The organism is Psychrobacter sp. ANT206, from assembly GCF_056880555.1.
The window spans coordinates 2,306,860-2,364,530 of sequence record NZ_CP096271.1 but is presented as its reverse complement, the minus strand read 5'-3'; the positions used below and the strand labels follow the sequence as shown (position 1 = coordinate 2,364,530).

The 57,671-nt window shown below is 43.4% G+C and carries 51 protein-coding genes (2 of these 51 only partly in view); 22 read left to right on the top strand and 29 right to left on the bottom strand.

Annotation, left to right across the window (positions count from 1 at the left end; all coding sequences use genetic code 11):
* The 7 genes from M0221_RS09805 to M0221_RS09775 form a co-directional block, all read left to right on the top strand.
* Nucleotides 1-817, top strand: partial view of a hypothetical protein gene (locus tag M0221_RS09805; RefSeq protein WP_483283717.1) — the 3' end only. 890 nt of this gene lie to the left of the window's left edge; 817 of the gene's 1,707 nt are visible here — the last part of the coding sequence; its start codon lies beyond the left edge, outside the window; its stop codon occupies nucleotides 815-817.
* 238 nt (nucleotides 818-1,055) lie between these two features.
* Nucleotides 1,056-3,149: an EAL domain-containing protein gene (locus tag M0221_RS09800; protein WP_483283716.1), complete on the top strand. Its 2,094-nt coding sequence runs from the start codon at nucleotides 1,056-1,058 to the stop codon at nucleotides 3,147-3,149.
* 143 nt (nucleotides 3,150-3,292) lie between these two features.
* Nucleotides 3,293-3,748, top strand: coding sequence for a c-type cytochrome (locus M0221_RS09795; RefSeq protein ID WP_483283715.1), 456 nt, complete (start codon nucleotides 3,293-3,295; stop codon nucleotides 3,746-3,748).
* A 65-nt stretch (nucleotides 3,749-3,813) separates the two neighbouring features.
* Nucleotides 3,814-4,821, top strand: a complete 1,008-nt coding sequence (locus M0221_RS09790; protein WP_483283714.1) for an AAA family ATPase — start codon at nucleotides 3,814-3,816, stop codon at nucleotides 4,819-4,821.
* A 142-nt stretch (nucleotides 4,822-4,963) separates the two neighbouring features.
* Nucleotides 4,964-6,025 (top strand): hypothetical protein, encoded by a 1,062-nt coding sequence (locus tag M0221_RS09785; RefSeq protein ID WP_483283713.1) that lies wholly within the window; start codon nucleotides 4,964-4,966, stop codon nucleotides 6,023-6,025.
* Nucleotides 6,022-8,325 carry a transglutaminase TgpA family protein gene (locus M0221_RS09780; RefSeq protein WP_483283712.1) on the top strand — a complete coding sequence of 768 codons (2,304 nt, stop codon included), beginning with the start codon at nucleotides 6,022-6,024 and terminating at the stop codon, nucleotides 8,323-8,325. Before M0221_RS09785 ends, M0221_RS09780 begins: the two co-directional genes overlap by 4 nt.
* 72 nt (nucleotides 8,326-8,397) lie before the next feature.
* Nucleotides 8,398-8,685, top strand: a complete 288-nt coding sequence (locus tag M0221_RS09775; RefSeq protein WP_020444115.1) for a DUF4031 domain-containing protein — start codon at nucleotides 8,398-8,400, stop codon at nucleotides 8,683-8,685.
* Between the two features lie 88 nt (nucleotides 8,686-8,773).
* On the opposite strand, the gene M0221_RS09770 is transcribed toward M0221_RS09775, so the two are convergent.
* The gene (locus tag M0221_RS09770; protein ID WP_263241659.1) at nucleotides 8,774-9,292 is read right to left on the bottom strand and encodes a DUF302 domain-containing protein; all 519 of its coding nucleotides are present in this window, start codon (nucleotides 9,290-9,292) and stop codon (nucleotides 8,774-8,776) included.
* Nucleotides 9,293-9,430: 138 nt separating this feature from the next.
* Entirely contained in the window at nucleotides 9,431-10,297 is an 867-nt protein-coding gene (locus tag M0221_RS09765) for a LysR family transcriptional regulator (RefSeq protein ID WP_483283711.1), read from the bottom strand.
* A 128-nt stretch (nucleotides 10,298-10,425) separates the two neighbouring features.
* On the opposite strand from M0221_RS09765, the gene M0221_RS09760 reads away from it, so the two are divergent.
* Nucleotides 10,426-11,535 carry an S-(hydroxymethyl)glutathione dehydrogenase/class III alcohol dehydrogenase gene (locus M0221_RS09760; protein ID WP_483284778.1) on the top strand — a complete coding sequence of 370 codons (1,110 nt, stop codon included), beginning with the start codon at nucleotides 10,426-10,428 and terminating at the stop codon, nucleotides 11,533-11,535.
* Nucleotides 11,536-11,616: 81 nt separating this feature from the next.
* Here the strand turns inward: M0221_RS09760 and M0221_RS09755 are convergent, their stop codons facing one another.
* Together M0221_RS09755 and M0221_RS09750 are read right to left on the bottom strand one after the other, a co-directional pair.
* On the bottom strand, nucleotides 11,617-11,865 hold the full coding sequence (locus tag M0221_RS09755; protein WP_263241661.1) for a DUF2164 domain-containing protein: 249 nt from the start codon (nucleotides 11,863-11,865) through the stop codon (nucleotides 11,617-11,619).
* Between the two features lie 28 nt (nucleotides 11,866-11,893).
* Nucleotides 11,894-12,562 (bottom strand): DsbA family oxidoreductase, encoded by a 669-nt coding sequence (locus M0221_RS09750; protein WP_263241662.1) that lies wholly within the window; start codon nucleotides 12,560-12,562, stop codon nucleotides 11,894-11,896.
* A gap of 315 nt (nucleotides 12,563-12,877) precedes the next feature.
* Here M0221_RS09750 and M0221_RS09745 point away from each other — a divergent pair, with 315 nt between their 5' ends.
* A complete protein-coding gene (locus M0221_RS09745; RefSeq protein WP_483283710.1) occupies nucleotides 12,878-13,441 on the top strand; it encodes a GNAT family N-acetyltransferase in 564 nt (187 codons plus the stop codon).
* A 232-nt stretch (nucleotides 13,442-13,673) separates the two neighbouring features.
* Here the strand turns inward: M0221_RS09745 and M0221_RS09740 are convergent, their stop codons facing one another.
* Nucleotides 13,674-13,943 carry a roadblock/LC7 domain-containing protein gene (locus tag M0221_RS09740; protein WP_149492119.1) on the bottom strand — a complete coding sequence of 90 codons (270 nt, stop codon included), beginning with the start codon at nucleotides 13,941-13,943 and terminating at the stop codon, nucleotides 13,674-13,676.
* Between the two features lie 396 nt (nucleotides 13,944-14,339).
* On the opposite strand from M0221_RS09740, the gene gdhA reads away from it, so the two are divergent.
* Nucleotides 14,340-15,677 (top strand): NADP-specific glutamate dehydrogenase, encoded by a 1,338-nt coding sequence (gdhA, locus tag M0221_RS09735; RefSeq protein ID WP_483283709.1) that lies wholly within the window; start codon nucleotides 14,340-14,342, stop codon nucleotides 15,675-15,677.
* 144 nt (nucleotides 15,678-15,821) lie between these two features.
* On the opposite strand, the gene hutI is transcribed toward gdhA, so the two are convergent.
* From hutI to hutU, 5 genes are all read right to left on the bottom strand, one after another.
* The gene (gene hutI / locus M0221_RS09730) at nucleotides 15,822-17,159 is read right to left on the bottom strand and encodes an imidazolonepropionase (protein ID WP_483283708.1); all 1,338 of its coding nucleotides are present in this window, start codon (nucleotides 17,157-17,159) and stop codon (nucleotides 15,822-15,824) included.
* 77 nt (nucleotides 17,160-17,236) lie between these two features.
* Nucleotides 17,237-18,328, bottom strand: coding sequence for a formimidoylglutamase (gene hutG, locus M0221_RS09725; protein ID WP_483283707.1), 1,092 nt, complete (start codon nucleotides 18,326-18,328; stop codon nucleotides 17,237-17,239).
* A 27-nt stretch (nucleotides 18,329-18,355) separates the two neighbouring features.
* Nucleotides 18,356-19,918, bottom strand: coding sequence for a histidine ammonia-lyase (gene hutH, locus M0221_RS09720; protein WP_483283706.1), 1,563 nt, complete (start codon nucleotides 19,916-19,918; stop codon nucleotides 18,356-18,358).
* Between the two features lie 90 nt (nucleotides 19,919-20,008).
* Nucleotides 20,009-21,391 (bottom strand): YjiH family protein, encoded by a 1,383-nt coding sequence (locus tag M0221_RS09715; RefSeq protein WP_483283705.1) that lies wholly within the window; start codon nucleotides 21,389-21,391, stop codon nucleotides 20,009-20,011.
* Between the two features lie 46 nt (nucleotides 21,392-21,437).
* Complete coding sequence (gene hutU, locus M0221_RS09710; RefSeq protein ID WP_020444102.1) at nucleotides 21,438-23,156, bottom strand: urocanate hydratase; 1,719 nt, start codon at nucleotides 23,154-23,156, stop codon at nucleotides 21,438-21,440.
* A 269-nt stretch (nucleotides 23,157-23,425) separates the two neighbouring features.
* Here hutU and M0221_RS09705 point away from each other — a divergent pair, with 269 nt between their 5' ends.
* The 4 genes from M0221_RS09705 to M0221_RS09690 all read left to right on the top strand — a co-directional run bounded on the left by M0221_RS09705 (nucleotide 23,426) and on the right by M0221_RS09690 (nucleotide 26,895).
* Nucleotides 23,426-24,190 (top strand): UTRA domain-containing protein, encoded by a 765-nt coding sequence (locus M0221_RS09705; protein ID WP_483283704.1) that lies wholly within the window; start codon nucleotides 23,426-23,428, stop codon nucleotides 24,188-24,190.
* Between the two features lie 314 nt (nucleotides 24,191-24,504).
* On the top strand, nucleotides 24,505-25,341 hold the full coding sequence (locus M0221_RS09700; RefSeq protein WP_011514248.1) for an amino acid ABC transporter substrate-binding protein: 837 nt from the start codon (nucleotides 24,505-24,507) through the stop codon (nucleotides 25,339-25,341).
* The gene (locus M0221_RS09695) at nucleotides 25,341-26,078 is read left to right on the top strand and encodes an amino acid ABC transporter permease (protein ID WP_483283703.1); all 738 of its coding nucleotides are present in this window, start codon (nucleotides 25,341-25,343) and stop codon (nucleotides 26,076-26,078) included. The genes M0221_RS09700 and M0221_RS09695 overlap by 1 nt, the downstream gene beginning before the upstream one ends.
* Nucleotides 26,079-26,151: 73 nt before the next feature.
* The gene (locus M0221_RS09690) at nucleotides 26,152-26,895 is read left to right on the top strand and encodes an amino acid ABC transporter ATP-binding protein (RefSeq protein WP_483283702.1); all 744 of its coding nucleotides are present in this window, start codon (nucleotides 26,152-26,154) and stop codon (nucleotides 26,893-26,895) included.
* 111 nt (nucleotides 26,896-27,006) lie between these two features.
* Here M0221_RS09690 and M0221_RS09685 read toward each other — a convergent pair whose 3' ends face one another.
* The 11 genes from M0221_RS09685 to uraD all read right to left on the bottom strand — a co-directional run bounded on the left by M0221_RS09685 (nucleotide 27,007) and on the right by uraD (nucleotide 37,877).
* Nucleotides 27,007-27,954, bottom strand: coding sequence for a DMT family transporter (locus tag M0221_RS09685; protein WP_483283701.1), 948 nt, complete (start codon nucleotides 27,952-27,954; stop codon nucleotides 27,007-27,009).
* Between the two features lie 271 nt (nucleotides 27,955-28,225).
* A complete protein-coding gene (locus tag M0221_RS09680; RefSeq protein WP_483283700.1) occupies nucleotides 28,226-28,873 on the bottom strand; it encodes an anthranilate synthase component II in 648 nt (215 codons plus the stop codon).
* A 32-nt stretch (nucleotides 28,874-28,905) separates the two neighbouring features.
* Nucleotides 28,906-30,324 (bottom strand): anthranilate synthase component I family protein, encoded by a 1,419-nt coding sequence (locus M0221_RS09675; RefSeq protein WP_483283699.1) that lies wholly within the window; start codon nucleotides 30,322-30,324, stop codon nucleotides 28,906-28,908.
* 61 nt (nucleotides 30,325-30,385) lie between these two features.
* A complete protein-coding gene (locus M0221_RS09670; RefSeq protein ID WP_440826299.1) occupies nucleotides 30,386-30,661 on the bottom strand; it encodes a Trp family transcriptional regulator in 276 nt (91 codons plus the stop codon).
* 256 nt (nucleotides 30,662-30,917) lie between these two features.
* Nucleotides 30,918-31,754: a bifunctional allantoicase/(S)-ureidoglycine aminohydrolase gene (locus M0221_RS09665; protein WP_149409246.1), complete on the bottom strand. Its 837-nt coding sequence runs from the start codon at nucleotides 31,752-31,754 to the stop codon at nucleotides 30,918-30,920.
* Between the two features lie 114 nt (nucleotides 31,755-31,868).
* On the bottom strand, nucleotides 31,869-32,411 hold the full coding sequence (locus M0221_RS09660; protein WP_483283698.1) for an ureidoglycolate lyase: 543 nt from the start codon (nucleotides 32,409-32,411) through the stop codon (nucleotides 31,869-31,871).
* 243 nt (nucleotides 32,412-32,654) lie between these two features.
* Nucleotides 32,655-33,635, bottom strand: a complete 981-nt coding sequence (gene puuE / locus M0221_RS09655; RefSeq protein WP_011514239.1) for an allantoinase PuuE — start codon at nucleotides 33,633-33,635, stop codon at nucleotides 32,655-32,657.
* Nucleotides 33,636-33,735: 100 nt separating this feature from the next.
* Nucleotides 33,736-35,247 (bottom strand): NCS1 family nucleobase:cation symporter-1, encoded by a 1,512-nt coding sequence (locus tag M0221_RS09650; RefSeq protein ID WP_483283697.1) that lies wholly within the window; start codon nucleotides 35,245-35,247, stop codon nucleotides 33,736-33,738.
* Nucleotides 35,248-35,393: 146 nt separating this feature from the next.
* Nucleotides 35,394-36,740, bottom strand: coding sequence for a urate hydroxylase PuuD (locus M0221_RS09645; protein WP_483283696.1), 1,347 nt, complete (start codon nucleotides 36,738-36,740; stop codon nucleotides 35,394-35,396).
* A gap of 208 nt (nucleotides 36,741-36,948) precedes the next feature.
* A complete protein-coding gene (gene uraH, locus M0221_RS09640; RefSeq protein ID WP_483283695.1) occupies nucleotides 36,949-37,317 on the bottom strand; it encodes a hydroxyisourate hydrolase in 369 nt (122 codons plus the stop codon).
* A gap of 38 nt (nucleotides 37,318-37,355) precedes the next feature.
* Complete coding sequence (gene uraD, locus M0221_RS09635) at nucleotides 37,356-37,877, bottom strand: 2-oxo-4-hydroxy-4-carboxy-5-ureidoimidazoline decarboxylase (RefSeq protein ID WP_483283694.1); 522 nt, start codon at nucleotides 37,875-37,877, stop codon at nucleotides 37,356-37,358.
* Between the two features lie 336 nt (nucleotides 37,878-38,213).
* On the opposite strand from uraD, the gene M0221_RS09630 reads away from it, so the two are divergent.
* Nucleotides 38,214-38,879, top strand: a complete 666-nt coding sequence (locus tag M0221_RS09630) for a TetR/AcrR family transcriptional regulator (protein ID WP_011514234.1) — start codon at nucleotides 38,214-38,216, stop codon at nucleotides 38,877-38,879.
* Nucleotides 38,880-39,041: 162 nt separating this feature from the next.
* Here M0221_RS09630 and M0221_RS09625 read toward each other — a convergent pair whose 3' ends face one another.
* Entirely contained in the window at nucleotides 39,042-40,448 is a 1,407-nt protein-coding gene (locus M0221_RS09625) for a uracil-xanthine permease family protein (RefSeq protein ID WP_011514233.1), read from the bottom strand.
* Between the two features lie 648 nt (nucleotides 40,449-41,096).
* Between M0221_RS09625 and M0221_RS09620 the strand changes: the two genes are divergently transcribed.
* Together M0221_RS09620 and M0221_RS09615 are read left to right on the top strand one after the other, a co-directional pair.
* Entirely contained in the window at nucleotides 41,097-43,190 is a 2,094-nt protein-coding gene (locus tag M0221_RS09620) for a TonB-dependent receptor domain-containing protein (protein WP_483283693.1), read from the top strand.
* 184 nt (nucleotides 43,191-43,374) lie between these two features.
* On the top strand, nucleotides 43,375-44,673 hold the full coding sequence (locus M0221_RS09615; RefSeq protein ID WP_483283692.1) for a PepSY-associated TM helix domain-containing protein: 1,299 nt from the start codon (nucleotides 43,375-43,377) through the stop codon (nucleotides 44,671-44,673).
* 40 nt (nucleotides 44,674-44,713) lie between these two features.
* On the opposite strand, the gene M0221_RS09610 is transcribed toward M0221_RS09615, so the two are convergent.
* The 4 genes from M0221_RS09610 to M0221_RS09595 all read right to left on the bottom strand — a co-directional run bounded on the left by M0221_RS09610 (nucleotide 44,714) and on the right by M0221_RS09595 (nucleotide 48,891).
* Nucleotides 44,714-45,484 (bottom strand): iron ABC transporter ATP-binding protein, encoded by a 771-nt coding sequence (locus M0221_RS09610; protein ID WP_483283691.1) that lies wholly within the window; start codon nucleotides 45,482-45,484, stop codon nucleotides 44,714-44,716.
* Between the two features lie 36 nt (nucleotides 45,485-45,520).
* A complete protein-coding gene (locus M0221_RS09605; RefSeq protein WP_483283690.1) occupies nucleotides 45,521-46,588 on the bottom strand; it encodes an iron chelate uptake ABC transporter family permease subunit in 1,068 nt (355 codons plus the stop codon).
* Between the two features lie 62 nt (nucleotides 46,589-46,650).
* A complete protein-coding gene (locus M0221_RS09600) occupies nucleotides 46,651-47,757 on the bottom strand; it encodes an ABC transporter permease (RefSeq protein WP_483283689.1) in 1,107 nt (368 codons plus the stop codon).
* An 81-nt stretch (nucleotides 47,758-47,838) separates the two neighbouring features.
* Nucleotides 47,839-48,891 carry a siderophore ABC transporter substrate-binding protein gene (locus M0221_RS09595; RefSeq protein ID WP_483283688.1) on the bottom strand — a complete coding sequence of 351 codons (1,053 nt, stop codon included), beginning with the start codon at nucleotides 48,889-48,891 and terminating at the stop codon, nucleotides 47,839-47,841.
* A gap of 334 nt (nucleotides 48,892-49,225) precedes the next feature.
* Between M0221_RS09595 and M0221_RS09590 the strand changes: the two genes are divergently transcribed.
* The 3 genes from M0221_RS09590 (at nucleotide 49,226) to M0221_RS09580 (ending at nucleotide 51,516) form a co-directional block, all read left to right on the top strand.
* The gene (locus M0221_RS09590) at nucleotides 49,226-50,218 is read left to right on the top strand and encodes an energy transducer TonB (protein ID WP_483283687.1); all 993 of its coding nucleotides are present in this window, start codon (nucleotides 49,226-49,228) and stop codon (nucleotides 50,216-50,218) included.
* Between the two features lie 106 nt (nucleotides 50,219-50,324).
* Entirely contained in the window at nucleotides 50,325-51,014 is a 690-nt protein-coding gene (locus M0221_RS09585; RefSeq protein ID WP_020444083.1) for a MotA/TolQ/ExbB proton channel family protein, read from the top strand.
* A 100-nt stretch (nucleotides 51,015-51,114) separates the two neighbouring features.
* Nucleotides 51,115-51,516, top strand: a complete 402-nt coding sequence (locus M0221_RS09580) for an ExbD/TolR family protein (RefSeq protein ID WP_011514224.1) — start codon at nucleotides 51,115-51,117, stop codon at nucleotides 51,514-51,516.
* 175 nt (nucleotides 51,517-51,691) lie between these two features.
* On the opposite strand, the gene M0221_RS09575 is transcribed toward M0221_RS09580, so the two are convergent.
* Nucleotides 51,692-52,237: a DUF2799 domain-containing protein gene (locus M0221_RS09575; RefSeq protein WP_483283686.1), complete on the bottom strand. Its 546-nt coding sequence runs from the start codon at nucleotides 52,235-52,237 to the stop codon at nucleotides 51,692-51,694.
* Nucleotides 52,238-52,557: 320 nt separating this feature from the next.
* Here M0221_RS09575 and M0221_RS09570 point away from each other — a divergent pair, with 320 nt between their 5' ends.
* Together M0221_RS09570 and topA are read left to right on the top strand one after the other, a co-directional pair.
* The gene (locus M0221_RS09570) at nucleotides 52,558-53,154 is read left to right on the top strand and encodes a hypothetical protein (RefSeq protein ID WP_483283685.1); all 597 of its coding nucleotides are present in this window, start codon (nucleotides 52,558-52,560) and stop codon (nucleotides 53,152-53,154) included.
* Between the two features lie 279 nt (nucleotides 53,155-53,433).
* Nucleotides 53,434-56,124 carry a type I DNA topoisomerase gene (gene topA, locus M0221_RS09565; RefSeq protein ID WP_483283684.1) on the top strand — a complete coding sequence of 897 codons (2,691 nt, stop codon included), beginning with the start codon at nucleotides 53,434-53,436 and terminating at the stop codon, nucleotides 56,122-56,124.
* 104 nt (nucleotides 56,125-56,228) lie between these two features.
* Here topA and M0221_RS09560 read toward each other — a convergent pair whose 3' ends face one another.
* Together M0221_RS09560 and lon are read right to left on the bottom strand one after the other, a co-directional pair.
* Nucleotides 56,229-56,786 (bottom strand): superoxide dismutase family protein, encoded by a 558-nt coding sequence (locus tag M0221_RS09560; RefSeq protein ID WP_483283683.1) that lies wholly within the window; start codon nucleotides 56,784-56,786, stop codon nucleotides 56,229-56,231.
* Between the two features lie 274 nt (nucleotides 56,787-57,060).
* Nucleotides 57,061-57,671, bottom strand: partial view of an endopeptidase La gene (lon, locus tag M0221_RS09555; protein ID WP_483283682.1) — the 3' end only. 2,014 nt of this gene lie beyond the right edge of the window; 611 of the gene's 2,625 nt are visible here — the last part of the coding sequence; the start codon falls outside the window, past its right edge — the gene reads right to left on this strand; it ends in the stop codon at nucleotides 57,061-57,063.

The window sequence follows — 57,671 nt, the reverse complement described above, 5'->3', positions numbered from 1 at the left end:
TATAGAGCTTGAACCTTTAGTGACGTATTTACAATCGCGTATGAAAACCTTAATCGATATTGATCGAAGAGGGGTTGAATATTTTCTGATTAATACCGTTTCAATGGCGATAAGATATCGTTATATTAAACCAAAGCGCATGCCTCCTATTGATCACAATACAAAGCAGCCGGCGACGATAATATCGGGTTTTAATGAAATACATTACCGTATTAGTAACGGTGAAGCTTTCAGCAGTTTAATAGCATCTAAAAATCTGCCCGAGTATCAGCAGCCGCGTTATGATACCTTACCAAAAAATAATGCTGCCCATAAAGAATCATTAGCGGAAATATTTGAGGGTAATAATCAGTTGTCACACTTTCGTACCCTACGCTTGTTTCTAGATTCATCTGAGACAATTGATAAAATTGATGATCTCACTTCCATCGCACCACCTTTACAAATAATGAGCCTTTTTTTATTGTGTCGCAAAGATAAGGCTACTGCGTCTAAATGGTCCATGGGAGTGGTGCGTTGGCTTAATTTGGATAGCGCAAAACTCGAGCTTGAATGGCAAATCCTTGGTCATAAGATAATCGCCTGTGGAATTTGTCTACAAGATAGACAGAATCGCAGTCAGCATTTTGTGCCAGCGTTTGTCATCGGAGCTGATGAACACCTACAAACGTCTTATAGTCTATTGTTACCGACCTCTCATTTTCAAACAGATGATAAGGTTCTCATGCGTATTAATGACCAACAGAAATCTTTGCGCTTGGGTCGTAGTCTAATGGTGACTGATGAATTTAGCCAATATGAAGGGGTGCAGGGTTAATGACGTTAATCTACATAAAAGCCGGACCTCTAAAGACCTAGTTAGTCGTGTCATATAAAATTGCTGTGTCGAATTATTTAACAATTACCATGATAAGTTAAGCAACAGTCGGCTAAATTATTGTTTATAATGACAACAATAACTACGACGCTGTTTCTTAATATTCTGCTATCTTTTATATATTTGACGACAGCTCAGCGGCGATTCATATTATTTTTTAAGATTAAAAAGGCTTTCTATGCGTACTCAGTCTCTCTTGAACTTATTGGTTATCGATGCTGATCAGCTTTATGCTGAGCGCCTTGTAGACTTGCTCGGTTCATACTATGACAGCGTGAATTTAGGTTTTTTGGACGATAAAGATGAGTTGCTAAAATCATTGCGCCAATCATGGGATGTGTTGGTTTTTGGTCAAGCGTATGATATGAGTTTTACCGACGTGGTTGCTATCATTCAAGAGCAAGATATTGACTTACCATCGGTTTGTTTGATAAGTAAAAATACGGTAGCCAACGCTCACAATGACGAAGGCTTACCGTCTATTATGAATGGTACGATGGTTAAGGCACTCTATGTAGAGCAAGAAACGGCAGTCATCATGGCTATTCGCTTATTGCACGAAAACTTGCACAGTCGCCAACAGCTTAAGACATTGCAGTCTGTTCTCTCTGAGGCAGAACAGCGCGCAAACGTATTGATTAAAAACTCAAAAAGCGCAGTCGCATACATTGATCAAGGGATTCATATCTTTGCCAATGATCCGTATCTGCAGTTATTTGGTTTTGAGGCAATGAATGATATTATCGGTATACCTGTGATTGATTTGATTGCAGGCGGTGATAATGTTAAAGCTGTTAAACAGTTTTTACGTCAGTTCGATAAAGGGAACCGTAAAGATGTTGAGTTTAATTTTGAGAGTAGACGTAAGGATGGCAGTACGTTTGAAGCAAAACTACAGTTGGCAATAGCGACACTAGATGGTGAGCCGGTCACCCAGATTATTATTCAACAAAATAATAGCAATAGCATTGAGGTCGCCAAACGTTTGGCTGAAGCTGAGCGTAAAGACAGCTTGACGGGCATTGATAATCGACACAGCTTTGAAGAGCAACTGGCGGCAGCATATGAACAGGCAAGAAAAGGCGCTATGACGGCGGCACTCTTGTATGTGCAACTCGATAATGTCGGAAAAATTAGAAGCAGTTTAGGTCTGCAAGGTATTGATAGCACGGTGAAACAAGTCGCTAATACCTTAGATGAGCTGGTAGTCGATGGTCATGTCAGCCGCTTTAGTGATACAGCATTTACTATTTTGGTAGAAAATCAGACGACAGCTGCGCTTGAAAAGCTGGCTGAACAGATTGGCATGAGTATCAGTAAGATGCTTATTGAAGTGGATAAGCGCACAACCAATACGACAGCAAGTACTGCTATTGTTAAAATTGAAAAAAATACGCCTGAGCCTAGAGTGTTGCTTGAGCGCGCTATGGATGCTATCAATCAAATCATGATTGAGACCTCCAATCATGGCGGTCGTTATCATCTATATGATGCAAGTGAGCACGCCAATAGTGACGATCATGCGCTAGCAGAATCTCTGGTTGATGCCATTACCAATAATCGCTTTGAGTTATTGTTCCAGCCCATATATGACATCAATAATGACCGTAGTGACTTCTTTGAAGTATTCCTGCGGCTACCGCTAGCAGATGCTGAGAATACCGTATTGACTCCAGAACAGTTTATGGCGGTTGCAAAATCTCATCAATTATTAGAAAAAATAGACCGCTGGGTATTAATTAATGCCTGTAAGAGAATCAATGAAGTGCGTAAAACCCATCCAGAGGCACGGTTACTGGTACAGCTAACCAATGCGTCTTTAATCGATAAAAAACTGCCCAGTGTTGCAAGCCAGCTCATCAATGCCATCGGTGGTAAAGCTGGGGCGTTGACACTGCAGTTCAATGAAAAAGACATCTCAGATTACTTAACGGTAGCGAAATCTCAATTTACCGCGCTCAGTCAGGTAAACTGCCAGCTTAGCATCAATAATTTTGGATCATCTATAAAATCTGTGGAGCTTGCCAATTTTGTTCATCCTAATATGGTACGTTTAGCCCATAATTATGTCGAAGGAATTGATGCCGCTGACAATTTAGAAACGGTCAAATCAATTATCGTACGTACCAATGAGATTAATGTTGATGTATTGATGCCTTATATTGAAGATGCTGCAACCATGTCTGTTGCATGGAGTGTCGGCGCACGCTACTTACAAGGTAATTATTTAGAAATGCCGAGTAACAGTATCAAAGTCTCTAATGAGAGTTAAGTCTTATTTTATATTCATGAATACTATATAGATACTCTGCATTTATGGTCTACAGACGGCTATCGATGTCTATCAACCTTTGCATTATAGGATGTTTGATGTAGACTCATCGACATCAATACCTATTAATTAAAGATGACACCATGTCTATAGTCAATAAATATCAACTGGTCGGTATGCTTGTCGCCGCTTTGCTGCTAAGTGCTTGCGAGAAAACGCCGCCTGATTATCGTGCTACTGTCACGCTACCGCTTTACATTGAAGGCGATGCCGATAATGGTGCACTCATATATCAAGATGCTTGTGGTCAGTGTCATCAGTTAAACCCCGGTCTCAATAAAAAAGGCCCACAGCTGATGAATATTTACGGCGCGCCGGCAGCAGAACTTGCAGATTATACTTATAGTGAAGGACTTAAAGCCTCGGGTTGGATATGGGATTCTCAAACCCTTGATACTTATATTGCGGATGCTGAAAAAGCCATGCCAGATTCGAAAATGCTGTCAGACCCGATGCCAGATTCTAAAGAGCGCGCTGATGTGATTGCCTACTTGTCTACCCTTCGCGCAGCTGCCCCAAGCGTTGAAAATGACAAATAAACCTTACTTGATACCTTTTTTTCCTCACAAATTAAACCCATAATCGCCTTAACGCAGCCCCTAATATGCCCCTTTCATCGAAACATCAGCTGATATCAGAAACGCGTACTCAAACGGTGCCTAGTGCTGCTGATTATAGCCATAATCAGCAAAAAATTGCTCAGTTAATGTCGCAATTGAATCAAATCGTATTGGATAAATCGCAAGTAGTTAAGCTTGCGCTTAGTGGTATTTTAGCAGGCGGTCATTTATTGCTACAAGACTTGCCGGGTATGGGTAAGACGACCTTGGCACAAGGTTTAGCCCAATTATTAGGCTTGAGCTTTAGCCGTGTGCAGTTCACCAACGATATGCTGCCTGCCGATATATTGGGCATGAGTATCTACGATCAAAATAAGCGCCAATTTGAGTTTCGAGCAGGTCCTATTTTTACTCAGCTGCTACTCGCTGATGAGATCAATCGCTCAAGTCCCAAGACCCAAAGTGCGTTACTTGAAGCGATGGAGGAGCGGCAAGTGACACAAGATGGGCAAAGTTATCCCTTACCCAAGCCATTTTTTGTGATAGCCACTCAAAACCCTTTACAGCAAGCAGGTGTTTACCCACTTCCTGAGTCGCAGCTAGATCGATTTTTATTGTGCTTATCGCTTGGTTATCCATCAGCTGCAGCAGAGCGGGCATTGTTAAAAGGTCAAGATCGCCGCGAGCTTTTAAACAGTTTGGGTGCGGTGCTTGATACAGAAGCCGTGTTATTGGCGCAGCAAGGGGTAAAGCAGGTACACATCGCAGATGTGGTCTTGGATTATCTGCAGCGATTGGTCGCAAAGACGCGGGCAAGCCAAGAGTATCATGGGCTGTCGCCGCGCGGTTTATTGTCGCTACAGCGCGCCGCGCAGGCTTACGCCTATGTATCAGGACATATGGAGGTCACGCCTGAAGATATTCAAGCGGTATTTGCTGCAGTCACCGACCATCGTTTGGGTCAGCGTTTTGTGCCAGCGCATGTCACTGGCGGGCAAGCTACCCTGACCATTTCTCAACGTATTTTGTTAGAAGTAGCAGTTATTGTTTAAATGTTTATGATTCGATAAATGCTCATCTAAAATCATTTAACACTGAAGGTGATTCTCTAAGTAATTATTCAACATATTGGTATCGAACGCTTTCTCTGAATATCAATGATATTGTCAATTTTATGGTAACGATAGGGTAGCCATGAGCCTTTTGCCAAAAGCTTTCACCGTAACAGCCGCCTCAGCAGCCAATCGATGGTTCGCTTCGCGTGCGCCCAAAAGTGACAGCGCCACCCTCAATTTGCGTAATGTCTATATATTTTTTAGCCGGGAAGGCATGCTATTTGCGGTGCTGCTGATCATTACTTTTATTGCCGGCATCAACTATGGCAATAACTTGGTGTTAGGTTTATGTTTTTATTTGATTAGCGTTTGGCTGATCAGCTTTCATGTAACCTTTGCGCACATTTCAGGTTTGCAAATACGTTTACTTGAGGTGACTATGGCAGAAGCAGGTGCGCCTGTTTGGGTGACTTTGCAGCTGCGCAGTGAGAGCCGTCAACCAAGACGGCAGTTGTTATTTAGCTTTGAGCAGACTGATGGCAAGGCTAATAGCAAGAAAGATAAAAAAACCAGTAAAAAAATTAAACATAACGCTGATAATAAACAGTCAATACTGGTGACACGACTGCAAAACGAGCAAATTATTCGCTTGCCTGTACCGACGCAGAATCGTGGGCAGTTTGAATTACCACGGTTAAAAATAAAAACGGTTTACCCTTTGGGTATCATGCGGGCATGGTCCTATGTTTATTTTGCCCGTACTGCTTGGGTCTATCCAAAACCTGAAGTGTTTGATTGGCAGGCGCAGTATGCAGTTGCCAGTCAGGAGGATTTACCAACAGGCGGGCAATATCGGCAAGGTCAAGATGACTTTGAGCGGATGGATAATTATATCGAAGGAGAGTCGCTGGCACGGGTTTCTTGGGGACATGTGGCACGCGGTCAGGGTATGCTTACCAAGCATTTTGCCGATCCTGTTGGTCACGAGCAAACCTTGGATTATGCCGATATGCCAGCGGCGAATCATGAGCAGAAGCTGGCACAACTGGCTCATGGCACGCTCATATTAGGGCAATTGGGTGTGCCGTTTAATATGTGCTTACCAAATGAGGCACCGTCTGAATATTCCTCTGCGGTAATGACGGGCGAGGGCGACAGCTTTGCAAAGGCTTGCTTACTAAGATTGGCAAAAGCGCCATGAACAATTCTAAACGATCTTCCTCGAATGACATTGAAAATGTATCGATCGATTCTCTTACTAAAAACTCTACAGAGACAGCCATTTTTGAGCAATTGGCAACGGGTCAAAGCACCCGCGCTAGTGTTGAACACGGTTACGCTAGAAAATGGTATCGCAATTTTTTAGCGCTACCAGCCTATTATTGGGTATTAATTGCCCAAGTCATTGTTATTTTACCTCATGCGGCACACTTACCATTATGGCTAATGGGTTTTGCTGTCGTCAGTATTATTGCCCAATTGCCACGCATCAAAGTGCGGTTTAAAAAAATAGCATATTTAAAACGCGTCTATCAAGGCATGCAAATGCTTGGCTTCTTATTGGGGCTGGCAGGATTGTGGCTGACCTACAATACTGCATTTGGACTGGATATGGGTGTGGCATTTTTAGTGCTCTGCCTTATCAGCAAACTGTGGGAGCTTTACAAGCGCCGCGATGCTTATGTGGTGTTGAATCTTTCACTGTTTGTACTTGCAGCGTTGTTTTTGATGGATCAAGGGTTAATAACGACTTTAGAAGTGATTATTGGCACGATTATTGTGTTGCTGGCATTTATCGCGCTAAATGATGATGGGAATAGTCGCGGTGATGGTCGTGTGCGCACCTTGGGAGTATTGGGTATTGGAGCATTGCCATTATTGGTGGTGCTATTCCTATTCTTTCCGCGTTTGCCCCCACTATGGTCAGTACAGTTATCAGGTCAGCAAGCGACCACAGGCGTCTCTGATAGTATGTCGCCAGGTGATTTTGCTAATTTAGGTCAGTCAACCGAATTGGCTTTTCGGGTAGAGTTTACAGACAATCGACCCCCGCAGCAGGAGTTGTATTGGCGAGGCTTGGTATTTAGCGATTTTGATGGCATTACTTGGCGTCAAAGCCCTCAGCAGCGAGCATGGCAGCCTACGTTACCTATACCTACTTGGATTAAAAATGCATTTTCGACTGTTCCTGATGCGGTGAAAGCTGCCCCCAACACTTATCAGATTATCTTAGAACCTACTCAGCAGAACTGGTTATTTGGACTCGATTATCCGTTTGCCCAGCAGCAAGATGTCAGTGTCACCTCAGACTTTACCCTGTTAAAAGACCAGCCTGTTACCCAGCAATTACGCTACGATGTAGCACAGTTTACGCCGATGCAGATTGACCCTATACTCACTGACGAGGTGCGACGACTAAATCTTGCCTTGCCTAATAAAGGCAACCCACAAGCACGAGCATTAGCCCAGCAGCTTTTTGCCCAGTCAGGCTCAGATCCTCTACGCTATATGGCAGCTATTGAGCGCTGGATTCATAAAACAGAATTTCGTTATACACTATCTCCGCCACGGCTGAATAATAACCGTATTGATGAGTTTTTATTTGAGACCAAAGCGGGGTTTTGTGAGCACTATTCTTCCAGCTTTACCTTTATGATGCGCGCCGCTGGCATACCTGCACGGGTCGTGGCAGGCTATCAAGGTGGCGAGCTAAGCCGCAGTGGGAATGTTTGGGAGGTGCGACAAAAGGATGCACACGCTTGGACGGAAGTTTGGCTTGAGGGTCAAGGCTGGGTACGTGTCGATCCGACAGCTTTTGTTGCACCTGAGCGCGTCGAGCAAGGCATGGATGCGCTGACGCAGTCGCAAGGAGCAGCGATATTCGGCGATGGCGCTAGCGCGCAAATCAGCTATCAGCAGTATCAGATGTTACAAACCTTGCGCCGCCTGTCAGACCAAGCCAGCTACTATTGGCAAAAAGACGTCGTCGGTTATGATCAAGACAAGCAAGCGGACTCATTACTTAAGTGGTTTAACATCCGCTCAGTGATGCAGCAAATTATTTGGCTAGCGGTGAGTGCTATTACCATCATGGTGACTTTGGTTTTTGTCATTTGGCAATGCCGCCGCAAGCGCTGGCATCCAGCAGATCTGCCACTTGCACAGCTATCAAAACGTATTGGCAAGAACAATAAAACGTTGGCTAGGTTTGAGAGTGAAGGGCAATTGGCATGGCTTGAACGCTTGGCAATGTCACTTGATACAAGTGCTCGTCCAAAACCTGAAGCAAACACAGGGACAAATACTCAGAGTAGTAGTCCTAGTCAGTTGGTAGACAGCAATGATTTAACAGTGGCTCAAATAAAAATAGAGCAGATTAAAAAGGATTATCGTCAGCTGCGTTATGGGCGTTTGAGCACGATAGATATGAGTAATAATGAGTACCAGCAAGTACTTAAGCAGCTAAAGAAAAACGTAAGGGAATTACCAGGGTTATACTGATTTGTGTGTGGTAGATGCACTAAAGTAAAAGTACTTAGATTATTTTAAAGCAATAAATAAAGGGATAGCTCTATGGCAATATACGTCGATTTTATGCAGATAGAGTTTAAAGGCTATAAGTGGTGCCATCTGCTGGCAGATACCTTGCAAGAGCTGCATGATTTTGCTGCGCTGATTGAAGTGGATGCACGCTTATTCCATCGTCATGCCAGTTACCCGCACTACGATGTCACCGTACAAATGCGAGAGATAGCGATTGAGTATGGTGCTATCCCTGCCGATCGAAAAAAGATTATAGAATGTGCAAAGAAATTAAAAGTAGAGTTGCATGAGCAAATAGCACGCTCTGAGCATTGCTAATAAATAAGTTAATATTCTAGAGATAGAAAAAAGGTGGGTTGCGATTTGGCTACCCACCTTTTTATTTATTAAATTTTTTGCTAGAAATTTACTTGGCAATAGCTGCCTTACTAACACTGTTGAGCGCTTTTGAGATATTAGCAATCTCGGTATCGCAGCCTTTGATGTTATGACGTGTCTTTAAGTATTCAGGATTATTGTATGATACCCATACTTTTTTATCGGCATCTTCACTGATTAGAATTTTTTGCGGTAAATCGATGGCGACGCTTTGCTCGCATTGCATCAATGGCGTACCCGCTTTTGGATTACCAAACATAATGACTTGTGTTGGTCTTAATGTTAAATCGACACTTTGTGCATTTTTTTGATGATCGACGCGTGCGAATACCTTCATACCTTTGCTTTCAATAATCGCTGCCAGCTTATCAGCGGTATCTTGCACGGAATGAGGACTTTGCATCGTAACCAAACCTTTTTTAGCATTGATAGCAGTCATCGTGTCTGGCGTTGATGGCATCTTATCAGGCGCATTTAAAATATTTTCAACACTGGCGCAAGAGGATACAGCCAAAGCTAAGGCAGCAATAGAGATAATCTTAAGCATAAAAATTCCTTTTTTATGGTGGTCGTTTGTTCAATGAGTGATGATTGGCAACATCGAGTCCTTATAGTGCATCATTACATTGTGCGTAATAAACGGTGCATAGTAAAGAGTCACATTGCAACAGGCCTTAACGAATTATTAAGCCAAATGATCTGCTAGATAGTCCACCAACAGCCTAATTTTTGGCGATAAATGACGATTGTGCGGGTAGATTGCCCATATCCCTTCTTCTTGCTCTCTATATCCGTCCAATACCGTCATTAAACGACCGGTTGCTAGATGTTTTTGTACATAATAATCTGGCAATTGTACGATGCCAAGCCCCTTTAGCGCTGCATCAACCAAGCTATAACCGCTGTTATAGCGTATCTTACCGCTCACGCGTATATTGCGCTCTGTATCCGCTTCTTTAAAATGCCAATAATCAAGTGTACCTAATAGGCAGCTGTGTTGACTGAGTTCATCCAAGGTTTTTGGGCGACCATATTTCTCAAAATAAGCGGGCGATGCACAGACAAAGTTGGTACGATGACTGAGTTTTTTTGCCATCATCGTAGAGTCGCTGAGCTTACCGATACGTATTGCCAAATCATAACCACCTTCAATCAAATCAATCTTCTGATTGCTCAAAAAAGCCGTCACTTCGATATCACTATATTGCACCATAAAATCATTCACCAGTGGCAATAGCTGCTGCTCTCCATAGGTGACAGGAGCTGTCAGATTGATTCGACCTTGCGGTTTGGACTGCAAATTACTGACCGCTTGCTCTGCGGCATCGAGTCCATCAAGGATGCTGCGGCAATGCTGATAAAACACGCGCCCTTCTTCTGTTAGCGACACTTTGCGTGTCGTTCGATACAGCAGCTTAGTATTGAGCCGCTTCTCCAATGCAGTAACCTGACGGCTCACTTGCGCTGTCGAGATGGCAAGCTTGGACGCCGCTTTAGTAAAGCTCTCAAATTCTGCCACGTAGACAAACTCACTGATACCATCCCACTTCATGATTATTACCACTGTGTAAAAGATATTTTCAAATATGCTATATTATCATTAGCAGGGAAGTAATATAAAATAATCACACTATTAAAATTCAACCATTAAAAAGAGAGACTTTTATGTCAGATAAATTTATCAAATCAAAAGCCGCCATTGCTTGGGGCCCTAATCAGCCATTATCGATTGAAGAAGTGGACGTCATGCTACCGCGCAAAGGCGAAGTATTGGTCAAAATCATCGCCAGTGGCGTCTGCCATACCGATGCTTTTACTTTATCTGGTGAAGACCCAGAAGGCGTATTCCCAGCTATTTTAGGTCATGAAGGTGGCGGTATCGTTGAGAAAATCGGCGAAGGCGTGACTAGCGTGCAAGTGGGTGACCATGTCATTCCTTTATACACCGCAGAGTGCGGCGAATGTAAATTCTGTACCTCAGGTAAAACCAACCTATGCTCAGCGGTACGTGAGACTCAAGGTAAAGGCTTGATGCCAGATGGCACCACCCGTTTTTATAAAGATGGTCAGCCAATTTACCATTATATGGGTTGCTCAACCTTCTCTGAATATACGGTATTACCAGAGATCTCTTTAGCCAAAGTTGACGCCAATGCACCGTTAGAAAAAGTTTGCTTACTTGGTTGTGGTGTGACTACAGGTTTGGGCGCAGTCATGAATACCGCTAAGGTTGAAGAAGGCGCGACCGTTGCTGTTTTCGGCCTTGGGGGTATTGGCTTAGCGGCTATTATCGGTGCAAAAATGGCAAAAGCCAGTCGTATTATCGGTATTGATATTAACGAAGATAAATTTGAGCTCGCCAAAAAGCTAGGCGCAACTGATTGCATCAACTCTAAAGACTATGACAAGCCTATCCAAGAGGTTATCGTTGAGATGACGGATGGCGGCGTAGATTACTCATTTGAGTGTATCGGTAATGTCGATGTTATGCGTTCAGCGCTTGAGTGCTGTCATAAAGGCTGGGGCGAGTCGGTCATCATCGGTGTCGCTGGTGCCGGCAAAGAAATCTCAACCCGTCCATTCCAGCTAGTGACTGGTCGCGTCTGGCGCGGTTCAGCTTTTGGGGGCGTCAAAGGTCGTTCAGAACTGCCCGGCTATGTTGATCGTTATATGCAAGGTGATATTCCATTAAATGATTTTATCACTCATACGATGCCATTAGAGGACATCAATGAAGCGTTTGATTTGATGCATAAAGGCGAAAGTATTCGTACGGTTATTCATTTTTAACTTGTAACAGTTATAACATTAGCATCATAGAATACGAAAAAGCCGCTCCTATCATAGGAGCGGCTTTTTTCTGTCTATCTTTTAGTCCTTTCTAAAGCTATGCATATCTTCTAATATACCCGTAAACCTCTCGTATAGCCATGGCTCCATATCATCGACCACTTGATTATAAAAATGCGGACCTACGGTTTCGATGATAAAATCCAATAAGAACTTAGCGGGCAAATTGCCAATATCGATATCGAATTCATCATTCATATAAACCCGTAGTTGATCTAAGATAAGGATCTCAGTTTCATCTGATAGGGTGATTAGTTTGTCTTTATTCATACAAATGGTCCTACTAAAAAATCTTAATTTATTCTTTCATATTGGCTAGCTGCTCTAAAATATTGACATAATTATCTACGCCTTGCGCGCCACTAACCAAGTGCTGCTCATTAAAAATGATAGCAGGGACACTTTGAATACCTTGCCTTTGCCAATGCTGCTCTACCTCACGTACATCATTGGCAAACTGCTGGTCTTCTAAAACCGTCAACGCTTCTTTACCATCTAATCCAATCTCTGCAGCAATATCGGCAAGTATTCTGATATCAGAGAGGTTTCTATTATCGGTAAAGTGCGCGATAAATAATGCCTGCTTTAACTCATGCATGCGCCCTTGCTGCTCAGCCCAATGCAAAATCTGATGCAGATTAAAGGTGTTGTGCATACGCAAGTCATCATTAAAATTAAACTCAAAGCCGACCTCAGAACCTGCCTCGGCTATTCTGGCGCGGCTAGTATCTGACTCGGCTTTGCTTGAGCCATATTTCTCCATGATATGCTCACGCATGTTTTGACCCTCGCTTGGCATATTAGGATTTAGCTCAAACGGATGCCAATGTATCTCATGATCAGTATTGGTTTTCTCTAGTGCTGCTGCTAGTTGGCGATAGCCGACGACACACCAAGGGCAGACCACGTCTGATACGATATCGATGCGTAGTGGCTGCTCTGATGTTAACTGCTTTGAGTTTTCCATATGTTTTACCTAATTTATTGTCTGTTTTTTATCTAATGAAGTACCATTTGAAGTAAGCTTTCTTACCTGAAGCTGACTGTAATCAATATGCTTATTAAGCGATACTTATTAAGCGATACTTATCAAACGATACTTATCAAACGATACTAAGAGAAAGGCTAGGTGATTACAATGGCGGATAAGTTACTAATGATAACTACCAGCCATAATCATAAGCCGACTATTGATTATGGCGGCTTAAACTGGGTAGCCATCATAAGAATGACTTGAGAAATTAGGTAAATAGGCAATTTAATGAGTTTTATAGAGTACCCAATGAAACCTTATATAGAAACAGAGCGTCTTTATCTTAGACAGTGGCAAGCAAGCGATTTTGAAATATTTGCTGCTATGAATGCCGATCCAGAGGTTATGAAGTATTTTCCCAAGCTTTTATCAGCTAAAGTGAGCGATATTATTGCGAGTAAATGCCAGCAGCTGATTGAAGATAATGGCTGGGGATTTTGGGCGCTTAGTCTAAAAGACTGTTCAAACAAAAATGATGCCTTTATGGGTTTTGTTGGCTTAAATCAGACGCATGCTGATATGTCTTTTGCTCCTTGTGTCGAGATTGCTTGGCGACTGCGTAAGGAGTTTTGGGGACAAGGCTATGCAACTGAAGCTGCTCGCGCGTCTTTAGATTTTGCTTTCAACGAGCTAGCGCTTGAGGAGGTAGTTGCATTTACTGCTGTGATTAATAAGCGCTCTCAACTGCTTATGAAGCGTATCAGGATGACTGATACGCAAAACAATTTTTATCATCCTGCACTTGAGTCAAATCATCTACTCGCTGAACATGTGCTATATAAGATCACTTGGCAGCAGTGGCAGGCAGTTTGAGTAGCTTTAGAATGAGCGTTGCCACATCAGATGCCTTAATGTATTACCATCTCATTGTGAATGGCTATTTCCATTACTTAAATGTACTAACGACTCATTGCATATAAACAGTGTGCAATGCCTTAAATAATTTTTATAAGACAAGGTGCCTATTTTCATTTAAAGTGTTATTGATAAAGCGATTGATAGCTAGATGAGGTATCAAACAGCGTTGATGGTTCTTTAACACCACTTATCCCATTAATTTCATCAATGCCTCCAAAGCACATTCAATATCTAAGAATATTAAGCCAAGTTTGGCATTCAGTTTAGCCCTAATATTCATTGCAGTCTTATAACCTGATGAAGTCATGATTACATAGTTTTTCACACTTTGAATCATGATACGGTCGGTGCTACCACAAGCCAATTCGCGGCCTATACGATCACCCAGTGACAATAAAAGCTGCATAGCTCGAATGCGCTCTTCATCGACGTCTTTTGATAGTGCTAATGAAATCATTATTCATTGTTAAAGACAAATGCTTCAATATTTGCTTTAGTTGTCTAAAGCTTTCTAAACTAATCACCTTTTTTTAATTATTAAGTTTTTACTACGCACTATTTTCAGATATTTTAATGATAAAAACTTATCCATAACTTTTGATGATGCTGATATTTACTAGACGTATACATCAAAAAAATGATATACAGTTGTGAGATAAAAATAGTCTGGGCTTCTTTATCATAATTTAGCGACCCAAACCGTTGGATTCTAATCCCACCAGTTGTCATACCAAATAGCGTATAGCAGCGACATCAATCCTACATCTGTGTTCACCATCCTATCATTTTCGGGTATGCGATAGTGCGCCGGTGTAAATCAGCACGATTACAATTTCTACCCTAAGGAACCTATATGAGTATCAGTCAGGCAATCGAAAAAGTTGAAGCACGTTATGCCCATCAACCTGAGTTTATTCAGGCAGTAAAAGAAGTTGCAATCACGATTGCGCCACTATATGACTCTCATCCTGAATATGATGCTTTCAAAGTTTTTGAGCGCTTGGTTGAGCCTGACCGCGTGATGGGTTTCCGTATCAACTGGGAAAACGATAAAGGTGTAGTACAGGTCAATCGCGGCTGGCGTGTCCAATTTAGTAACGCGTTAGGACCTTATAAGGGCGGTATTAGATTTCACCCAACCGTCAATCAATCGGTCTTAAAATTCTTAGGATTTGAGCAAATTTTTAAAAATGCCTTGACCGGTTTGCCAATGGGCGGCGCTAAAGGTGGTTCTGATTTTGATCCAAAGGGCAAGTCAGACAACGAAATCCGTCGTTTTTGCTATGCTTTCATGCGTGAGCTGCATCCCTATATCAATAAAGATACGGACGTACCGGCAGGTGATATCGGCGTTAGCGGACGCGAAATCAGCTATATGTTTGCCATGTATAAAAACCTGACCCGCGAATACGGCGGTGTATTGACTGGTAAAGGCGTAGGATTTGGTGGCAGTTTGATGCGTACGGAAGCGACGGGCTATGGCGCGGTTTACTTCTTAGAAAATATGCTAACGGCTCAAAATGAGCGCATAGATGGTAAGCGAGTACTGGTTTCAGGCGCGGGTAACGTCTCTCTACATGCTGCTGAAAAAGCTCATATGCTGGGCGGTGTTGTGGTCACCGTATCTGATTCGCAAGGTACCTTGTATGATGGGGCGGGTCTAAATCAAGAAAAAATAAACTGGTTAAAAGCAAAAAGCCAACCATTAGCAGATTATGTAGCTGTCTATGGCGGTGAATGGTTTGCTGGACAAAAGCCTTGGCATATCAAAGGCGATATCGCTATCCCATCAGCCACGCAAAACGAAGTGAATGCAGACGACGCTAAGCTGATGGTTGAGAACGGCATTAAGTATGTGGTTGAAGGTGCTAATATGCCATTGACTGCAGAAGCAATTGATCATATTCGCTTGCACCGTGTGCATTATGCTCCAGGTAAAGCGGCAAATGCAGGAGGCGTGGCAGTATCTGGTCTTGAAATGTCACAGAACTCAGTACGTCAGTACAAAACTTTTGAAGAGATTGATGCGCGTTTAAAAGTTATTATGAAAAATATTCATGACGGCGCTGCTGAAGCCTCAGAAAAATACCATCAAACTGATAAAGGTTATATCGATTATATGACTGGCGCTAATATCGTCGGCTTTAAACGTGTTGCCGATGCCTTAGTTGCTTATGGTATCTTGAACTAAGAGCAGTTTAACCCTTAGTGGTTTATAGATGGTATTAAAATATAAAATGCGAATGTGATAAGTTTCTTTCCTAAACTAAAAGCCCCAATCATTCATTGATTGGGGCTTTTTACGATTTAAAAGAAAATGGTGAGGCTATAAGGTTTAGCGCCATTCACCTTTAGCCATAATACCTTCAATAGGATTTAGCCCCATTTGATAGGCTAAATCAGCAGGGCGAGTGATATCCCAAAGCGCCAAATCCGCATCACAGCCAACTTCTATACGCCCTTTATGCGATAAGCCAAGCGCTTGAGCAGCATGAACCGTTGCCCCTGCCAATACTTCTTCAGGGATCATATAAAATAGCGTACAGCCCATATTCATCGCTAGCAATAGTGAAGTAAGTGGTGACGTACCTGGATTACAGTCAGTCGAAATTGCCATTGGTACTTGATGTTTACGCAGTTCTTCGATCGGTGGCAACTTGGTATCACGTAAGGTATAAAACGCGCCTGGTAATAGCACGGCAACGGTGTTGCTTGCTGCCATTTTTTTGATATCATCTTCTACTAAGTGCTCAAGATGATCGCTTGATAACCCTTTATATTCTGCTACTAAAGCGCTAGCGCCTATATTTGATAGCTGTTCGGAATGCAATTTAACTGGCAGACCTAACGAACATGCAACCTCAAAGACGCGCTTAATCTGCTCAGCATTAAAGGCGATATTTTCACAAAAGCCATCGACTGCATCGACCAAGCCCTCGCTATGCAAGATTGGTAACCACTGGCAAACTTGCTCAATATAGTCATCGACACGATCTTTGTATTCAGGTGGTAGGGCATGAGCAGCTAAATAAGTGGTGCTAACATGAATATCGTACTTTTCGCCAAGCTTGCGCGCCACAATCAGCATTTTGCGTTCAGTTTCTAAGTCTAGTCCATAACCAGATTTAATCTCGATACTGGTCACGCCTTCTTTGATAAGCGCCAGCAGGCGTTTTTCACTTTGTGCAAACAATTCTTCGATATTGGCTTCGCGAGTGGAACGAACTGTTGAGACAATACCGCCACCTTGGGCAGCAATATCTTGATAGTTGGCACCATGCAGTCTTGCTTCAAACTCATTGCTACGATTGCCGCCATAGACGATATGAGTATGGCAATCTATCAATCCAGGCGTTATCCAATGACCATCAGCGTCAGTGATTTGCTGACTTTGATAATGGGTGAGAGAGGGTGTTATTTGCGTATGCGCCCCAATCCATGCAATTTTGCTGTCTTTGATGCCGATAGCAGCGTTTTCTAATTGACCATAAGGCGTGCTTTTTGCGGCTGCGGATATACTGTCTTTATTGTCAGCATAAGTATCGAAACCATATTGCGCTGAAAAAGTCGCAAGATTGGCATTGATAATAATATGGTCAAACGTTGTTAAGGCATCCATAGCATCGGTAGTATTGATAGAGTCGGCAAGTATCTGTTCGCTAGAGTTGTTCATAATAAGCTCCTGCTTAACACTGATAATCAGGTAAATATATAAAATTCATTTCTAAAGTTAAACTTATAAGCCTTTATCTATAAATTCAGTAAATGCTGCTCGATAATAGTCGCCAAAAGACGAGCAGCAACTTTGCAGCTACGACCATCAACGTCAAAAGTAGGATTAATCTCAGCAATATCGGCTACTTTTACCTTACCTGAGCACAAGATAAGTTTGACTGCACGCTCAACGAAACTGAGCTCAATACCGTAGGCGGCTGGCGCACTAACACCAGGGACAACGCTTGATGGTAAGCAATCCATATCAATGGTTAAATAAATAATATCGACGCTCTTGATAAAATCTGCAATTTGAGCTGCGATTCTCTTCCATTTTTTATTGGTACAATCTTCATCACTGATGATATGCACGCCCAATTGCTCAGCACGATCAAAGAGCGCTGCCGTATTGGAAAACCGACTGACGCCTATACAACAATAGTGAAAAGGCTGATCGTGTGCATCAAGGTGCTCGGCAATTTGGCGAAACGGTGTCCCAGAGGTAGCGACATCAGACTGACGAAGATCAAGATGAGCATCAAAGTTAATAATGCCAATACGCGGCGGCGCATCTGTATCACTATTAGTGTCTGTCTGCTGTAGAGCTTGCCACAATCCTAAAAAGCTACCATAAGCAATAGCATGACCACCGCCAAGACCGATGGGTAAGCCACCTTGCTTGATAATCTGGCTTACCTTATCGGCATAATTGAGTTGTGCTTGTTCTAGCATGTTTGCGGCAAATTCATCATGATCATGGCAGTGAATATCACCCGCATCACCCAGTAAGGTTGGCAGTTGATTGTCAAAGCGCTGCTGTAGCTCAGCGATGACTGGCAGTGCAGCAAACGCCTGACGAATCAATGGCGGTGCGGCTCTTGCGCCCACACGTCCTTGATTGCGCCTGACACCTTGGTCACAAGCGAAACCGACCAGCCCAATACGCTGGCCGTTTTGCTGACTGGTGCTATCAAAGGCATAAGGCTGAGCCAACTGATACCAGTAGCGAGCGCGAGCTGTCTCAAACGGCTCCGCACGTCCTGTCCAGCGACTCATATCAGCTACCGTGTGGCTCACGGCTTCTGTATGGGTAATCGTGCTTGCTGCTTTATTTGTTAGAGATGTCATCGCCAGATTCCTTTTTGCAATCAGCCTTTATTTAGACTCGCACCAGTCGCTGCGTAGTGACTGCCAATGTTCGGCAAGCGTACCGTCTAATACTAACTGCTTGGCCGCTTCGATATCAGGGGCTAGATAGCGATCTTTATCATAGAAAGTCACTTGTTCACGTAGTTTCTGATGTGCCACAGTCAAAGGCTCTGAGGTCTCTAACCCACGATGGAAATCGATACCTTGACCAGCAGCCAAGAGCTCAATACCGATAATGGTGGCGGTATTTTGCGCCATCTCATATAAGCGACGGGCGCAATAAGTTGCCATCGACACATGATCTTCTTGATTGGCAGAAGTTGGAATGCTGTCGACACTACCGGGATGGGCGATAGATTTATTCTCTGAAGCGAGCGCTGCTGCAGTGACATGAGCAATCATAAAGCCTGAGTTGACCCCAGCATTATCCACTAAGAATGGTGGTAAACCACCTGACAAAGTAGCATCGATTAGCAAGGCGATACGGCGCTCAGACATAGAACCAATCTCAGCAATCGCTAAGGCTAAAATATCAGCAGCGAAAGCGACTGGCTCAGCATGGAAATTACCACCTGAAATAGCAACTGGACCGTCTTCATTGTTAAAGATCAGTGGATTGTCCGTGACGGCATTTGATTCAATCAATAGCGTCTTGCCTGCTTGATTGATGATATCGAGACATGCACCCATTACTTGTGGCTGGCAACGCAGGCAGTAAGGATCTTGTACTCTGTCGTCTTGCTCGCCATCGTGTGAGGCGCGAATGGCACTGCCTTTAATCAGCTGACGGTGCGCTTTAGCGATTTCAATTTGACCATGATGACCACGTACTTCGTGAATACGCGCATCAAATGGCGCATCTGAGCCTTTAGCCGCATCGATAGACAGTGAGCCGACGATGGTTGCCGTCTCAAGCAAATCACGTGCTAAGAAATAACCACGTAGTGCCAGTGCGGTGGATACTTGAGTGCCATTAATCAGGGCAAGACCTTCTTTTGCCGCAAGGGTGATTGGCTCAAGACCATGCTGTGCTAACGCATCAGCGGCCAGTACTTTTTTACCATCAACATAAACATGACCTTCGCCCATCATCGCCAGTGTCATATGCGATAAAGGTGCGAGATCTCCTGAAGCACCAACTGAGCCTTTGGCAGGGATATTTGGGGTAATTTGGTTATTAATTAAGCCCAGTAAGCTGTCGACCACGGCGCGGCGGACGCCAGAAACACCTTGTGCCAAACTGGTGACCTTCATTACCATAATCAGTCGAACCACGTTGGCTGGTAATGCTTCACCAGTACCCACCGAGTGAGACACGATAAGATTACGCTGTAATAGTTCTAACTGATCATCGCTGATACGGGTTTTTGCCAACAGACCAAAACCGGTATTGATACCATAAGCGCTTTTATCACGGCGGATAATCGTTTGTACATCTTCGTGTGAGGCGTCTATTGCCTCATAAGCGCTATCAGGCAAGGTCAATATGACGGGCTGTTCATAGATATCGCGTAGTATCTCAAAGCTAAGCTGACGTGGCTGTAGGGTTAATTTTTTGATAGCAGTCATGATGGTAATCCTAGTTTTAAATGTTATTAGCTGTATTTATAATATGGTGGGGGATTGATGTTGTGCTTGTATTAATAGGTGCAATCTATCCTAACTTATCCAACCAAAAGACATTGCCAAATGTCCAAAAGCTGCTGCCAGTAAGATACTAAGTGCTACACGCTGGAACCAAACGATGACCATTTTCCCAACAGAGATAGGAATCTCAGTTGCTAGGACACAAGGAATCATGGCAGAAAAGAACAGCACACTGCTAATAGAGATGACGCCTGCGACATAACGGGTCAACATATCCGCTTCACTGAGCAATAATGCGGGCAAGAACATCTCAGCCAATCCTGCAGACATGCCTTTGGCAGCGACGAGCGGCTCTGGCAAACCGCCCAACCAAGTAAAGGGGTAAAGCAGTAAACCTAAAGCGTCAAATACTGGCGTGTACTTGGCCAATAATAAACCAGTGAGTCCAACGGCGATAATAGAGGGCACAATAGCGGCTGCCATTGTCAAGCCATCACGAAAGTTGGTCCATAGAATCTGTTTAAAATCTGATGCACGGCGTGACGTGGACAAACCTAGCTCATATGCCGCTTTTAAACGCGTGCCTCTTTTATAGTCTAAATTTGGACGCTCAACCTCATTATCAAACTGACTAATTGGTGGAATACGGGCAGTGATAGCGGTGACAATAAAGGTAATCACTAGCGTTGACCAAAAAAACAGATTCCAAAATTCCATCAATCCCAGTGTTTTGGCAACAATTACCATAAACGCGGCTGATACAGTCGAAAAGCCGGTCGCAATGATAATGGCTTCACGCGCAGAATACTGCTTTTGCAGATACACACGATTGGTAATTAACAGCCCAATCGAATAACTGCCCACAAAAGAGGCAACTGCATCAATCGCTGATGCGCCCGGCGTTTTCCAAATCGGCTTCATAATCGGCTGCATCAGCACGCCAACCATCTCAAGCAAACCAAAACCCACTAAAAACGCCAGAATCAAAGCCCCAAGCGGCACAATCATACCAACCGGTAGCGCCAGTTTTTCAAATAAAAACGGCAGCATATCCTTTTCCATCATAAAGGCTGGAGCGTTACCAGTGATATACATCACGGCTAATACCAGTCCCAGCACTTTAAAGACAGTTAGGATTTTATGGGTGATGTTTTTGCGCCATGAGCCATCAATAAACGGTTTGCTTACCCCAAATACCATCAGCATAAATAACAAAGGTACAGATAAAGTATGTTGCTGATTGACCAGATAAGTTGCGCCATGGTCGAACAAAATCGTGCTTTTTTCACCAATGGTAAATGGCACAAAAAACATCACCAAACCGATCATACTAAAGACAATCAGTTGCAGTAAGGCAATGGGTTTTGACAGCAATGTCTCTGGCGTTGTCGTATCGAGCATGGTGTTAGCAACTTGCTCAGTTTTCCCTAGTTGTAGGGTATCTTGCTTGGTCATATTATCTTCCTTGATAAAATTATGTGATCTATGTGTCTATGGAGAATTACTTAATCATAGGAAGGTTCAGACCGTAATCCTTAGCAGTTTTGATTGCCAACTCATAGCCAGCATCCGCATGACGCATAACGCCAGAGCCACAATCGTTGACCAGTACTCGCGCCAAGCGCTTGGCAGCGGCATCAGTACCATCGGCGACGATGACCATGCCAGAGTGCTGCGAGTAGCCCATACCAACACCGCCGCCATGATGTAATGATACCCAAGTAGCACCGCCTGCGACATTCAGCATACCGTTTAATAATGCCCAATCCGATACCGCATCTGAGCCATCTTTCATGCTTTCTGTTTCACGGTTTGGACTGGCAACAGAACCGGTGTCCAGATGGTCACGACCGATGACGATTGGGCCTTTTAGCTCGCCGTTTTTGACCATCTCATTGAAGGCAAGACCTGCTTTATCACGCTCACCTAGACCTAACCAGCAGATACGGGCAGGTAATCCTTGGAACTGAATGCGCTCTTTTGCCATGTCTAACCAGCGATGGATATGTTGGTTTTCAGGGAATAGCTCTTTGATTTTTTGATCGGTCTTATAGATATCTTCTGGATCACCTGATAATGCGACCCAGCGGAAGGGACCTTTACCTTGGCAAAACAGCGGACGAATATACGCAGGGACAAAACCTGGGAAATTAAAGGCATTTTTTACGCCTTCATCAAACGCCACCTGACGGATGTTATTACCATAATCAGTCGTTGGGATGTCCATTGCCTGCAAGTCTAGCATCGCCTGTACATGTACGGCACAAGACTGAGCAGCGGCTTTGGTTAGATCAGCATGTTGCTCTGGGTTTTCTTGAGCGGCTTTCCATTCTTCAACCGTCCAACCACTTGGTAGATAGCCATTAATCAAATCATGGGCGGAGGTTTGATCAGTAACCAAATCAGGTTTGATTTCGCCTGCATTGGCACGCTTTACCATCTCAGGCAAGATGTCTGCTGCATTACCAAGTAACGCGATAGAAACGGCTTCACCAGCTGCAGTATGTTGCTTAATGAGCTCATAGGCATGGTCAAGATTGTCAGCTTGTTTATCGACGTAGCCCGTACGCAAACGGAAATCAATACTAGATTGTTGGCATTCGATATTTAGAGAAGTTGCGCCAGCAAAGGTCGCCGCTAGTGGCTGCGCGCCGCCCATACCACCAAGACCAGCAGTCAAAATCCAGCGACCTGCCCAGCTACCGTCGTAATGCTGACGACCAGCTTCGACAAAGGTTTCATAAGTGCCTTGAACGATGCCTTGGGTGCCGATATAAATCCAGCTGCCCGCAGTCATTTGACCGTACATAAACAAGTCTTTACGATCGAGCTCGTTGAAATGCTCCCATGTTGCCCAGCGCGGGACAAGGTTGGAGTTGGCAATCAATACGCGCGGCGCATTTTCATGGGTTTGAAAAACGCCAACTGGTTTGCCAGATTGCACCAATAAGGTTTCATCGTCTTCTAATTCTTTGAGTGACTCTAAAATTTGATCATAGCTTTCCCAATTACGGGCAGCGCGTCCAATACCGCCATAGACGACCAAGCTTTTTGGATTTTCAGCCACATCAGGATGCAGGTTATTTTGTAACATACGATAAGGAGCTTCGGTCAGCCAACTCTTGCAGTGTAGTGTGCTGCCAGTTGGCGCCGCAATATTGCGACTCTCGTCACGGCGAGTATATTCAGGGGTTTTGTTCAATCCATTATCAGTAGTCATGATCCTATCCTTATGATATCTGTTGAGGCAATATGGCAATCAAAGTGAGTCTTGTACGGTCAGTTTGCTAAATTTACTAATACTGCCGTAAAGTTGTATATACAAATTATCAGGAATCATTTTTTCATGCAAGTTTTTTTTCTTTATTGCTGCATTGTTTTTGTGAGTGATTAGACAAACATGCAGCTGCCATATGGTTTTGCTGAGGTTTGTATGATTATCTCGTGTTACTATGACGCTATTCTTATTGGTAAAACTAACGGTTAAAAATGGATACGACAAAGACGATTCCGGCATATCAACGCATTAAAAATGCGATATTGGACAATATCCATTCAGGTAAATGGCAAGCGGGCAATGCGATTTCTACCGAAATGGCGTTGGCAGAAGAGTTTGGCGTCTCTCGTATGACGGTCAACCGTGCTTTAAAGGAATTGAGCGAAGAGCGAGTATTGGAGCGCCGTCAAGGGTCGGGGACGTTTGTTGCGCAGCAGCAGTTTAATCATACATTTGTAGAAGTGCGTAATATTGCCCAAGACTTAAAGTCTGCCAATCGTGATTATCAGGCAAAAGTTGTCAGTAAGCGTGGCATTACTGCTGCTATGCTCAATGATGAGCTACGGCGTAAATTTGGTCTTGAGAAAATGGTTGAAACTTTTGAATTGAAAAAAGGTAAAAGTATTGATAGCGAAGCCGCTGTTTTATATGAGGTCAAGATTATCCATTTTGCAGATGGTCAGCCGATACAGTTTGAAGAGCGCTGGGTAGATGCTCTAAAGGTTCCAGAGTTTATCGAGCAAGATTTTAGCGTGGTCAATACCAGTGATTATCTCATTGCAAAAAGCCCACTGGAGCGCGGTAGCTATACTATTCGAGCACTAGCCGCACCCGATGAGATTGCAGCGTTACTACAGATTACCGCGCAGTCGCCTACATTGGTACTTTGTCGTCAAACTTACTCAGCGGGTCAAGTACTGACTTTTGTCAAAATGTGGCATGCAGGTGAGCGGTACCAGTTTTCAGGTGAACTATAACAACCTTACGCATATTCACTATTTTTGTACGTTTATTCTTTCTAAATTGCGTTAATATACACATGAGCAGGTGATTAATTGGCAGATTTAGAATAAGTATTTGTCATAAAACGCCTCAAATTTTCAAGAATAAAATAAAACCAGCATTGAAAAATATGCTGTGTATCCTCAAATTGAGCAGTCACAGTCAAATAATACCAAGCAGATATTTATGATGATATCTGCTTGTTCTTCAGTACGATTTTATTGGCAGGACATATTTTGCTTTATTTGACTCAGTCACTTTTATTTACTCACTATGATAAGGACGTCTTATGAAACGTCGCACGCTTTTAGCCCTTGCCGCAAGTACCGTATTGCTTGCCGCTTGTGGTCAATCACCTACCAATGATGCTGAAACCAAGGCAACTGATACCGCTGCAAGTGGCGGTTCTGATTTGCTACAGCGTATCAATAACGGCGGCACTATCAACGTCGGTACCGAAGGCACTTATCCTCCATTCACTTATCATGATGAGAGCGGCAAACTGACCGGCTATGATGTAGAAGTGACGCGTGCCGTTGCTGACAAACTTGGCGTTAAAGTTGAGTTTCAAGAAACCCAGTGGGATGCAATGCTCGCAGGTTTGGACGCCAAGCGTTTTGATATGGTTGCCAACCAAGTCAGCTTGACCACGCCTGAGCGTTTAGCAAAATACGATAAAGCGCAAGCGTATAGCTGGTCGGGTGCAGTGGTTTTAGCGCCAAAAGATGATAACCGTTATAGCTCGTGGGAGGCTTTAAAAGGTCTGCGTAGCGCTCAATCACTGACCAGCAACTATGGTGAGCTTGCAGAGCGTTATCAAGCTGAAGTCATCCCTGTTGATGGTATGGCTCAAGCGATCCAGCTGGTCAAACAAGATCGCGCTGACTTTACCATGAATGACAATCTTGCCATTTTGGATTATCTAAAAAAATTCCCAGATGCGGCGCTTGAGATTAAATTGACGGCCCCTGTCAGTGAGCAAACCGGTTCGGGATTGGTATTGATAAAAGGTGATGATGCGGTATTGGCAAAATTAGACGAAGCCATGGCAGCATTGGCCGCTGATGGAACGCTCACCAAACTGAGCCAAGAATTCTTTGGTGCTGATATAAGTCAACAAAAATAATGCTAGCTTCTATAACGTCAGTGTTAGCAGATTTATTGGCATTATTGCCGTTTATGACTCCTGATCGGGCGCAGATTGTTATCTCGTCTTTTTGGCCGATGCTTAAAGGCGGTATCTATTATTCGATACCGCTGGCATTGATATCGTTTGCGATCGGTATGGCAATTGCGCTGACCGTGGCACTTATTCGTATCGTGCCGCGTGCTGGTTGGGTTCATGAGATTGTCTATAGACTTGCTCGCATCTATGTGTCTGCCATTCGCGGCACGCCGATGCTGGTACAGCTGTTTATTATCTTTTATGGTTTACCAAGTGTTGGGGTCAAGCTTGATCCTTTTCCGTCAGCGATCATCGCTTTTTCGCTCAATATTGGTGCTTATGCGTCAGAGACGGTGCGCGCATCCATTTTGTCTATTCCAAAAGGACAGTGGGAAGCCGGTTCGACTGTCGGCTTGACGTATTTGCAGACCTTTCGCCATGTTATATTGCCGCAGGCACTGCGCGTCTCCGTACCGCCGCTATCTAATACCTTTATCAGTCTGGTAAAAGATACTTCGCTAGCATCGCTCGTATTGGTGACTGAGCTGTTTAAACAAGCGCAGATTATCACCGCGCGTAACTATGAGTTTATGTTGGTCTATATCGAAGCGGCCGTTATCTATTGGGGTATTTGTTTGTTTTTGACCTTTATCCAAGGTAGGCTTGAAACGCGTCTTGATCGTTATGTTGCCAAATAATATCGCTATCAACCCATGATATATTTCTCGCCCCTTTAACCCATGTGTTTTTTAATTTGCAAGTGGACGTCTTATGATTCAAGTCACCAATATTCATAAAGCCTTTAGGAGCAATCAAGTGCTTAAAGGTATCGACTTGACCATCGAAAAGGGCAAAGTGGTGGTCATATTAGGACCATCAGGTTCTGGTAAGACGACGTTTTTGCGGTGTTTGAATGCGCTTGAAATTCCAGATCAAGGTATCATCGCTTTTGATGATGGCAGCCTGACGGTCGATTTTGCCACTAAACCTAAGAAAAAAACCTTACTTGAGCTGCAACGTAAGTCGGGTATGGTGTTTCAATCTTATAATTTATTCCCACATAAGACAGCCATCGAAAACTTAATGCTTGGACCTACGGTGGTACAAGGGCAAAGTAAAGCGCAAGCACGTGAGCAGGCATTAGCATTACTTGATAAAGTGGGTTTGTCTGATAAGGCAGATCTCTATCCGTTTCAGCTATCGGGCGGTCAGCAGCAGCGTATTGGTATTGCTCGTGCATTGGCAATTGAGCCGTCTTTACTGCTATTCGATGAGCCAACGTCTGCGCTTGATCCTGAGCTAGTACAAGATGTGCTTGAAACCATGAAACAGCTGGCATCAGAAGGTTGGACGATGGTTGTTGTTACTCATGAAATAAATTTTGCCCGCGATGTCGCTGATCATGTGGTTTTGATTGAAGATGGTAAAATTGTCGAAGAGGGCAGTGCTAAGCAGTTATTCGAGGACTCCAAGCATCCGCGTACGCAAGCGTTTTTACAGCGTATTGAACAGTAATAAGTTTGAAAGATGCTAAATAAAAAGCCCCAACTATATTCATAGTAGGGGCTTTTTTTTGATTCAACAGAAAGGAACCTAAGGCTATTAAAAGTGATTATAGGATATCGACTAAATCCTTTGCCGTCTTTTTAGCCAACGTGGTACGCGAGTAGTAGTACCATTTAGCACAGCATTAAATAAGGCTGCTAGCAGAATGAGTATGACGCCGACATATTGAATCCAAGATAATGATTGATGCAGTAATAGCGTTGCCAAAGCAATCGCGGTTAGAGGCTCAAAGATAGTAAACACTGATGCACGGGTGGCAGGGAGCTTCTCTAATGCCTTCATATAAAGTGCAAAGGGTACGACGGTTCCAATCAAAGACAATCCTAATGCATAGCCCCAAGTAGATAAGGGTAAGGTTAGTAATTGTCCATAAGTGTTATAGGTTTCAGGTAGTAGTAGCAGTATGCCAGCACTGATGATAATAGAGGTAAAAAATACTAAAGGAGCAGGGTGCGCGTCATGCATAGCGCGCTTACCCAATACCCCATATAGGGAATAACATACGCCTGATAATAAACCCAATGCAATACCCCAGTTGACTTGCGCCTGCTCACCTAACATCGTCAAGCCGACACCAAATACTGCCATGAGTGCCAGTAGGGCTGACTGCCGAGTAATGGATTCATTAAGCAAGAATGCTGAAAATAATAAGCTAAAAACGGGCGCAGTATATAGCAAGGCGACTGCAGGACCAGCACCGACATAGATAACGGCAAAAAAATAGCAAACCGACATGCCGAGTACACCAATCAACGACTGTAGTGCCAGTCCGAGCCACTGTTTTGGACGCAACTTTATTAGCTGTGGCCATAGTTTTGGTAGCATAACGAGGATGATAAGAGCAGCGGTCACGATACGTAAAATGGTCGTTTGCCAGCCACTAAAGCCATTTTGGTTGAGATAGGTTGAGAATATCCCTAAAGTACCCCAGCAGACAGCGGCTGTAATGATTTGAATGGTGCCTATCCATGACTGCCGTGCTGACATTGCGCTATCGGTATGTGCCATATCGCTCTCTATTTTTATTTGTTACCAAGTTCAAAGAATAAGCGGTCCAAGCCTTCTGGCTGATTACTTAATAATATGCTGAAATAACAAAAGACAACCTGATTAAAGGCTGCCTTTTGTTTGTTTTTTCAGTCTATCATTAAAGCGTTAATTAAGTACTAACACAAGTCAGTTAGGCATAAAATGCAATTTATTTGAGTTAGATGCAGGCTTCACTTCAGCTTATTACTCTTTAGCGTCATATCCTCCAAACCAGCTTAAGCATCGTGATTTACACCTGAAGTAAAAAATTCGTCAATAAACGCTTGGCACCTTCGGTCGCAAATGACTCTGGGTGAAACTGCACGCCTTGAATCGGATAGTCTTTGTGCTGCACACCCATTATCTCATCACCAGCCAGCGCCGATTCAGTCAACTCTAAATCGTTATGTTCATCATTAGCGACGACAGCTGTGACAGTCAAACAATCCGGTAGCGTATCTGCTTGTACCATCAATGAATGATAGCGCATGATTTCTAACTCCTGTGGCAAATCATTATAAATGCCCGCACTATCATGACGAATGGCTGAAACTTTACCATGCATCGGCACACTGGCGCGTATCACGTCACCGCCAAATACATGAGCAATGCCCTGCATGCCTAAGCAAACGCCCAGTAGTGGCGTCGTTTTGCCCATCACTTCAATCACTTCGGCACAAATGCCAAAATAGGCAGGATCATCAGGTGACCCTGGACCGGGTGAGATAATAATACGGTCAAGACTCATCGCTTGTACGTCTGCTAAGGTTATTTCATTATTACGCTTGACGATGACATTTGCTTGTTTATCATTGTCCATCGTCTGCAAGATCTCACCGATATATTGATAAAGGTTAAAGGTAAATGAGTCGTAATTATCGATAATTAAAACATTCATGGGTAGCCAACTCTTTGATAAATTATATGTGGTTATGGGTTCATAAAGCTGTCTAGTACCACTTTCATAGCAGAAAGCTTACGCTGGATTTCTAGATATTCATCAGCAGGATTGGAGTCGTACACATTGCCGCCACAAGTCTGTGCATAGGCCGATTCACCATTGATAAATAAGCTGCGAATAGGAATGGCAAAAATACAATCGCCGTTAAAGTTAAAGGACCCTAATGCGCCGCCATAAGCACCACGACCATCTGGTTCAAGCTCATTAATCACTTTTATCGCTTCAACTTTTGGTGCGCCTGACAAGGTGCCCGCAGGGAAGTTGCTGGCAAGTGCGCTAAACATATCCTCATCGGGATGCAGAATACCGACGATTTCAGAGGAGATATGCTGTACGTGTGAGAAGCGTTTGATATCCATCAAATTACGCACTTTTACCGTACCAAATTGTGCGACGCGTCCGATATCATTGCGATGCAGATCGACTAGCATATTGTGCTCGGCAATCTCTTTGGCATCATTCAGTAGGGCACGCGCAAGTTTGCGGTCTTCAGCAACATCAACGCCACGCTTAGCCGTACCTGCGAGTGGATAGGTTTCCATCTCTCCCTGACGCAAGCGAAATAGCAATTCAGGTGAGGCACCGATGATACATTGCTGAGCAAATTTCATAAAATACATATGCGGTGATGGATTGACTGCCCGTAGCTTTTCATAAATTGGCATCTTATCGCCCGCAATACGATATTTGGATTTAAAGCCGACTTCACATTGAAAAATACGCCCAGAGATGATGTCCTCTTTGACTTGCATAACGACTTTAGCATGCTCTTCTTGACTCATACCATCACCTAAAAACTCTACGGTGGGCGGTTTATAGCTTGGGATAGGTACATCAAGTAAGGCTTTGATTTGCTCGATGCGATTGTCTTGCTGAGCGGTTGGGTAATAAAAATAGAATATCTCACCAGTCATTTTATCAAGCGTCAAGCCATCTAGATAGACACCAAATTTGAAAGGTTCAAAATCATCGCTTGGCTTGGCATTGAGACTTGGCTCAAAGAAATTGACACAGTCGTAGCCTAGATAGCCGACAAGACCGCCACTTTGCTCACGGGCGATGACGTGCTGCGGAGTAATAGTACGTAAAAGCTGATAAGGATTGTCAGTCTGATAATTTTTGGTTTCAGCGGTTTTATTATCGGTAATGGCAAGGGTAGTGCGGTCGATGGCAGCAATAGTCATCACCGGATCAAAACCAATGGCATGGTGACGTGACATATGGCTGTCTTCACCCAAGGATTCGAGCAAATAACAGGTATCGAAAACCCGTTCAATACGTTTGAATAACGCAAAAAAATCGATATCTTGCGTCAGTTTTATCCGCTGCGGCTTGCTTGGAATATCAATAGTAGCAGGCTGGTCATATTGTAGTGTAGGAGAGGTCATAACGAGGTCCAAAGTAATTCAAATAGGTCTTATAAAATAAATTCAGCTAACATTCTTGGCGTTAATTGTCTTGTCTGTGGGTGGCTAGCAGTGCACTTACATCGTGAATTTGCATGGCTTTGGCACCGCGAGAGACGGTTGCTATACCAACGCCCAACTGTTCGGATATGTCACGCTGGGTGATGCCACGCTCGAGCAAATCAAAAATACAGATACGATTGGCAATCTCGTGTTGCTCTTTAGTCGTTAGTAGCGCTGTTAATAGCTCATCGATAGCATTACTGTCATTGCAATGGGCTAAATGCGTCAACAAGCTACGATAAGGGTCAGTGCTCATAATATTTAATCTTAATAAAAAAAAGGTAAGTGGCTATCTTGTTTCAGTATTCTAGTACAGTAGTACATAAAAAACAAGTAAAGTGATGAATGTTTTAGCATTGCTTGATTAAAGTACTGTTCAAAAATATCAACTTCAGCATAAAAATAAAAAGCCAGCTAATCGTAATGAGCTGGCTTTACTATTAAAAATTTTGCTGGTGTTCTAAAGAACAATGAATGATAGGTTCGAATGAACGATTATGTCTTTATATTGCTTATTTTACTGGACGAATAAACGGCATATGTCTATTCACATCTTTATATAGTAAGTATCTAAATGGACCCGGTCCGCCAGCGTAACAAGATTGTGGGCAGAATGCACGCAGCCACATAAAGTCACCTGCTTCAACTTCTACCCATTCACCGTTCAAGTGATAGACGGCTTTACCTTCTAATACATACAAACCATGTTCCATAACATGCGTTTCATCAAATGGAATCACGCCACCTGGTTGAAACGTCACAATATTCACATGCATGTCGTGACGCATATCAGACTGCTCGGTAAACCTGGTGGTTGTCCATACGCCATCAGTACCTGGCATCTCAATAGCTTCAACATCGTGATCGCTAGTTACAAACGCTTCAGGCACATCAATACCTTCACAGTGCTGATAGGCTTTACGTATCCAATGGAATTTAACGTGCTTATCGCTATTGTTTTTCAGCGTCCATTTGCAGCCAGGTGGTAAAAATGCATAACCACCGGCTTCAAGATGATGCGACACGCCTTCAATAGTCATATCCATTTCACCTTCAACGATGAATACGACGCCTTCGGCATTTGCATCTAGCTCAGGCTTTTCTGAGCCGCCATTTGGTGCTACTTCGACGATATACTGTGAAAAGGTTTCAGAGAAACCGCTTAAAGGACGTGCAAGCACCCACATGCGCATGCCTGTCCAAAAAGGTAAATAACTAATCACGATGTCGGTTAGTACACGTTTAGGAATAATCGCATAAGCTTCGGTGAAGATAGCACGATCGGATAGTAATTGTGTTTGTGGAGGCAATCCGCCAGTTGGTGCGTAATAAGTACTTTTTGTTGTCATGGTTCGTGTTCCTTAGGGTTTTAGTGCCGCGATAAATTTGTGTCTGAACCTTTGATTTTTTATGTGATTAATGCTCTGACATTAGCATAATTATTCATCAGTTGACGATAACCATTAGGCCTGATCTTTAGCTTGCTCAGCAGAGATATCAATGCAAACTTCCCAATCATCAATCTCGAATTCATGGCAGTTGTTACCCTCGCCATTGATGCGATCAATCACTAAAAAGTCACAATCCGCTTTTAGCGCCAGTAGCGGATGATGCCAAACATTGGCATCATACTGTACACCTTGATGCGAATGAGCATAAAACACTTCTAAATCATCAGCTGATTTAGGCGCATCGCCAGCTTTTGCCACAACGACTATATAGTCTGTGCCATTCATAGAAAAGAACGCTTGCGTGCTAAATGGATGGTATTCCATGACCGATAACGTAATAGGGCAGTCACGTCTTTTAGTACGGAAAATACTAAAACCGACTTCTCCGCCATCATGAGTGACTTTTGAGATGGCATTATGACGACAGGCAAAGCCACGATTGATATCCCAGCTGTTTTCAGGACACTTTTCTTGATCATCATAAGGCTCGATTACTGAGCCGTAAGGAGCAAAAGCAGCTTTAGTTAAAGGTTTAGCAATGATTGTAGTTTTCATAAGTTCACCTTTAGATTAATTAGCAATATTATTTATTTGTTCTAGCAACTTATTAAGTGATAGCTCGATTTGAGATAAGAAAATACCGGACATAAGATGTCATTTTTAAGCAATTACAGCACTCAGGTATCAACCACCTTGAGCGTATCATCCGTTAGCTTACGTGGTTGCTACTACGTACGTGCTTATTAATATGATGATACGTCTTATGATTGTTGTTACGTCTTATGATTGTTGTTACGGCTACATCCAGTTGGCGGTGTTATCAGCCGTGGCTGGATGATTTTCATACCAGTGCTTGGCGATTTCATCGCGGCGGCAGATCCAAACGTCGGGTTTACTGGTGATATATTGTAAAAACTGTTTAAGCGCTTTAATGCGACCAGCACGACCAATGATGCGGCAATGCAAACCAATGGTTAGCATCTTGGGAGTGTCTTGACCTTCTTCATATAGAGTGTCAAAGCTGTCTTTTAAGTATTGATAAAAAGGTTCAGCATTGGTGAACCCAGGACTTGAAGAAAAACGCATGTCATTGGTCTCAAGCGTATAAGGAATGACCAGATGCGGTTTGCGAGCAATTTTGTTGCCTTCTTCTACTTTAACATTGAGCCAGTACGGCAGCTCATCAGCATAAGAGTCAGAGTCATAAATGTAGCCGCCTTGTTCTGCGACCAGCTCGCGAGTATTTGGGCTATCGCGACCGGTATACCAGCCAAGAGGCTGATTGCCGACCATCCGCTCAAATATTTCAGTGGCGCGGCGCACATGTTCACGCTCGGTCTCGCGATACATATATTGATAGGTAATCCAGCGCAGTCCGTGACTGGCAATTTCATGACCATCTTCTAGAATGCGCTCGACAATATGCGGTGTTTTTTCGGCAGCGGCTGCACAAGTAAAGGTAGTAATAGGTAAACCATATTCTTTAAAAGTATCTAGTACGCGCCAAACACCCACTCGGCTACCATATTCAAAGGCTGACTCAATCGACTGATGGCGGTTGTTAAATTCTGGCGTACCTAAAACGTCTGATAAAAAACGTTCTGACTGACCGTCGCCATGCAAGACACTGTTCTCTGCGCCTTCTTCGATATTTAGCACAAACTGTACGGCAATCTTAGCGCCGCCCGGCCAATTGGCTTTGGGTGGATGGTCGCCATAGCCTTTTAAATCGCGTGGATAAGCGGCTTGATCAAAGTCGCTGGTTATCTTTTTTTTCATGGTGTTTTATCCTTTATAAAAACAGAGTAATAGATCTGTTAGACATGTAATAACTATTTTTTATTCTACTATTGCACTTCATCTTTCTGACTTCACCGCCTTATTCTACTATGGTGTCAGGATCTACTGCATAAGGGCGCATCAATACCCAATACACGATGCCACCTATTGCCGCGCCTAATAAGAAACCATAACCTTCAAGCTTAGTCAGTGCGGGTATCAATACCGTGGCGATAGAGAATAAAGCGCCGATTGCAAAGGCGATAAGCGCACGGATGTTCCAGCCTTTGTAGTAGTAATAAGCACCAGTTGGTTGAGCGGAAAATAAGTCATTCATATCGATATGTTGACGTTTAATTAGGTAATAATCGATGACTAAGATACCAAAGAATGGAGCGATGACCGCACCAATAGTATTTACAAAACCGACAATACCGATCTTACTGATGAATGATAGCCACAATGCACCAACGAAAAAGGCGATAACAGCAGTAATTAAACCGCCCATGCGAAAGTTAATATGCTTAGGAAATAAGTTAGCCAAATCGTAAGCAGGGGGAATAAAGTTTGCAACCATATTGATACCGACGGTTGCGGCAAAGAAGGTCAGCGCTGCAATAATGGTCAAGGGTAGAGAATCCACACGATCAACAATATCCGATGGATTGGTCAATGCTTCGCCAAATATTACTAAGGTTCCAGCGGTAATGACCAAAGCAATGAACGAGAAAAATACCATGTTAATCGGCAAACCGAGTAAGTTACCCAAGCGCATATCGCGCTCACTACGCAAAAATCGTGAGAAATCACCGAAGTTTATGACGACTGCTGCGAAATAAGCAACCATCGTACCGACGATAGCAGTAAATGCCTGTATGGAATTTCCACTATAATCGCTGCCACTAGCGAAGATAGAGTTAATCGCAGGTAACAACTCAGAGCCTGATTGATACCAGATGACGGCCATCAGGATGACCATAACGACATAGACTAGCGGTCCTGCCCAATTCAAAAAGTGCTTGATCGGCTCGATGCCTGCCCAAAACAGTAAAATCTGAAATACCCAAACGATGACAAAGGCAATCCAAGCGGTACTATTCAAGCCTAAAAATGTCGTATCTGGGCTACCTATGACAATAGTCAACAAAATGGCAACTGCAGTTGAGGCAAAGTAGGTCTGCACCCCGTACCAAAAGATACCGATAATAGCGCGTAAGATGGCAGGTAAGTTAGCGCCATTGATACCCATGCTGGCACGTATCAAGACTGGAAAAGGGATGCCATATTTGACACTGGGTTTACCAGTTAAGTTGACCATCAGCATGACGATGAATCCTGAGCAGATAATCGCTGCCATGACCCACCACCCATTCAGTCCATAACTCAAAAATAAGGAGGCCGCTAAGGTATAACCGAATAAGCTCTGAATATCATTGGACCAAACATTAAATATCGCAAACCAACCCCAATTACGCTGTTCAGGCTGTAGTGGGGCAAGATCTTCATTATATAATCTTGATTTTTTGCGTTCTGGATTAAAGGTATTGCAATCATAGAGCGCGCTATTGGATTGAGTACTGAGCTGACTTCCTTGCTTATTCGCAGTGGACATCCTTTTCTCCCTTTAGATTGGAATCAATCGAAATAAACATTGTTAACACTTATTAATGTTTATTGTTAACACTTTAAGGATGTCTAGGTCATTGGTCAAGATAATTGTTTGATCAGCGTTTACTCTTCTTTGTCTAGAATGCTCATTTATAACCCTGAAGCATAAGCGACCAGTTGTTGGCGCTCTTCATCGCTCAGCTGAGTGATATTACCCAGTGGCATATAACCACTTTGTACGGCAGTCACAATCTTAGCTTGATGAGTTTTTATGTCTGCAGGGGTTTGGATAATAATACCCGCTGGCGGCGCATTAAATCCAGCTTGGGTTGGTTGTGCCGCATGGCAAACGCTACATTTCGCTTCTACTACTTTCATGATAGCATCGTCAGCTGAAGCAACAACAGGTACTACTTCGGTAGCGGCAGTTTCGCCAGCAACTGCATTGGGATCAGCCTCTGTAGCAGTAGCAGGTGCTACCGTATTCGTATCTTGAGTGACAGCAGCAGGCGGTGTATCTGTCGGTGCTACTTCAGTGACAGCAGGCGTCTTGATTGGAGAAACTGGTAATGGCTCAATCGGTGCTGGACGCATCCAGATAATCAATAGTACGGTTGCTATCGCAGGAATCACTAAGAATTTTGGTCTATTGCGACCTAAGTGTTTTTCGTTAAAATAATGACGAGCCGTTGCAGTGATGACACCAATGAATACCAATATCAACCAACCATGTGCATGTGAATACATCATTGGATAGTGATTACTAATCATGATAAAGATTAGCGGTAGGGTAAAGTAGTTATTCATTAATGAGCGGTTTCTGGCCATCAATGCCAAATCTGCTACTTCTGGACCTGGTTTGACACCGCGGCGTACACAATCTACGAGTGCGCGCTGAGCTGGCATAATACCAAAGAAGACATTACCTGCCATGATAGTACCTAAAATGGCACCGACATGGATAAAGGAAGCGCGATCACTAAACAGTTGGTATGAGCCCCAAGTGGCAATAATCATGAGTACAAAGATAGTGATACTGAAAGCCAGTTTATTTTTGCCGACATTGCTGCGTACAATGACTTCATAAATAAAATAACTACCGAATAAGAACAGTAAACTGGTCGATATAGCACCAACGCTGCTACCAAAGTCAACTTTGCTCGGATCAATCAAGTAAGCCGTGGCATTGATATAGTAGACGATAATGAGCATCGCCATACCGGTCAGCCATGTGGTATAGGCTTCCCACTTAAACCAATGCAGCGTTTTTGGCATCTCTTCAGGTTCAAGCTTGTATTTGGCAATTTCATAGAAACCACCACCATGTACTGCCCAAAGATCACCTGAAATGCCTTTTTTGGCTTTCCATTCTGGTGGCTTCTGAAGACTCATATCTAGCCATACAAAGTAAAATGATGCGCCAATCCATGCTACACCAGCGATAACGTGAAACCAGCGGAAAAATAAGCTTAGCCAATCGAGAAGATATGCACCCATGTTGTCAATGTCCTTTTATATTATTATATCTTGGTAACTCGTAACGACTTTTGCTCACCTTCGTTATTATAAAAGATTGTGATACAACGTAGCGATACCAGCATTATTCATTTGGTCTTAAATCACTGACCTCATTGTCAGGTGTTTAAAGTTTCTAGCACTCGTTTAGCCTTGTTTTTATAAGGTTTCGAGTCATAAAGCTATGGAATCATGATCCGCGATAAGTGCCGTAGCCGTGTGCGCTAAGCAGTAGCGGTACATGGTAGTGACCGTTATCTTGTATCATAAAATCGATGACCACTTGCGGATAAAATACTGTAAGGTTTTGCGTATCAAAATATGCTTTGGTATCAAAGGTCAGCGTATAGCGACCGATATCTAAATGATACTCGGCAATATCAATCTCTGGGTTAAATGCCCAGCTATCTGGCGTCACGCGACCATCAGCGTTGGTGACACCGTTTGCCAATAATGACGGCTCGCCACTGGCACTAATACGATGTAACGTCACTGCGATGTCAGCGGCAGGCTTGCCAAGATGGGTGTCTAAAATATGTGATGAAAGAGTACCTGACATAATAATTCCTTTTATGTATGAGAGAGACAAAGCAAGATTTAAGCGTCGCCTAACAGTTTTTGTAAACGCAAACGCGTGATTTTATTTTGTTCAGTAGCCGCATTGAGCAATTCAGTCTCGCGATCATTTGGCAGGCGTGCTTGCAATAGATCAAGCATTTGCTGCGCGCTTTTACCAGTTGCAAAGACAATAAAGATAAAGCCGAATTTATCGAGATAGTCTTGATTGCCTTGTGCTAACGCTTCAAGTACCGCATCTTCAGCGTCATTGGCGCCTGATTGCTCATGAGCGGCACTGTCTTGCGTATTGCGATACTTCTCTTTTAATGAGTCGACATTGCCAATCTGTGGGTGACCATCAAAGGCTTCTAGCAAGTTAGCTTCATCCGCTTTAGCTTGTTGCCATGCGTCATCGCTTACACTCAGTAGCGCTTTTATATCTGCAAACGGACGTGCGTCTGCCAAGGTTTGCGCCCATTGGCTACTGGTACAGCACGTTAGAAATTCTGAGGTCGCATCGGTTTGCGAGAGGGCGTTCAGTTGCGCTAGTGATAAGCTCACAGTGATATCCTTATCTGTTGACACAAAGTGTTGACGGATACACATTTATCATTTGAGTGATATGAATTTATAAGGTACAGACAGTATCGTGTGCTGATATTAGTCTGTTGATTACTTAACTCAGGGAAAAACTCAGGTGAAAGTAGTATCGATTGAGTCATAATTGGTTAATATATATCCATTCTGCTTAAACCTGACTAAATGGTCAACTACTTTATGCAAAATATTTTTATTTTTTACTAGATATGCTAATAATCGGTGTGTTTATTCACAGTTTATCTTAAAGTCACGCTAGAATATGGTACTTACTGATATAAATGTCTAATGGTGCAACCTATGACTCAAATTTCTAAAGCAAAAGCTTCATCCGCCTCTGAGAGCGTGGTTCATCGCAATCAGCATGATATTCGTGCCCAAAACCAAGCGGTGATTTTGACTGCCGCTGAAGAAGAGTTTGTGCTGAAAAGCTATCGCGGTGCCACCATGCAAGGTATCGCTGATCGAGCAGGGCTGCCAAAAGCCAATGTGCATTACTATTTTAAAAGTAAGACCAATCTGTACAAAGTAGTTTTGCGTGCCATCATTCAAGAGTGGAATGATGGCTTGGTGACGATGACGGTAGACAGCGATCCAAGAACCGTTATCGAAAAGTTCGTCCGCACCAAATTGCATCAAGCATTTGCAAACCCAAATCGCCATAAGCTATTTGCGTTAGAGGTCATCGGCGGTGCCCCGCATTTACATGATTTTATGTCGACTGCGATGAAAGATTGGGCACTGGATAAAACACAAGTCATGAAGATATGGCATGAGCAAGGCAAAATTGCCATTGCTGACCCTTTACAGCTTTTGATTTTGATTTGGGCAACCACGCAGCGCTATGCAGAGTTTGAAACAGAAATCGTCGGCTTAATGCAAAAGAGCGCGTATGATGAGACAGACGAGGCACGCGCTGCTGACTTCTTAATACCTTTTATACTACGAGGTTGCGGACTCGAGTAGGGGTAGATTGGAACAACTGCTATTAATGAATGGCTTGACGCATAAAGGATTGCTTTAACGATATCGCTGCTAATTAGCGCTTTATCATTAAGGCAATCCTTTTCTTTTGTCACTCAGCAAAGTCTTTTACATTGTCTTAGAAAATCATCTAACCCTTCACTTTTAAGCGGCTTCACGAGCAGGCTTCACGTCATCCTCGGCATGCTGGTCAGCCGTATCAAACTCCGCACCAAAACTTTTTGGTAAAATCATATCAAGCGTAATCGCGATAATACCCGATACGGTCACTGCTGAACCAAAGATATTACGGAACATCTGCGGCATTTGTGCAAATACATCAGGCACAAAGGCAACACCCATCGCCAAACCTAGAGAAGTGGCTATGATTAAGATATTACGATGGGTAAAGTTTACGGTCGAAAGTATGCGAATACCAGCAGTCGCTACGGTTGCAAACATCAACAGTGTCACACCACCAACTACTGGTTTTGGCAGCTGAGTGAAGATAGCACCTAGGATAGGGAATAAACCCATAAAAAATAAGATACCGCCGACATAGAAGCCCACATAGCGACTAGCGATACCCGTCATCTGAATAACGCCATTATTCTGGCTAAAAGTAGTGACTGGGAAGCTGTTAAAGATACCAGCAATGGCAGAGTTGACACCATCGGCTAGTACCCCGCCTTTGATACGTTTCTCATATAGTGGACCTTTGATAGGCTCACCTGAGATCATCGACGTCGCGGTCAAATCACCAGCAGTCTCGATACTGGTAATGATATACATAAAAGCAATCGGTATAAACGCTTGCCAATCAAAACTAAAGCCAAACTTGAAAGGCACAGGTACAGTCAGTAGCGGGGCTTGTGAGACTAATGAGAAGTCAATACGACCCATAAATGCTGCTACCAGCAAGCCTAACATCAGACCAATAAAAATAGCGCTTGAGCGAATAACTTTGTTAGGTACGATACTAATAAGCACGACACTGATTAATACCCCGCCACCCAGTAGCAAATTCTCCATGCTACCAAAATTCTCTGCACCAACACCGCCTGCTAGATCGGTTAGACCCACTTTGGTTAGGGACAAACCAATAGTGACAATGACACAGCCAGTGACGATAGGGCTCATCAAGGATTTAAGTTTAGTAATAAACTGACTCAAGAATATCTCGACAAAGGCGCCTAAGAATGTCACGCCAAAGATTACAGAGAGAATCTCCTCAGGACTACCACCTCGGTTTTTTACTACAAAACCTGCTGCTAACACTGCCGCTAAAAAACCAAAGCTGGTGCCTTGCAGAGCCATCAGCCCTGAACCGACAGGACCAAATTTACGGGTTTGAATAAAGGTTGAAACCCCAGATACCATTAGCGCCATACTGATCAGGTAGGGAATATGCTCACCTAGACCCAAAGCACCGCCAATAATCAATGAGGGCGTAATAACACCAACGAAAGCGGCGAGTACATGTTGTACCGCACCTAGAAATGCTTTTGCAGGCGCAGGACGGTCGTGCAGTCCGTACAATAAATCGGGATTTCCTTGAGTATGCTCACTCATTTTGGCTTTCTCCTAAAGTGACTTTTAGTCCAAGCTCTGTAAAGATATTTAGAGACAGCGTTACGTTGATAAATAGGAGACATATGAGGGTCTCTATAAATCCTTATCGCACTAGCTGTTTACACAGTATCAAACACAGAGTCGCATGATCCTTATGCAAATACATGCAAGCAAATAACCAGTCTTTCTCAGTCTGACCGATAGTCGTATGTACAAACCTGACTAAATAGTCAACTATCTTAGGGTATATGTAATTGGCAGTATATTGCAATACTTTTTTTTGATATTCAGCGTTTATAAATAATCACTCTGTCGCTGATAATCGCCTCCGCATATAGTTAGAACTTATCTAGACAGCAATAGACTAAAGGTATTCATCAGATGTGCAGGTGCTGATACAAGCGTACAAAGATATTAAAAGAAAATTTTTCAGTTTAAATATTGCCAAATTGTTAATACTTCGTTATTATGCCTGTCAATATTTAAACGCTAATCATTATCATTAACATTAATAATGTCATTCTTATATGAAACTTAATAATTATTAAAGCATCAAGCTTTTTAGAAAGTGATTTTGGGCAAAAATTACTGATTATTGGTTTCCTAAACGAGTTTTAAAATTCTTATACTAGATAAAGTGAGTATGTTATGCGCGAAGTAAAATTAGCAAGATTTTCTAGTCGATTGACCGTATTGTCTATGGGCATAGCAGCAGTATTAGGGGCACAAGCGGCGAGTGCTGGGACCTCAGCAGATATGCCGAGCACTACCTTACAGACCATCACAGTGACGGCAAACAGCTCAGTACGTGAAAGCGTGCAAGAGGGCGATGTTGATGTTGAAGGCTATACCCCAGCTGCGCAGGCAAGCCACTTAAGTGATTTTTTAAATGTCGTACCCGGTGTTACGGTAGGTGGTACGTCAGCAGTTAATCAACGCATTCGCGTACGTGGACTCGATGATACCAATCTAAAAGTCACTATTGATGGCGCTCGCCAAGAAGGCACGCTGTTTTATCATATGGGCGATGTGACCATTGACCCTGATTTGCTAAAACAAGCGGAAGTATCGGTCGGTAATAACTCAGTGACACTAGGTAACGATGCGCTAGGTGGCGCAGTTGCTTTTAAAACCGTTGATGCCGCTGATTTGCTAAAACCGGGGCAAAAAATCGGTGCCAAATTGCATGCAGGTTATGCTAGTAATAATGATGAATTGCTCACCTCAGCGACTGTGTTTGCTGCGCCAACGGATAATATAGACTTACTGGCTTATTATGGTCAGCGTAATGCCAATGCGGGTGAAGATGGCGAAGGTCGTAAGATCCAAACGGAAGATAGCAAAGGCGAGAATATTTTATTAAAGGCAGGTGCGTATATTGCCAATGACCATCACATAGGGGCTAGCTTTAGCCGTACCGAAAACGAAGGCATGTTCCCATTACGCCCAGATTTCCCAGCAAGCCCAGGCGTTGGCAGCTGGAATGAAATTCTGCCGCAAAAGGTTAAGCGTGATACCTATGGTTTAGACTATAGCTACAATCCTGCCAGTAACTTGGTCAATGTCGATACCAATGTTTATCAAACCGAAACGCAGATTTCACGCGATACCGACTATACGACAAAGCCAGGTTATAACTGGGAAGCGGGCGTAAAAACCACCGGCGTAAAAATTCAAAATACTAGCATCATTGATACCAATGTCGGCAGCCATAAACTAATTGCCGGTATTGAACACTATAAAAAAGAATCTGAGCTAGAGCGTGACTTTGTTAAAAAAGGCACCGATGAAGCCAAGAATACCTCTATTTATCTAGAAGATCAGTGGAAAAATGGCAAATTAACCTTAACGCCGGGCGTACGCTACGACCGTTATGAGTCGCCTGAATTTGTTGCTGGTGGCAAAACTTATGACAATGTCGTTGGTGCGCTTGCAGCAAGCTATGAGATTGCACCGTTAACGCAAGTGTTTGCCAGTTATACGCAGTTATTTAACGGTCCTGATTTGAGTCAAGCGATCTTTAACTCAGATGGCGACAAAACCTACGTCAATAGTGACTTAAAAGCAGAAGAAGGGTCAAATGCTGAGATTGGTATCGTAAAAACCTTGCGCGATCTAACGGTAGCGGGCGATGCACTGCAACTTAGCGGAAAATACTTTGAAACTGATATCGAAAACTTTATTGAATTTGTCCGTTCTGGTGGTACTCGCGTTGGCTTAGACTGTACCACTGGACAACTTGGTGGCGCTTGCCAAGGCGCGGTCAATAAAGATGAAGATTATAAAATTAAGGGTGTTGAGCTCGCTGCTGACTATAAAATGGATAATTTTAGCATGGGTCTAAGCTATGCCCATGCACGTAGTAAAGGTGATAAAACGGGCTATAGCATCCCATCAGTGACTGGTGGCAGCGCCGACTCAGGCGATAAATATATGGTGAACTTGGCCTACGTACCAACAGACACTACTGAGCTGGGCTGGCGCAGTACCTATGTGGCTGCCATCACGCCCAAAACTGAATCTGCCCAGCCTGAAAAGTCTAACTATGATGTGCATGATATTTTTATGAGCTATATGCCAAAACAAGTCGATGGTTTAAAAGCGACTGTTGGGGTTTATAATATCTTTGATGAAACCTATGCCAGCCATGCGTCACGTTCGCTTGCAGAACAAGCAGATGGTTTGCGCACCGACTTTGAACCCGGTCGCAATATCAAAGCATCTTTAACCTATCAGTTCTAAATTTATACTGATCATGCGTAAAAAATGAGTGTTAAAAAAGCCAGCTGCTTTGTATAAGAGCTGGCTTTTTTATGTCGAAACCTCTTTTTTAAACCATATGTCTTTTTTAAACCGTTTTATGCGTCTTTAACACATCAGCATTTAGCGCCATTCTAACGCTAAAATTAACAAAGAATAATAATCAATGATTTCATTTAACCCACGCCAAACTTGCTTATGGATTCACCGTTATACTGGACTTGTGATGGCCGCTTTTTTACTCATGGCTGGTATAACGGGCGCACTATTGGCATTTCACGATGAGCTGGACGCGGTATTTAATCAGCGTTTGGCGGTTGTTGAGAAAGCGCAGACACCGCCATTGTCTATCGCCACCTTGCATGACAAGGTGATTAGCCATTATCCAGAATACAGTTTTTCAACTATGCCAGTAGCAATCGAGCCTAACCGCGCCGTCGTCTTTGCGGTTGATAAATATAAAGGCGATGTAAAGGTAGAACCTGCGCCTTTATTTCAAGAGGTTTATATCAATCCCTATACTGCGGATATCATTGGGGCACGTGATAAAGACGAGTGGGCATGGCGCAATAGCATGTGGAAGGTGTTCTGGCTGCATCGTGAGTTGTTGCTTGGTGATATTGGTAAGTTAGTACTAGGTATTATTGCGCTTGTTTGGACGATTAATTGTTTTATTGGATTTTATTTGACCTTTCCAAGAGCGGTTAAAAAGAATCAGGTACCGCCCCAATATCCTGCTAAAAAACGGGCTTCTTTATTAAAACGCTGGCTGCCTGCGTGGAAAATCCGCACCAAAACCAATGCCTTTAAGCTTAATTATGATGTGCATCATGCGTTTGGTTTATGGTTGTGGCTGATGCTGTTTGTGATTGCTTGGTCAAGTGTCGGTTTTAATTTGCAGCAGATCTATAAGCCGGTGATGCAAGCGGTGGTAGGGCTTGACAGTAAAGCAGGTAACAAAGGCAAAGAAGATAAATTGAATAAAGCAGATAAATCTAGCGCGCCAGTTAGCACTGAAATGATCACCGCTGATGTTGTTAATAAAGTCAATAGTATCGATTATTTAAGCAAGCAAGCAACTATTGCCGCGCAGGAAAACGGCTTAACCGTACAGCAATTATTGGGTATTCGCTGGGTTGAGGAAGATAAGCAGTGGCAGATGCGCTTTAAAACCAATCAAGACATCGGCAAGAAAAGTGGCGCGTCTTCAATTACAGTCAATGCAAGAGATGGTAGCGTTGAGAAAATAAATTTTGCTTATCAAAACGCCTCATTTGGTCATAAAGCTGACCAATGGTTATTCACCTTACATATGGGACATATCAGTCATGGTGTCGGTCATCTGGCATATCAAATATTCTTGGCATTGATTGGCTTAGCCGTTGCCGTCTTGTCTGGTACTGGGGTATATCTGTGGTGGAAAGGTCGACAGCAACGCTTAAAATCTTTGCGAAAGCTAAGATAAAGTTGGGCTAAAAGTGACAAAGCCGCTTACAAGTACGATTTTAAGCCGCATCCACGATTACCGGACGACCTTGATGATTGAGTACGGTAACGTCAACGTTATAGAGATCTTTCATGGTTTGTTGGGTAATGACATCGACAGGACGTCCAATAGCTTGTACTTGACCGTCCTTCATGGTCACCACCGTATCAGCGAACTGGGCGGCTTGATTGATGTCATGGAGGACAATGACCACGGTTTTTTGCTGACTATGACTTAACTCACGCAGCTCACGCATCAAGCGACCTGAATGATACATATCGAGATTATTTAGCGGTTCATCAAGCAATAAATACGGTGTATCTTGGCAAACAATCATCGCAATCAGCACCCGTTGCCGCTGTCCACCCGATAAGGCAGATAAAAAACGCTCCGCTAATGGCTCTAGCTCAAAGCGTTCGATAATCTCAGCCACTTTTTCCTGATCGCTTGCCGTTGGACGACCTTGATGATACGGATAGCGCCCAAACATCAGTAATTCATGCACCCGCAGCCGCCCTTGTACTTGATTGTCTTGACTGAGCATCGCTACCGTTGTCGCAAGGGTACGCGCATTGCATTGAACAATATCACGTTCCTCATTATCTACAGCAAAGCTAACCTGTCCGCTTTGCAATGATTGCAACCGCGCCATCACCGAAAATAACGTCGATTTACCGGCACCATTGGGACCAATTAAAGCGATGACTTGTGATGGTGGCAATAATAAGTTGATATCGTGTAAAATCTGCTGCTTGCCAATATGATGCGATACATCCGTTATTTTTATCATAATGCTTCTTTTTTAGCTGAATGTTTAATAAGTTTTTTAATTCAAGCGCCGCTGGCTCATAAATATCAATGCTAAAAATACCAAGCCGCCTGCCAGCTCAATAACGACTGATAATACGCCTGCCATACCGAGCACTTGTTCAAAGAGCGTTTGACCGAGTACCAAGCAAATCATCGCTACTAAACTCACTAAAATGAGCCGTTCGCTATGATACATATGGCGCGCCAGTCGATTGGTTAGAGCACAGACCAATAAACCGAAAAAGGTCACTGGACCGACCAATGCCGTAGCTGTAGCGACCAATACCGCGATGACAGTTAATAGCCCAAATGCCAAACGTTGATAGTTAATACCGAGATTAGTTGCCTGCGCTTTACCCAACATAAGCACATCACATTGATACCGCCAGCGCCAAATAAATAGCGCACTCACGACACAAATAAATAGACTGATGACTAATAGCTGCGGATTGACCGTATTAAACTGCGCGTAACTTGCTGATTGCACCACCACAAAATCATCTGGATTAATCAGTCGCGCAATCAGGGCTGATAAGCTGCGAAACAAGACGCCAAAAATAACCCCTACCAATATCAGCCGCGTTAAATCCTGACTGCTTTTGGAAAACAGTAATTTAAACAGCAATAACGACGCGCCAAACATCAATACAATCTCAAGCGAAAATTTGGCAACTGGATTAAGACTGGTGAAGCTAATCGCGCCTAAGAAAAATACCAATAGACTTTGTAATAATACATACAGCGAGTCAAAGCCCAACAATGAGGGCGTGAGGATAGGGTTATGGGTTAAAGTCTGGAAAAGCAGAGTAGAGACGCCAATTGCGTAGCCGACCACCATCAGCGCTAGCAATTTCTTAGCGCGCAGTGGTAGAGCAAAGTCCCAATGCCCATGGACATTGACGGTTAAAAATAAAATGGTGGAGATTAATAAAACAAGAGCAGCAACAGATTTAGGATGTTGACTGATAGTTAACCCTAGCCTTGCCCAGAATTTTGCTAATGGGTTCAGATTGGTGGTAGCACTCTTAGCACTATCAATAGTAGCATTAGTCGTTTGACCAGACGAGGCAGAAGATAAAAACATACGCTAATCTTATAAAAGAGAATGGCAAGTAAAACAACGATAACTTAGATAATCTAACTCATTTAGGACTCAGCAGGCGCACGTAATAATAGCCATAGAAACACCACCGTTCCGACCACGCCAAAGACGGTCGCTACCGGAATCTCGAACGGATAGCGAATCGAGCGTCCGATAATATCGCAAAGTAATAACGCTGAAGCACCCAATAACGCTACCGCTGGCAAGCTGCGCCTGAGCTTATCGCCCATAATGCGACTGACGATATTCGGCACGACCAAACCAATAAAAGGAATCATGCCAACTGTCACGACGACCACGGCACTCATCATGGCGACCATGCCAACGCCAATCCACGTCACATGACGCTTACTAATACCCAAATTTAAAGCAATATTATCGCCCAAACCAATAATGGTCAGCTTATCGGCGATAATATAAGCAATAATACACAGCACGCCGGTCAACCATAACAGCTCATACCGTCCTGACAACACGCTTGAGAAGTCACCAAATTGCCAAACGCTGAGCATCTGTAACGTTTCCGTTTGATAGGCAATAAAGGTAGTAATAGCGTCAATAATCCCGCCAAAGACAATACCAATCAACGGAATCATCAAGAAATCTGTCGGCGGAATACGATGAATCAGCAGCATAAAGAGCATCATGCCAAATACCGCCGCAATGGTTGCCACACTCATCTTTACAATTAGCGCGCTGGCCGGAAAGAACAGACTCACCACCAATAAGCCAAGGGCAGCGCTTTGAGTTGCGCCCACCATAGACGGCTCTACAAAGCGATTCTTGAGTACCACTTGAATAATCATTCCAGCCACTGCCATGGCAATACCGGTCAAAATAATAGCAATCGTTCGCGGCAAACGACTGACCAGCATCAGGGAGCTGTCCGAGTTGGCACTATGATTGATGAGGCTATGAAAAACACCTGACCATGAAAAGTCAGCAACCCCAATAGATAAACTTAGCAATATCAACATTCCCATGATGGCAAAGCTTGCAGTATTGATTAACCAAGGTGCTATTTTTGCGTGGCGTGGTTTAGAGTTTAACTGACCATTTACCTTCTGCTGCCATCTTGAGGGTACAGAAGATATAGATTTATCACTATTAGCGTTATCAATATTAGTAGCGTGATTAGAAAATAGGGGCATAACGGCTGCTAACTTATGGCTGGCGTAAAGGGTAGACGCAAGAATGGGCACTTACGTCTGTTTTTCAACGAATAAAAATATTTACTTTGCTTGGCTAAATGCCGTTTTGATCGCGGTCAAATCTTGCATCCACTGATAATAACCGCCAAATGCTAGGTATGAATCTGGGCTTAGATAGACCACTTGAGATTTTTTCCAAGCCGTCGTTTGCGCGACTAATGGATTGTCCAAGACGGCTTTTGCACCAACGCTTTCTTCACCGATAGCCGCGCTACGGTCAATCACAAACAACCAGTCAGGGTTGGTTTTTTGCAAGTATTCAAAGGAAACCGGCTGACCATGATCGGCGTCTTTTATCTGATTATCTACCATAGGTACGCCAAGTACGGTATGGATAAAGCCAAAACGTGACTTATCACCGTAAGCAGACAACTTATTACCATTAACCATGATGACCAAGCCATTGCCTTTATCTTTGGTCGCTGTTTTCGTCTCATCAATAAGACCGTCGATATCCTGTTGCAGCTTCAAGGCTTGATCGCTTTTGCCAAATAACGCACCCAAATCATGCAAGCGCTGTTTGCTAGACTCATAGATATTGGCAGTATCAATACTCATATCGAGCGTTGGGGCGATGCTTGAGAGCGCATTATATTTCTCTGCCATACGCGAGCCGACCAAGATAGCTTGTGGCTGCATTGCATTTAATGCTTCAAGATCTGGCTCAAATACCGTGCCGACTTCTTTCGGATCTGGTTGAGTTTTTGAATGCAGGTTATTCAATTTTAGACCGCTTGGCATGCCATCAACAGCGACATCGAGCGCTGCCAAATCCTGCATCAAGGTCATGTCATAAACCACTAGCGGCGATGGGTTGATTGCCAAATCAACAGATCCCTTGATGGTATAAACGCTAATAGTGGTCACAGAAACCGCCTCGTTAGTGGCGACATTTTTGGCTTTATCAGCGGTTTTATTTTCGGTGTTGCTATCTGCGGGTTCTGAGTCATTAGATTCAGGAGCGCTACAGCCAGTTACGGTAATACTAGTAAGCAGTGCTGTCATGAGTGCAGCTATTAAGGGACGTTTAAAAACAGGAGTAGCGCGGTGACTAGAGAATGAGGTAGTAGACATAGATAACTCGGTATAGGACGGGTTTTGGCAGTTTTATACAACCTGCTCGATAAAAATCTTCATTTAACGGCAGGTTAAATGAGTCGGTGTTTTATTATAAATTGGGTAAATAATTCAGCCGCCATCATAAAGTAATTGAGACGTATTATCAATAAAGATGATAATGATTTTTATTAACTAAGTGTATTCAGGTTATAATAAACTCGCATACTGACCTAGATTGAACTTAAAAAATTCACAATAACGCCTGAAATATTAGAAATTTACTATTGATAATAATTATCGTTTGCATTATTATCACCACCATTCTATGACGGTTAAATGCTAGAGTATTATGAGTTCAACGGATTTAGAGACGCCCCCACTTAAATCAATCTTGATAGCGATACTAGTTGTAGTAGGCCTTCACGTGCTTACGGCAGTGGCATTGGTGGCAATGAAACCGTCTGCACCCAAAGTCGCGCTGCCCAAACAGACGCCGCCTATTGAAATAGAGCTGGTATCATTACCTGCTGCGTTACCTAAAGAGCCGGAAAAAGTGGTGAAGTCTGTTGAAAAAGAAGTGACTAAGGTTGTGATAGATAAAAGCACGCCAGCGCCAAAACCGCAGGCTATAATAAAACCAAAGCCGGTCACAGAGACGCTAAAACAACCAGTGGTACAAGAACGCAAACCTGATATTACACCGCTAGTCAAAAAAGAAAAGACAACGTCGATTGCTCAAGAAAAGCCGTCACAAAAACAGACTAAGCAAGAAGAGCCGCATCCCGCCATTGATAAAGCCATATCTGAGCAGCTTGCTAATAACCAAAAGGTTAACAATCAGCAAGCTGAGCAACGTCGACTTGTAGCAGCACAAGCGGAAAAAGCAGCGCAAGAAGCACAGAGGCAACAGGCGCAGGCTCAGGAAGCGCAAAGAGTAGCAAATGCTAAAGCGAGTGCCGAAGCAGCAAATGACGCGGCTCAAAAAGCAGCAAGAGCGGCTAAGCAAGCAGAAGAGGCCGCTAAAGCAGCTGCTGAAAGTAATGAGCCTGTCAATTTTACCGCCAGCTCGGCAAATTGGGTATCAGCGCCAAACTTCAGTTTCCCTGAGCGCGTTGCACGACGAGCAAATTCGGGTGATACGCTCAACGTAGTGTTGATACTGAGGGTAAACAAGCAGGGCGGGATCGATAATGTGCGTATCGCTCAATCTTCGGGGAATGCGGCATTGGATAAAGAAGCGACGCGGCAAGTGCGCTCAGGCAAGTTCAAACCCTTTACGAATAATGCTGGCGTACCAGTGGTTGGTAATGTGACCTTGCCTGTGAGCTACGCAGTACCTTAATGATTATCCATCTATAAAAACATACATTCTACTCTTTTCACGATAAGCATAAATGCGATAGTCGCTGCAGGTTTATGTGATGGCACAACTTACTAGGGAGTCTGACATGGACTTTACAACTTACTGGCAATATAGCGACATGGTGACTAGAACCTTGTTCTTTTTACTGCTCGCTTTATCTATCATCTCTTGGGTCACGGGCATCATTCGGGTGCTACAAAGCCGAAAATTGGTGACGACTGTTGCTGATGATTTGAGCCAGCAGATGCAGGCAAAGCGCTCAGATCTAAGCGTGGCAGATGCAGCGACGCGGCGTTTGATTACTGAGCAAACCTTGCTAAAGCACATTGGTCGCTACCGTTTTGCTAGCGAGCGTGGTTTGCCTATCCTTGGTACGACAGCAGCGATTGCACCGTTTATTGGTCTGTTTGGGACAGTATGGGGTATTTTCCATGCCCTACGTAATATTGGTATGAGCGGACAAGCAGGACTTGGGCAGGTAGCGGGACCGGTCGGTGAGGCACTTATCATGACCGGTTTAGGAATAGCCGTAGCGATTCCAGCGGTAGTGTTCTATAACCTTGCTGTACGTATTAATCGTAGCATCATGTACCATGCAAATGATCGCGCCCATGATTTACTGGCGCAATCTGCTGAGCTAGCAGTCACACAACAATCATCAATAAATAATGAACATGCCGTGACTCAAGCTCAGTTAGTAAAAGGCAATCATACAGAGACGCAAGCCCCTCAACAAACAGAACATTATCATAAATCAGCGCCATCACAGCCGTAACTCTATTTATTGATAGGGTTTTACATTAAAAGAAAGCGAAGCGACAGATAAGCTAGAAAGTAATAGCTTTGATGATTATACAAAACGTATTGAGAATATTATGGCATTTCAATTGGGTGATGATAGTAGTCAAAGCATGAATGAGATGAACCTCATTCCGCTGATCGATATCATGCTGGTATTGATGATTATCTTTTTGTTGACGGCGAGCGTATTGAATCCGGCAGTGCCATTAGATTTGCCAAAGACCAGTGCGATGTTAAATGAAATCCCGCCCGAAGCGATCCAAATCAGTATTGATAAAGATGCAGGAATATTTTGGGACAGCGATCCTATTAGTATGGAAGAGCTAGAAGTACGCTTGCAGCAGCAAAGTGCCGCTGGCAAAGATCCTTCCGTACAGCTACGTGCTGATAAAGACAGTAAATATGATACCGTCGCTCAAGTGTTGGCAGCGGCGAGTGAAGCGGGACTAAGCAAAATAGCCTTTGTTAATGAATAATCGTTAAAGCCATAAACCTACTAAAAATATCAGCAAGCTTATTAACAGAAAAATCAGTAGAATAATAATAAGAACCATTAAAATAATAAACTTTCTCTCCGGCCTCACAAGGTAATCTTGTGAGGTTTCCTTTATTTTATTAATGTATTATTTAGCTTTTATTCTTGATAAATGCTTACCAGCCGTAGCCAAATGGGCGATAGCCGTAGCCGCCATAGCGTCCAGGACCATAACCAAACGGATAAGGCGACCGCAAGTAATCAAGGTCACGTTGGCGGATATGATAATAGCGACCTTGCGCGTAAGCTTCTTCGAGCTTTTCAATGCCTTCAAGCGGGCAGACAGGCTGCCAGTCATAGCCTTCACGACCACGCTTATAAGCATTTAGCTCAGTACAGTATTTTTTTAGCCCCAGCTGACGACCCTGTTCCCATTGAATACGGTTTGGCATGGGAGCGCCAGCACTAGCACAGCTATTAGCATAATGACCAAAATAATCCCCCGAGCGCCCATTGATACCATCAGCATAGCCAACTTCTTGCCAGTTGCTGCTTTGACATTGCTGCGGCGTTAGGCTTTTTTGGGTGGTGGCACAGCCTGATAAAGTAAATAAGGCAACACCGATTAGTGTTAAGGCAACGCTGGACCTACTCATGATTGGACTGCGCGATTTTTGAGTAAAATTGGCACTCGATGAGTTTCGCTTAATAAGATTATTCATAATAAACCTGCGCGCGTTTAAAATTATGGTTTATCATAGCACCTTTTTATAGGCTCGACTTTTTGTATCTTGTTATCGAACGAGTAGCTTTCTGTACTAAGTATTTGATATGCCACTATAAATATCAGCGATATTGTAGATTAGCTGGTGGCTTGTCTCATAACAATAGATAATCTAGCATGCGGTAATTTGTGTACTTGCGCTCTATTCTTCTTGATTTTTGAGAGCTGACACGCATTATAAATACAGTTATCAAGGTCAGTCACGTATAAAATAATCGCTGTTATGAGCGAACTTATTAGCTAAAAGGTCAGATTGTCATGGGTATGTGGATTGCTATTCTCATTGTACTATTCGTATTAGGGAGTATGATGGCGCTCAAGCCGAGCGGTATCGATCAGCGTTTAGATAAGCTGCGTATGACCGCGCGCCGCTTGCAGCTCAATCCAAAGCTGGTCACTTGTCCTGACTGGATAAAGGGTAAAGACAATGAGTATGGTCGCGGGATGATGGGGCAGTATTGCTTAATATTAGAAAATACCAATCTGCCGTTTACCCGCTATCAAGTGATTGATGGGCAATGGCGACCAGATAGTAGTTTTGTCGATACGACTACAGATGATAATAAGCTTATCGTGCCAACAGCTATTCGTGCGAATCAAAGCAATACCCATACGGCAATTAAGAAGCCCAATGTCAGTTTGGACAAGATGCCACTTGATTTGCCAGTCAGTATTGAGCCCTATGTAAAGGGGCTATTGACTAAGGCAAATAGTATCGTAATTTATTGGGAAGATATCGCTTATGTACGCCCTGCGACCAATCCTGCTTATCAGCAAAAATTGATTGAGAGCGATTTATTAGCGCTCAAAGAAAAGCTTGAAGAGTGGGCGCTGCAGATGCAAGAGACCCTATAAAAATCGCCACAAGGTAGCAAATTGTTTTTTCGTCTCCATAAACGAGCGATATGCAAGTGCTTTTGGCAGACGCTTAGTCATTTTCAGTTGACAGTTTAAGCCTTAGCAGTGTAACGTCTTTATAACTGAAACCTTTCGTTATGGTTATCATTTGTTTTATAACCGATTTTACTAGCAGCCATTACTACAATAATTTGCCACGCCCTTATAACCAAACCTATAAATGGCATGCTGCTAGACAATTCTTATTTTAATTTACTTATTATGGTGTCGTCACCTATGACAAAACCCGCAGCTAAAAAAAGTGCAGCGCCCGCTGCTGACAAACCTAAAGGCAGCCCAAAAGCCAGTCCAAAGGGCAAATCTTTGGTGATTGTTGAATCACCCGCCAAGGCAAAAACCATCAATAAATACTTGGGTGATGATTTTATCGTGCGCTCAAGTATCGGTCATGTCCGAGATTTGCCAGTCGGTGCAAGTAAAAGCGCAAAGAAACCAGCAACGACCAAAAAAGATGACAGCCTAAGCAAAGAAGAGAAAACTCAGCAAGCATTGGTACGGCGTATGGGTGTCGACCCTGAGCATGATTGGGCGGCAGTCTATGAAATCTTGCCAAATAAGACCAAGGTCATCAAAGAGCTGAAAGCTTTAGCCAAAGACGCTGACAAAATCTATCTGGCAACGGATATGGATAGAGAGGGAGAGGCGATTGCTTGGCATCTTAAAGAAGTCATTGGCGGCGCTGACAGTAAGTATGAGCGTGTGGTTTTTAACGAGATTACCAAATCTGCCATTCAAAATGCCTTTAAGCAACCGTCTAAACTTGATATTGACCGAGTTAATGCACAGCAAGCGCGTCGCTTCTTAGACCGTGTCGTTGGTTTTATGGTATCGCCACTTTTGTGGCAAAAGGTTGCTCGTGGTCTATCGGCGGGTCGCGTCCAGTCTGTTGCTATGCGCTTGGTTGTTGAGCGTGAGCATGAAATTCGCGCCTTTATTCCAGAAGAATATTGGCAGATTCATGCCGATACCCATATTGCTGAGAGCAAAGCCAAAAAAGCTGCAGACGCTGAGCAAATTGGTATTCGTTTAGAAGCCACTAAGCAAGGCGGCAAAACGCTAAAGCTCGTCAATAAAGAGCAGACTGATAAAGTATTAGATGTCCTAAAAGCAAATGACTTTATCGTCAAAGAACGTGAAGAGAAGCCAACGCAGTCGAAACCAAGCGGGCCTTTTATTACCTCGACTTTGCAACAAGCCGCCAGCACGCGTCTGGGATTCTCAGTTAAGAAAACCATGATTTTAGCGCAACGTTTATATGAAGCGGGTCACATTACTTATATGCGTACCGATTCGACCTTTTTATCAGGTGATGCGCTTGCTGCGGTACGTGGCTATATCGAAGACAGTTATGGCGCAAAATACGTGCCAGAAAAGCCGAATTTCTATGGTAATAAACAAGGCGCACAAGAAGCGCATGAAGCCATACGTCCGTCTAACGTCAATATGAAGTCAACGCAGTTGAAAGCCGTTGAGCGTGATGCAATACGTTTGTATGAGCTAATCTGGCGTCAGTTTGTGGCCTGTCAGATGCTACCAGCAAAATATCTATCAGTGAATTTATTCGTTGCTGCTGGCGACGTTGAGTTAAAAGCACGCGGTCGTACCTTGGTATTTGATGGCTATACTAAAGTGATGCCACCTGCCAAGACTGACGATAACTTATTACCAGATGTGAAAAAAGGCGATAAGTTAATAGTAGATAAGCTTGATCCGAGTCAACATTTTACCAAGCCGCCACCGCGTTTTACTGAGGCAAGCTTGGTCAAAGAGCTTGAGAAAAAAGGCATCGGTCGTCCATCGACCTATGCTTCTATCATCTCGACTATTCAAGATCGCGGTTATGTGAAGTTAGAAAACAAGCGCCTGTTTGCTGAAAAAATGGGTGATATCGTCACCGATAGACTGACAGCAAGTTTTCCTGATTTGATGGATTATACCTTTACTGCCGCGCTAGAGGACAAGCTTGACCATGTTGCAGAAGGCGATACAGATTGGAAAGATGTGCTCGATAACTTCTACGGTGAGTTCAAAACGACTCTGGATCGTGCTAAAGAAAAAGACGGCATGCGCCCAAATGATCCGACCGACGTACCAGATGTCCATTGCGATCTTTGTGCTCGTCCAATGCAGCTACGTACCGGTTCAACGGGTGTATTCTTAGGTTGTACTGGTTATAACTTACCACCAAAAGAGCGCTGTAAAGGTACTAAGAACTTAATGCCAGTCGAAGCTTTTGCCAATCTTGATGATGCCGAAGGTGATGACGAAGCGGCCGAAGTCAGAGATTTGATGGAGAAGAAACGCTGCCCGAAATGCGGTACGGCAATGAATGGTTATATCGTTGATGGCGGTCTGAAGCTGCATGTGTGTGGTAACAATCCTGATTGTGATGGTTATGTCTTAGAAGAAGGTAAGTTCGAAGTTCCTGGTTCTGATTCTCCAACCATTGATTGTAATAAGTGCGATGGACAAATGGAGCTAAAGACAGGACGTTTTGGTCCTTACTTTGCGTGTCAGCAATGTGATAACACGCGTAAAGTGCTGAAAACAGGCGAAGCAGCACCGCCGCGCATGGATCCTATCCATCTACCAGAGTTAAAATCTGTTAAGCATGAAGATTACTTTATCTTACGTGAAGGCGCAGCGGGCATGTTCTTAGCAGCCTCTAAGTTCCCTAAAGTACGGGAGACACGTCCGCCAAAACTTGCTGAGCTGCGAGAGATTAAAGATAAAATGGAAGACAAGTTCCAGTATTTGTTTGCAGGACCAGATGAAGATCCAGATGGTAATCCGACGATTTTACGTTGGTCGCGCAAGAAAAAAGAGCAGTATATCGGCTCTGAGAAAAATGGCAAAGCCACACGTTGGGGCGTTTACTGGCGTAAAGGCGAGTGGGTAGAGGAGTAAATTTCTTTTACCTTTAATCCGTCAGTAGTTTCAGGCTATAAAAAAACCTCTTAGACAATCTAAGAGGTTTTTTTATGATTTAAAATCGAAGCTGTGATTATGGATTATCTTTTTTCGATGATACCGCAAGCGACGCGATCACCGGCATTACCAGCTGGCTGACTGGTGTAATCATCAACGCCGCTATGCACGATAAAGGCTAGGCGATTGACGCTGTATTTACCAGCATCAGCGGCAGAAATTTTCTTATTCACATAATTGATAGTTGCGACACCATCTGCATTAGCCGTTAGATTAGGTAAGTCGCCTGCATGGCCATTCATGTCATCTGGGTTAGAGTGTGGCTTATTATCTGGATTAAAATGCCCACCTGCTGCTTTACCCATATTGCCACAGCTTCCTGTTTCATGAATATGTAGCGACACGGTCTGATCCGGCTGCAAGTTCATCAGCTTACCATATACTTGTACACCGCCATCAACGGGACGTAAAAACATTTGCCCGACTTCATTTTTATCACCACTAACAGCATTAATGGTCGATTTTAAAACAGGTTGGTTTAGAGGATTGCCTGTTTGCATCTGACCTTCTACCGTTTGGCAACCCGTCATTGCTAAAGCAGAACCACATAATAGAGCACTTGCAAGTATTGTCTTATTCATTATTATCTCCGTTTTAAATTTTTGTTTTTGATATCATCAATGATTTACTGTATCAGTATAGCTAGGCGCCTGAAGGAGTTATTCACTAAAAGCGCAACAATCGGTTAATAAATGTAAGTATCATATGATTTTTAAAAGAAGGTAACTTAAGTAGGATATCTTCCTATCATATTTGAAGGGATTTAATCCAAGAGAAAATAAATAGCAAATTTAAAAATCCTGAACAAAAAAAAGACCGTAACTAATATTACGGTCTTTTTCTTACGTTAACTTATTAATTGTGTAGCGCTTTACCTTTGGTCTTATCAACCGTTACTTTGGTAGGTTTAATTGGTACTGGCATACTGACCAACGCTACTTTTAATATCTCATCAATCGTCGCGACTGGCTGAATGGTTAAGCCTTCTTTGACGTTATCAGGGATATCGGCTAAGTCACGCTCGTTAGTATCTGGAATCAACACATGCTTGATACCACCACGATGCGCTGCGAGCAGCTTCTCTTTAAGACCACCGATACGTAAGATTTTACCACGCAGGGTAATCTCACCTGTCATGGCAATATCTGGACGAATAGCAATACCAGTTAATGCAGATACTAGCGCTGTCGTTAGCGCACCACCAGCAGATGGACCATCTTTTGGAGTGGCGCCTTCTGGCATATGTACGTGGACGTCAGTCGTTTTAAAAGTCTCATAATCAATGCCTAAGCTATCGCCACGAGCACGTACCACACTCATCGCTGCACGGATAGATTCTTTCATCACGTCACCGAGTGAACCGGTAAAGATAAGCTCACCTTTGCCTTTCATCGCAACCGCTTCGATAGTAAGTAGCTCACCACCGACTTGTGTCCAAGCAAGCCCAGTAATACGACCAATCTCAG

Bases quoted from the DNA above. Each gene is read 5' to 3' on its own strand.
- M0221_RS09800 (WP_483283716.1), top strand. From the start codon at position 1,056: ATGCGTACTCAGTCTCTCTTGAACTTATTGGTTATCGATGCTGATCAG.
- M0221_RS09795 (WP_483283715.1), top strand. From the start codon at position 3,293: ATGTCTATAGTCAATAAATATCAACTGGTCGGTATGCTTGTCGCCGCT.
- M0221_RS09790 (WP_483283714.1), top strand. From the start codon at position 3,814: ATGCCCCTTTCATCGAAACATCAGCTGATATCAGAAACGCGTACTCAA.
- M0221_RS09785 (WP_483283713.1), top strand. From the start codon at position 4,964: ATGAGCCTTTTGCCAAAAGCTTTCACCGTAACAGCCGCCTCAGCAGCC.
- M0221_RS09780 (WP_483283712.1), top strand. From the start codon at position 6,022: ATGAACAATTCTAAACGATCTTCCTCGAATGACATTGAAAATGTATCG.
- M0221_RS09775 (WP_020444115.1), top strand. From the start codon at position 8,398: ATGGCAATATACGTCGATTTTATGCAGATAGAGTTTAAAGGCTATAAG.
- M0221_RS09770 (WP_263241659.1), bottom strand. From the start codon at position 9,292: ATGCTTAAGATTATCTCTATTGCTGCCTTAGCTTTGGCTGTATCCTCT.
- M0221_RS09765 (WP_483283711.1), bottom strand. From the start codon at position 10,297: ATGAAGTGGGATGGTATCAGTGAGTTTGTCTACGTGGCAGAATTTGAG.
- M0221_RS09755 (WP_263241661.1), bottom strand. From the start codon at position 11,865: ATGAATAAAGACAAACTAATCACCCTATCAGATGAAACTGAGATCCTT.
- M0221_RS09750 (WP_263241662.1), bottom strand. From the start codon at position 12,562: ATGGAAAACTCAAAGCAGTTAACATCAGAGCAGCCACTACGCATCGAT.
- M0221_RS09745 (WP_483283710.1), top strand. From the start codon at position 12,878: ATGAAACCTTATATAGAAACAGAGCGTCTTTATCTTAGACAGTGGCAA.
- M0221_RS09740 (WP_149492119.1), bottom strand. From the start codon at position 13,943: ATGATTTCATTAGCACTATCAAAAGACGTCGATGAAGAGCGCATTCGA.
- gdhA (WP_483283709.1), top strand. From the start codon at position 14,340: ATGAGTATCAGTCAGGCAATCGAAAAAGTTGAAGCACGTTATGCCCAT.
- hutI (WP_483283708.1), bottom strand. From the start codon at position 17,159: ATGAACAACTCTAGCGAACAGATACTTGCCGACTCTATCAATACTACC.
- hutG (WP_483283707.1), bottom strand. From the start codon at position 18,328: ATGACATCTCTAACAAATAAAGCAGCAAGCACGATTACCCATACAGAA.
- hutH (WP_483283706.1), bottom strand. From the start codon at position 19,918: ATGACTGCTATCAAAAAATTAACCCTACAGCCACGTCAGCTTAGCTTT.
- M0221_RS09715 (WP_483283705.1), bottom strand. From the start codon at position 21,391: ATGACCAAGCAAGATACCCTACAACTAGGGAAAACTGAGCAAGTTGCT.
- hutU (WP_020444102.1), bottom strand. From the start codon at position 23,156: ATGACTACTGATAATGGATTGAACAAAACCCCTGAATATACTCGCCGT.
- M0221_RS09705 (WP_483283704.1), top strand. From the start codon at position 23,426: ATGGATACGACAAAGACGATTCCGGCATATCAACGCATTAAAAATGCG.
- M0221_RS09700 (WP_011514248.1), top strand. From the start codon at position 24,505: ATGAAACGTCGCACGCTTTTAGCCCTTGCCGCAAGTACCGTATTGCTT.
- M0221_RS09695 (WP_483283703.1), top strand. From the start codon at position 25,341: ATGCTAGCTTCTATAACGTCAGTGTTAGCAGATTTATTGGCATTATTG.
- M0221_RS09690 (WP_483283702.1), top strand. From the start codon at position 26,152: ATGATTCAAGTCACCAATATTCATAAAGCCTTTAGGAGCAATCAAGTG.
- M0221_RS09685 (WP_483283701.1), bottom strand. From the start codon at position 27,954: ATGGCACATACCGATAGCGCAATGTCAGCACGGCAGTCATGGATAGGC.
- M0221_RS09680 (WP_483283700.1), bottom strand. From the start codon at position 28,873: ATGAATGTTTTAATTATCGATAATTACGACTCATTTACCTTTAACCTT.
- M0221_RS09675 (WP_483283699.1), bottom strand. From the start codon at position 30,324: ATGACCTCTCCTACACTACAATATGACCAGCCTGCTACTATTGATATT.
- M0221_RS09670 (WP_440826299.1), bottom strand. From the start codon at position 30,661: ATGAGCACTGACCCTTATCGTAGCTTGTTGACGCATTTAGCCCATTGC.
- M0221_RS09665 (WP_149409246.1), bottom strand. From the start codon at position 31,754: ATGACAACAAAAAGTACTTATTACGCACCAACTGGCGGATTGCCTCCA.
- M0221_RS09660 (WP_483283698.1), bottom strand. From the start codon at position 32,411: ATGAAAACTACAATCATTGCTAAACCTTTAACTAAAGCTGCTTTTGCT.
- puuE (WP_011514239.1), bottom strand. From the start codon at position 33,635: ATGAAAAAAAAGATAACCAGCGACTTTGATCAAGCCGCTTATCCACGC.
- M0221_RS09650 (WP_483283697.1), bottom strand. From the start codon at position 35,247: ATGTCCACTGCGAATAAGCAAGGAAGTCAGCTCAGTACTCAATCCAAT.
- M0221_RS09645 (WP_483283696.1), bottom strand. From the start codon at position 36,740: ATGGGTGCATATCTTCTCGATTGGCTAAGCTTATTTTTCCGCTGGTTT.
- uraH (WP_483283695.1), bottom strand. From the start codon at position 37,317: ATGTCAGGTACTCTTTCATCACATATTTTAGACACCCATCTTGGCAAG.
- M0221_RS09630 (WP_011514234.1), top strand. From the start codon at position 38,214: ATGACTCAAATTTCTAAAGCAAAAGCTTCATCCGCCTCTGAGAGCGTG.
- M0221_RS09625 (WP_011514233.1), bottom strand. From the start codon at position 40,448: ATGAGTGAGCATACTCAAGGAAATCCCGATTTATTGTACGGACTGCAC.
- M0221_RS09620 (WP_483283693.1), top strand. From the start codon at position 41,097: ATGCGCGAAGTAAAATTAGCAAGATTTTCTAGTCGATTGACCGTATTG.
- M0221_RS09615 (WP_483283692.1), top strand. From the start codon at position 43,375: ATGATTTCATTTAACCCACGCCAAACTTGCTTATGGATTCACCGTTAT.
- M0221_RS09610 (WP_483283691.1), bottom strand. From the start codon at position 45,484: ATGATAAAAATAACGGATGTATCGCATCATATTGGCAAGCAGCAGATT.
- M0221_RS09605 (WP_483283690.1), bottom strand. From the start codon at position 46,588: ATGTTTTTATCTTCTGCCTCGTCTGGTCAAACGACTAATGCTACTATT.
- M0221_RS09600 (WP_483283689.1), bottom strand. From the start codon at position 47,757: ATGCCCCTATTTTCTAATCACGCTACTAATATTGATAACGCTAATAGT.
- M0221_RS09595 (WP_483283688.1), bottom strand. From the start codon at position 48,891: ATGTCTACTACCTCATTCTCTAGTCACCGCGCTACTCCTGTTTTTAAA.
- M0221_RS09590 (WP_483283687.1), top strand. From the start codon at position 49,226: ATGAGTTCAACGGATTTAGAGACGCCCCCACTTAAATCAATCTTGATA.
- M0221_RS09585 (WP_020444083.1), top strand. From the start codon at position 50,325: ATGGACTTTACAACTTACTGGCAATATAGCGACATGGTGACTAGAACC.
- M0221_RS09580 (WP_011514224.1), top strand. From the start codon at position 51,115: ATGGCATTTCAATTGGGTGATGATAGTAGTCAAAGCATGAATGAGATG.
- M0221_RS09575 (WP_483283686.1), bottom strand. From the start codon at position 52,237: ATGAATAATCTTATTAAGCGAAACTCATCGAGTGCCAATTTTACTCAA.
- M0221_RS09570 (WP_483283685.1), top strand. From the start codon at position 52,558: ATGGGTATGTGGATTGCTATTCTCATTGTACTATTCGTATTAGGGAGT.
- topA (WP_483283684.1), top strand. From the start codon at position 53,434: ATGACAAAACCCGCAGCTAAAAAAAGTGCAGCGCCCGCTGCTGACAAA.
- M0221_RS09560 (WP_483283683.1), bottom strand. From the start codon at position 56,786: ATGAATAAGACAATACTTGCAAGTGCTCTATTATGTGGTTCTGCTTTA.